We start from the raw sequence: 54,962 nt of genomic DNA, 5'->3' as shown, positions 1-54,962 counted from the left end.
AGAGCGCGGCCCAGCAGAACCGGGATGAGCTGGTCCTGCTTCCATTCGCCGGCGCCCACCTCTTCCTCTGGAATTTCGCCGGGCTCGCCCACGCGGCCGGATGCGCCGGGGACCACGAGCAGGTCCGCCCGCTCCAGGTCGAGGGCGCCGGTGGCGCGCAGTGCCAATCCCCCGGTGCCGCTGATCACCTCACGAGGGCCCTCCGCGGAGACCAGCTCGACGGTCACCGCGCCGCCCGACGCCGAGCCGCCGGCGTGCAGCACCTCGTAGGGGGCGACGACGTCGAGCGGGTCGAAGCCATCGAACAGGACCACCTGAACGTGCACGGATGTTCCTTCGGGGTCGGTCTCCATCGGACGTTCCGAAGTCAACCGGCTGTCACTGAGCTCGCCCAGTGGCACTAGTGACAGCTTTCAACGGGATAACGCCAACCACTCCCCGAAGGCTCAGAACCGCGCTGACATGGAGCTGCCCGGATGTCGGCCCGGAGCCGTCGAGTCGGTGGGGAGATACGTTCTGGCCATGCACACCGTTGCCGTTCTCGCGCTCGACCAGGTGATCGCGTTCGACCTGTCCACCCCCATGGAGGTCTTCTCCCGGACGCGCCTGCCCGATGGGCGGCCCGGTTACCAGGTCCGGGTGTGCGCCGAGCGCGACGAGGTCGACGCCGGCGCCTTCGCCCTGCGTGCACCCTGGGGCCTGGACGGCCTCCGGGACGCCGACACGATCATCGTGCCGGGCGTCACCGATCCGATGGCCCCGCTCCCCACCACCGTGGGCGAAGCGCTGCGGTCGGCCGCCGCCGAGGGCACCCGGATCGCCTCCATCTGCGTGGGCGCCTTCCCCCTGGCCGCCACCGGGCTCCTCGACGGGCTGCGCGTCACGACCCACTGGCGGGCGGCCGGGCTCCTGGCCGCCCTTCACCCGGACCTCGACGTCGACCCGGACGTCCTCTACGTCGACAACGGCCAGTTCCTCACCTCGGCCGGCGCGGCCGCGGGCCTGGACCTCTGCCTGAACATGATCCGCCGGGACTACGGATCGGCGGTCGCCGCCGACGCCGCCCGCCTGTCGGTGATGCCCCTCGAACGCGAGGGCGGCCAGGCGCAGTTCATCGTCCATGACCACATCCCGGTGCCGCAGGGGTCCGAACTGGAGGCGTTGCTCGCCTGGCTGCGGGAGAACCTGGCCCGGGACCTCACCCTGGCCGACATCGCCGCGCAGTCCGGGACCAGCGTCCGGACCCTGATCCGGCGCTTCCGCGACCAGACCGGCACCACCCCGCTCCAGTGGCTCCACCGAGCCCGCATCCGCCAGGCACAACACCTCCTCGAAACCACGGAGCACTCCGTCGAACGCATCGGCAGCCAGGTCGGCTTCGGCTCGCCCACCGCGTTCCGCGACCGCTTCAAACGCACCACCGGCGTCAGCCCGCAGACCTACCGACGCACCTTCAGCTGAACCATGCCTGAGCGGCGCCTTCGTCCACACCGACAAGGGCCCTCGGTCCAGGTGCCGGGCAACTCGGTGAGCTCGTCGTGGCGCTGGGCCGGCGATCCGATGAGCGCGTCCACCTGATCGGCGTCGAGGTTGGTGAACCGCTTGCCTGTGGCGCTCATCCGGCAGCGGTTCGGGCCCGGTTGATCGCGGGGAAACAGTGCCCGGTGTGCGGGGTGCTGGTATGAACGTAGCTGTTCTTTTGGCGTCTCGTGGGTGGGGTTGTGATGCGGGAGATCGCCGGACGCTACCGGCTCGTCGAGAAGCTCGGCCAGGGCGGCATGGGCGTGGTCTGGAAGGCCCGGGACGAGCGCCTGCACCGGCACGTCGCGGTCAAGCGGCTGATCATTCCGGCGGGGGCCCCGGCCCTCGACGTGGCGGCCATGCGGAGCCGGTTCCTGCGGGAGGCCCGCGCGACGGCCGGCCTGGAGCATCCGGCGATCATCGGTGTCCACGACGTCGTGGAGGAGCCCGGCGGCGACATCTGGATGATCATGGAATTCATCCGGGGACGGTCGCTGCAGGACGCGGCGGCAGGTCAGGGGCTGCCGGTCGCGCAGGTCGCCCGGATCGGGGTGGCGCTGCTCGGCGCGCTCGCCACCGCGCACCGGGCGGGCATCATGCACCGGGACGTCAAGCCAGCGAACGTGCTGATCGCAGAGAACGGCCGTACCGTCCTCACCGACTTCGGGATCGCCGCGGTCGCCGACGCCACCAGCACGCTGACGGCCTCGGGGGTGGTCATCGGATCCGCCGGGTACGTCGCGCCGGAACGCTACGACCGGGGCATCAACAGACCCGAGTCCGACCTGTGGTCGCTGGGCGCCACCCTGTACTACGCGGCGGAAGGTAAGCGGGCGTACCCGGCGGACAGCATGCAGCACCTGATCGGCCGGCTGTTCAGCGGGCACATCCCCGAGTTCGAGAGGTCGGGTCCGCTGGCGCCGGTGATCGAGGGGCTCCTCCAGCGCGACATCAGCGACCGCTGCGACGCCGCCACCGCCGAAAAGAACCTCAAAGCGATCGCCGACGGGCACACGACGCTGCCGAAGGTCCCCGCCCGGGACCAGAACCCGACCACGGTCCCCGACACCGGGACCGGCACTGTCCCCAACACCGCAAGCGCCGCCGGAAAGAACGCCGGAGTGATGAAGGTCGCGTCCACACGGGCCGGCAAGGTCGTGGGGCCCGTGGCGGGGATCGGTCTCTGGCTCCTGGTCCTGAACCCCGGCGGCGTCCGCGACCGCGCCTTCGAAATCTTCGACCACTCCGCGTTCGCCACCACCCCGCCCAACGTCTGCGTCGACGTGAACGAGAAGGCCAGAGACCTCGCAGGCACCTCGTCTGCCTTCACCCGCGAGGACCTCAAGCAGAACATGTTCTCCAAGAAGGTCGGCTGGAAGGACGGCTACAGCTGCGTCTGGAGCAACGGCGACAGCGGGCCCTCGTTTCTCTCCCCGGTCGTGATCACCGTCGACCGGTACGACTCGTCTCGCGCGGCGCAGAAGTCGATGGGCGCCCTACCGAAGATTGCAGACGGACAAAAGGACATCAGGGTCGACAACATTCGGGTGACCGTTCGATGCCAGGGCGGCGGCGGACGGATCTCCGACCCACGAGGCTGCGCCGAGGAACTCGCCGCCGCCGCCAAGTCCGGTATCCAGGCCCAGCGGCCCTGAGAAAGGCGTGCCGGTAAGAACCGTGTCAGGAGCCCGCAACAAGCCCGAGGCGGCGGATCAGTGCGGCCAGAGCTGGTGAGCCCGGCGGGGCCGCGTGGCTGGTTGCCGGGCGTCCTCTGCTGTTGAGCAGCCGTGATGCGAGTGGCGTACCCCCGGTACGCCTTGCGTTCGGCCGGCCCGGACGGAGGCGCCGGAGTCGATCAGCGGCCGGTCGCGCCGCAGGCCGGGGACGTCGCCGCGGCGAGCATGCCGAGGCCCGGCGCCGCCGCTGCCTGGCGAGGTGAGTCATCGGCGGAGGAGCGGAGCGTCCGGTACCCGCGTGCCACGGTCGACGTCCTCGAACAGCGCGGCAGCGCGTTCGGCGGTGGCGAGGGCCCAGCGGCCGGTGCTGAGCAGTCCCAGGCCCACCACGCCCGCGCCCAGCCCGGCCACCATCCACCACACGCCGTGCGCCGCGTCGGTGAACTCGCGGCCGGTCGTCGAGCCCACGATCGTTCCGGAGATCGCGACGCCCAGGGTGGTACCGGCCTGCCGTCCGGAGGAGGCCAGCGAGGCGGCAACCCCGGCCATCGAGGCGGGCATTCCGGAGACCGCGGTGTTGGTGATGGGCGGGTTGACGGTGCCCAGGAAGACACCGAACAGCAGGTAGGCCCCGAGCACGACCGGGATCGGGCTGGACGGTACGAGCAGGAGCGACGCGCCGCCGCCCAGCGCCAGCGCGGTCCCGGCGACCACCAGCGGCAGGCGAGGTCCGCGGGTGGCGATCAGCCGCCCGACGCGCGGGGACAGGACCACGACCAGAAGCCCGACCGGGAGCATGCACAGGCCCGCCGCCAGTGCCGGCATGCCCCGGACGTCCTGGAGGTACTGGGTGGTCACGAACAGGAACGCGCCGAACCCGCACAGGGCCCACAGCGCCATCAGGATCGCCGCGCTGAACGGCACACTGCGGAACAGTCGCAGCTCCAGCAGCGGGTCTTCGCGCCGCGACTCGTACCCGATGATGGCGGCCAGGCCGGCCGCGGCCACGGCGAGCAGGCCGAGGATGAGCGGCGACGTCCAGCCCGCCTCACGTGCCTCGATGATCGCGTACACCACGCTGCCCAGCGTCGCGACGACCAGGACCTGCCCGATCGGGTCGAAGCGGCGTGCCCTGGCGGCTCGCGACTCGGGCACGTACAGCGCCACCCCGACCACCGCGGCGGCCACGACCGGAACGTTCACCCAGAAGACCGAGCGCCAGCCGAAGCCGTCCACCAGGGCGCCCCCCAGGATCGGTCCCAGCGCCAGCGCCAGTCCCGACATCGAGCCGAAGACGCCGATGGCCCTGGCCCGCTCGGCTCTGTCGGGGAACGCCGCGACGACGATCGCCATCGCCACCGGATTGAGCATGGTGCCGCCCACGGCCTGCAGCACACGCGCCGCGATCAACCACTCGATGCCGGGCGCCAGGCCGCACAGCAGCGACCCGATCCCGAACGTGGCCAGCCCGGCCTGGAAGACGCGCCGGCGCCCGATCCGGTCGGCCGTCGACCCGGCCATCACCAGGAAGCCCGACAGCACCAGGGTGTAGGCGTCGACCGTCCACTGCAGGCGCGACACCGAGGCGTGCAGGTCGTGACGTATCGCCGGCAGCGCCACGTTGACGATGGAGATGTCCATCACCACCACGACGACGCTGGCGCAGCAGATCGCGAGCACCAGAAGCCGGCCACGCCGGCTGAGCTCTGAAGAGATCATGTCCGTGACGTTAGAATTTAGAGCGTGCTCGAAGTCAACACCGCCATCCCCGCCGCGGGCCTGAGCATCGCCGAGGCCGCCGCGCGCACCGGGGTCAGCGTCCACACCCTCCGCTACTACGAGCGCGCCGGCCTGGTCGTCACCGCCATCGACCGCACCGCCACCGGCCGCCGCCGCTACCATCGGCTCGACCTTGAGTGGATCACGGTGTGCACCCGGCTGCGCGCCACCGGCATGCCCATCAGCGGCATCCGCCGCTACGCCGAGCTCGTCGCCGCGGGTCCGGGCAACGAGAAGGAACGGCTGGCCCTCCTGGAGGCCCACCGGGCCGACGTCCGCGCCAGGCTCGCCGAGATCCAGACCAGCCTCGAACTCATCGACCACAAGATCGGCGTCTACCGAGGCCGCCTGGAGGCCGGCGACGCCGACCGCCTCTGGGCCCCCGTGCCCGAGCGGACCTGGCAAGCCGAGTAGTTCCCCCTTCCCCGGCACCCTTGCTGCACCGAACGGGTGCGTGCGGCGTCGCCCCTGCTCAGACGAGTCGTTGACGATGGCACCATCTCCCAAGTAGGCCGGTGTGTCGTTGTACCGGCCGTCGAGCTCGGGGAGGTCGCCCTCGATATAACTCGCAGGCACACCGGAGATGGTCTTGGCCTGAGCCGCGAGCGCCCGACGGCCTTGTTCACGGCGGCGGGGAGCTTGCCCTTCCAGCACACCTCGACCGACTTGGGCTGCAGGACGATATCCGCGAATCCGCCCTGTCCCGATTTCTCCGTGGCCCAGGAAATTTGGGAGGCGGCCTTCGGAACGGCCGCCGGACGGCCTCAGCCGCCTCCGCCTCCACCCCCACCGCCTGGCGCGGCCCCGGTGATGGCCTGCGTCTCCCGGTCGAGCATCTCCTGGAGTGGGACGTCGTCGCAGTTGCCGAGGACGACACCGACCCAGCCGGTGTTCGGGTAGATGGTCCAGTTGGCGGCGACACCGGGATTGGCTCCGGCGCGCTGGTACCTCCACTGGCCCTTGGTGATGGTGGCCGTGATCCCGTACGCGCCGAACGACACGGGGCCGTGCGGGATCTTGGCTCCGGTGAGCACGTCGGCCCACGGACGGTCCAAGAGCGTGCCGTCCTGCAGCGCGCGTGCGAACCGGACCAGATCCGGCGCCGTCGCGAAGCCGCCGTCCCCCGGGGCGTCGATGAAGGCGCGCCCGGGGTTCTTGCCGAGGACGTTCGCGCCCGGACTGCTCTTGTCGAGGTTGCGGAGGGCGTCGAGCCGGGTGCCGTCCTGCATCGTCATGTACGGGTGCGCGAGGTGCTTGTCGGTGAGCCACTGCGGCCGGGTGTAGAAGGCCGAGCCGGTCATGCGGGCGGGCTTGAAGATGTTCTCCTGGACGTAGTCCCAGTACGTCGTGCCGGACACGGCCTCCACGATCAGCGCCGCGATGGTGACCTCCGCCTGCGCGTGGGCGGTGTCGGGAACGCCCGGGACGCCCACCGGTCGCGCCTGCCGAGCGCGTCGGGTGTAGTCGGCGTGCACCTCCTTCCGGCTCTGGAAGACGTGTCGCACGTTCTCTCCCGGGCTGTCCAGGCCGGAAGTGCCGGAGAGCAGGTGATGGACGGTCACGCGGTCGGCGACGTTCGCGGCGAAGCCCTTCAGGTGGGTGCCCAGCGTGTCCGCCAGCTTCACCCTGCCCTGCTGCGCCAGTTGCAGGAGGGCCACCGCGTGGAACGGCTTGCCCGCCGAGCTGAGGCTGAACGCGATGCCCTCGTGATTGCGGATCCCCTTCTCTTTGTCGGCCATGCCGTAGCTGCGGGACAGCACCGTCCGGCCGTGGTGCGACAACAGCACCACGCCGGAGAACCTGCCTTCGGCGGCGAGCTTCGCCACGTACCGGTCGTAGGCTCCGCCGGGACGGGCGTCCGGCGGGATCTCGGGGCCGGTGGGAGCCGGACGGGCCTGCCCCGCGGCCACGGCGTCTTCGGATCGAAAGCCCATGAGCGGGACGGCGCCGGCGGCCACCACGCCGCCCGCCGCCAAGCCGCCCCACCCGAGCAGCCGCCGCCGATTGACGCGGCGGACGGAATCCGAGTCCATGATCACGGTCCTCTCCTGGTCAACGAACCGACCGTTGCGAAACTGCTGCGGTCCATGGCCCAGTGAAGACGGAACGCTGTTGCCGTGGCGTACGCGACTTCTGATATGCCCGCGATACATCGAAGCCCCGGAGCCCAAGCCGGAGGCCAGTGAGCGGGAAAGAACTGGCGGGCCGTCCGGACTGGCGCCGGGAAACCGGATCGCTTCGCCGCGACCCATGTGCGACGGTTGCTGCGTGCCCCAACCGACCTTGCGCACCGACCGCCTGCTGCTGGTCCCGCTCGCCGACCGGCACCTCGATCTGGAGGTTCGGCTCGACTCGGACCCGGAGGTGCTGCGCTATCTCGATGCGCGCCTGCCGACCAGGGACGAGGTGGTCGCCTCCCATCATCGGCGGATGGCCATGGCGGACAAGGTGGACGGCCTGGGCTTCTGGATGGCCTTCGCCTCCTCCGACGCCGACACCGATGCCGACGTCGATGCCGCCGTGACGGGCGAACGAGGCGCCGCGCCGCCGGACCGGGAGGAGGACGGCGAGTTCGTCGGACTCATGATGCTGCCGCCCGCGCACGGACCCGATCAGCCCGACGACCCGTCCGTCTCGGATCTGGGGTATCGCCTCGTCCGAAGGCACTGGCGGCGAGGGTTCGCCAGCGAGGCGTCCCGCGCTCTTCTGCGGCATGCCTTCGACACGGTCGGGCAGAGCCGCGTGATCGCGCAGACCATGGCCGTCAACGCCGGATCCAGAGGGGTGATGCGGGCCATCGGCATGAGGTACGTCCGCACGTACCACCCGCAGTTCGACGATCCGCTGCCGGGCACGCATCTGGGCGAGGTCGAGTACGAGATGACTCGCGCCATGTGGGAGGGAATCCGCGAATGAACGCCGCCGGCCTGTCGTTCGTCGGCGCGTTCCCGCGACGAGGGCAGACCGGCGGCGTCTGGACGGGGCTACCGCTCGGAGGAGGCCAGGACCGGGCTGTTGTGGTAGGCGGCGATCAGCCATCGGGCGTCGCGCTTCTCGAAGACCCAGGTGGCGTTCACCTTGCGGCGGTCATCGGTGATCTCGGATTCGCCGGGGAAGAGGATGGCGGATTCGCTGACGACGATCGCGGCGTCCTGGCCGAGGAAGCGGATGCTGAGCTGCTTGTTCTGGGTGGAGCTGCCCTTGAGGGAGCCAGCGAAGCCCTGGGCCATGCTCTGGCGGATCGCCTCCCGGCCGTCGCGGAGCGAGCCGGGCAGGATGGCGGTCGCGTCGGTGGTGTAGTCGGCGACCATGCCGTCGGCGTCGCCGGCCGCCCACGCCCTGTAGGAGTCGGCGAGCACGGCCTGGATCGCGGCCTCGTCCTCGACACGGGTGTTCGACATCGGGTTCTCCCTCGTGATCGGCTCGGCCGGGGTGTTCCGGTGAGCTCGCCGATACATACCGAGGGACCGGGCCGAACTCATCGCGCCGTCGTCAGGGAATTTCGGCGGGCAGGCCGAAGGCCGCGAAGATCTCGGCCCCTTGGAACACCGAGTTGCGGTCGATGCCCTCGGCCGTGACGGTGAAGACCTGGAGTGTGTGCGCCTGGTGCACGTCGCCGACGCGCCGGTAGGCGGCGAACCCGGGCTGGCCGCCGTTGGCGGTGACCTCCCTGAGAAGCCATTCCGTCCCGGCGGCGTCGAACACCCAGTTCATGAACAGGCCGTAGTTCGCGCGTCCGGTGAACCAGTTGAGCATCGGCGGCATCTCCATGAGGACGTCCTCGGTGACCAGCCGCTTGATGGCCTCGACGTCGGCGGCCTCGAACGCCTTCATGTAGCGCTCGACCCAGGTGCGCTGCTCGGCCGCGGACGGCTCGCCGACCAGTTCCTGCCGGATGCCGGTTTCGCGCAGGCGGGCACGCGCCCGCTGCAGGGAGCTGTTCACCGACGCGACGGTGGTGTCCAGGATCTCCGCCGTCTCGGACGCCGAGAAGCTGAGCACGTCGCGCAGGATCAGCGTGCCGCGCTGCCGCGCCGACAGGTGCTGCAGCGCGGACGCGAAGGCCAGTCGCAGGCTGCTGCGGTCGATCACGGTCACGGCCGGGTCGTCCGCCCCGAGCAGCGAGTCCGGCAGGGGCTGGAGCCAGGCGTGCTCCCCTGGGACGAGCGGAGCGAGCGGATCCGACTCGGCCACCAGTCCGGACGGCAGCGGCCTGCCGCCGCGAGACTTCAGCGCGGTCAGGCAGGCGTTCGTCGCGATCCGGTACAGCCAGGTCCGGAGCGAGCCGCGCGTCTCGTCGTACTGTTCCCGGGCCCGCCACGCCCGCAGCCACGTCTCCTGAACGAGGTCCTCGGCGTCGTGGACCGACCCGAGCATCCGGTAGCAGTACGCGAACAGCTCCGTCCGGAACGGCTCGATCCGGCGATCGAAGCCTTCCTCCCCTGACATTCCCGCCACGCCCCTTCCGCACCGCCGCCGCGACCGTTGGGCGGGCAGATCACCTTACGGTTTGCGGGGCGCTCGTGAACGCGGACCGCTCAGGCTGTCGCGGTGGCGGAGGCAGTGGCGGAGGCGAGGATGGTGTCCAGGACGCCGGGGAAGCGCGCTTCGAGCTCATCGCGTCGGAGCGTCATGTAGCGGGCTTTTCCTTCCGCGCGGGTCACGGTGAGGCCCGCCTCCCGCAGGACGCGCCAGTGGTTGGAGAGCGTGGAACGGGGGACGTCCAGGTCGTCCGGGCTGCAGGCGACCTCGCCGCCGGCCGCCAGCCGCCGCACGAGTTCCAGCCGGACGGGGTCGGCGAGCGCGTGCAGCACGGCGACCAGTTCCAGGTTCGTCGTCGTGGGCCGGGCCGGCGTCCGCATCCCGCTCTCCTCGCTTCTCACCGGGTTGACAGGGTCCGCTCGGCACAGCATACGATCATTTTCTCGTTTCGGAAATAACGAAATGATCATGGAGGCACCATGGCGGTCCGCACCACCTACGCACGCGTCTACGTCGACAGCCTGGACACCGCGCTGCCCACCTTCGAGGCGCTCACGTCCACCAGGCCGAACCTCCGCTTCCCCTACCGGGACGTGGAGCTGGCGAGCATCGGCGGCTACCTGCTGGTCGCGGGGCCCCCGGAGGCGTTGGCCCCGTACCGCAACGTCCAGGCCACCACGATCGTGGACGACCTGGACGACGTCCTCGCGCTTGTCGAGCGCGTGGGAGGCGACATCCTCGACGGCCCCAACGACGTCCCCACCGGACGCAACCTCACGGTCAGCCACCCAGGCGGCGCCGTCATCGAGTACGTCGAGTTCGAGACCACCAAGGTCGAGGCCCAAGCGGCCCGATAGCGCCGCCCGACACCGGCAAGCCGACCCCGGCCGACATTCCGCCTCGCGCTACAGCGTCCCTCCGGACAGCGCATCGGAGGCGCCACCCGGCTGGTCCGTCAGCAGGTGCAAGTCCTGGACGGGTACCTCCACGCGCTGGTCGTGTTTGTCGACGAGCCAGCGGTCGATGTCCAGAAGCCACCAGTTGCGGACCTGCACCATGTAGAACCTTCGTGGCCCCGTGCCGTGGAATTCGGACTGCGGCAGGAGCCATTCACGCCGAGTGTTCTCGTCGGGGAAGTTGAGTTCGTAGTAGGTGCGGTGGACCTGCGCCAATTGGTCGGGCCCCACGGCGAGGCAGTGTCCGGTGAACTGGGCCCCGTCCAGGCCGAATCCGGGAAGTCCGGTCATGTAGATCGAGCCGGACACGAGGGGGTTGTTCGCCACATTGCGGGAGTGGCGGGCGGTGTGCAGGGAGTAGTAGAGGAGCCTGAGGGGCCGGTAGAGGGCGACGAAGTTGACGGTCGAGGCCCATGGTTCGTCGCCGTCGGTGGTGGCCAGGGTCATGAAGCGGGCGTTGGCCAGCAGGTGGTGGCTGCGCTGGACGAGTTCGTCGCTGTCGGCCATGCTCACTCCCCGCGGGGACGGTCGAAGCCGAGGGCGACCGGCGGGTCGCTGTGCAGGGCGGCATCGAGGATCTGCCACCAGGTTCCCTGTTCCGTGCGGCGTTCCTCCCAGGCGGGGTCGTGGCTTCGCTCCGCCAGCCGGCGGCGGTAGCGGCCCCAGGCCGCTTCGTCGGCGAAGGTGACGGTGTGCTCGAGCGTGTGGACGTCCGATCCGACGGTGCGCACCGTCCACCTCGTGGCAAGGACGGTGTCGAGGCCCTCGTAGAACCACTTCTCGCGTTCCTGTGCCCAGTTCCAGAACGCGCGCGGGTCGGCCTCGGCGGCAGGAGTGAGCTTGAGGCGGTAGACGAGGTAAAGCACAGGGATCCTCCTGTTCAGGATGCGGAAGGAGGTTGAGCGACCCAGTCGTCCCAGCCGCGGCTGAGGACGTGGGGTCGGCCGGCGAGCCGGTCCCGCCACTGCCGGGCCGTTTCGTGGTTGAAGGCGGCGGCGCGCTGGGGGCTGCACACCTCGCGGCCCAGGGCGATGACGACGGCGGCGAGCGGGGAAAGTACCGCGCCCCGACGGGCCTTGACGTCCCAGGCCGACACCGCCAGCCGGTAGCGGCGCAGGTCGTGGACGGCGGCGTAGTCCAGGGGGACGCAGTAGGTCAGGACGAAGTACTCGCAGGCCGGCTTGGCATTGCGGTAGTCGAAGCCGTAGTAGCGCGCGTAGAGGCGGTCATGGTGGGTGTAGCAGACGGTCACGGCCACCGGCCGCCCGTCGCGGATCCCGAAGAAGCCGACGGCCTGGCCGAGGACACCGCTGCGACGCTGGGCCGCGAAGGAGCGGCGCATCCAGCCGGGGTCCGCGGTACCGCCGTGGCGGGCCCGGTTCTGGGTGATCAGGTCCGCCGCCCACCGGGAGGTTTCTCCGGTCAGCGCCAGCCACTCGACACTCGTCCCGGCCCGCTCGCAAGCGCGCAGTTCCGCGCGGCGCCGGGTGCGGTCGGCCTGCGGCATGCCCGCGAGGTGTTCCGCGAACCCGCCCGCGGGCAGGTCCATGGCGGCGTCCGCGTCGTGCAGCAGGACGGTGGCGCGGGGATGGGCCCGGGCCAGATCTCTCGCGTCCGCTGCGGCCAGGTAGGGCATGATCAGCCCGGCCGCGCCTTTGGACGTGGCCACCGTCTGCGCGCCGTGAAGGAGCGCGGCGAGCGCGCGGTCGCGCCACGGACCGCGAGGGCACAGGAGTTCGTTGTACACCGAGCGCCTTGCGCCCAGCCACAGCCAGTCGTCGGGCCAGGCGGCGGCCAGGCCTGGGAACAGGTCCGGCGGGCAGAACAGGCCTGGTGCGCCGGTGTCGCCGGGCCATGTGGGCATGGCTCCCAGCAGAATGCCGTCGCCGGTCGTCGCGGACACGACGGCCTCGCTGCCGTGGGCGAGTTCGAGGGCGTGCAGCCAGCGGTGGCTGTTGTAGAAGTTGTCGGGCCCCACCAGCGCGTCCCAGTCCTCACGCGGGATGGCGCCGACACCGGCGCTGGTCTGCACGCGGACACGCCCGGGCGGTGAGCACCGCCTACGCGGAACGTCGGCCGAGGCGGATGCCGAGTCGCGTCGGTAGCGGTCCGCGGCACTGCTGATGGTGTCGCGGGGCTCAGCGTTCATCTGCGCGCACCGATCGCTTTCGGCAGTCGATGATCACGGTGTGCGGATGGGCGAGGTAGTCGTTCCAGAACGCGGCGCCGTGTTCGGCGATGCCCTCCTCGCTCACCACGGGATCACTGAACCGCGGGGAGGTGAAGCCGGCTTCTCGCAGGGCGTCCTCCAGGGCGGCCCTGCTCCAGTAGCGGGCGGTGATGTCGTGGTCGCGGCCGTTGAACCGCAGGTTCAGGGAGACCGGCGAGCCGTCCGCGAGCGGCTCCACGGCGGTCATCCGGAAGCCGTAGGGCGCGTAGGAGACGGCACCGGACCGGAAACAGGGATGGATCGGCAGCGTCACGAAGCGTCCGCCCGGACGCAGCGCCCGCGCGGCGGTCGCGCACAGGCCACCGAGTTCGGCACGGGTCGCCGCGTACGGCAGCACGTACACCCCCAGCACCAGGTCGAAGGCACCCGCGAGGCGGTCGGGGAGGTCGCCGAGGAAGTACTCGACACCCAGTGGGTGAGCGGCCTCCCGGGCACGGGCGTGGGCGATCATGCCCTCGGAGACGTCCAGGCCGCTCACGCGGGCGGCTCCGCGCTGTCGGACCAGCCGGGTGTAGGCGCCCGATCCGCAGCCCAGGTCGAGCACCGCCGCGCCGCGGACGTCGCCGAGGACGCCGAGGACGCTGGGTGTCTCCAGGAAGACGCGGAAAGGGGTGGTGGTGAAGTCGTCGTAGGTGTCGGGGAGCGTGTCGAACTGATTGGCCATCCGGCGGACCGCCGCTCCACGCCGCCGGAGTCAGGGGGAATTCACGGACTCCGGCGGCGCTTCTACTCGTGGTTCTGTTCGGGTGCTCAGGAGCCCACGTTGATCGGGCCGATGAGCCAGTTACCCGGAGCGTCCATATCGTCGCTCAGGTAGAATTCGGTGATCGCCGTCCGGAATTCCTCGTGGCTGATCGCCCCGCTGCCGTCCCGGTCGAGTCGCCGGAAGGCGTCCTTGGAGTGCTTCGGCGGAACGCCGAGCTCGTTGTACATGCGGACGTACTCGTCGCGGCTCAGCATGCCGTCGGCGTTGGTGTCGAGCGCCCGCATCAGGGCGTCGGCGATGGCCAGCACCGCGTCCCCGAAGTGCTCCCGACTGGTGACGTTGGCCTGCATGACGGTCAGGAACTCGGGGCGGGTGACCCGGCCGTCGCCGTCGGTGTCGCCGTGCGCCAGCAGCACCCGCCACCACTTCTCGAACGCGCCGCGCATCGCGGCGGCGTTCGCCTGGTCGTCGCTCGTGTCCAGGGCGGCGAAAAGATCGCCCATCGCCTGGAAGTCGTCGTGTGTGAGGAGGCCGTCACCTCCCTGGTCGAACCAGTCGAACAGCATATCGAACTTCTGGTGCTTCACGGGGGTCGACACCATTTCTTCCTTTCCGCACTCGACTGGAGTCTGACGACTCCCTTCGGATCGTCAAAACGTTAACATCGAACCCAATGCCGAGTGGGGCGGATCATTCATCGCCATTTCGGACGAATATTCACGATATGGGCGCGCCGGTAGTTCCCTTTTCTGTGGTTACCGGGTCCAGTGGCTCATGGAAAAGGTGACCGATCCGGCACCGGTCGGCAACCCACATCGAAATGATCGGCCACCGGACACCTGGGACGACTCCGCCGAATGAGGACAGATCCCTTCAGAAAGCGGGTTGGTGGTCCCGGCTCATCGAGAGCGTGACGCAGAGGAGGGGGCGCGGTCGCGTGGGCCGAGCATCTTGAGGACGGTGCCGGGCGGTCCCCATCCGGCTTCGTTCGGCTCGGAGCCCACGACGACGCCCATTCGCGTGGTGGGCTCCCAGTACTCGGCACAGTCCGCGTTGGCGGACGGGCATGCCTCCAGCGCGAAGCCGCGAACCTGCACGGCGGCGCGCAGGTCATCGAAGTCCCGTCGGGGACGGAACGGCCCGTACCGCTCCACGAGTGCGGACTCGAGCCGCTTGCCGCCGGTCAGCCACGGCAGCCGATGGGTCTGAGCACCGAAGTAGGCGACCCGCCAAACGTCCCCCGGCCCGGAAGGCGCGGGCGAGGACGGGCAGCCACGCGGGGGCGTCGTGAGGGTGAGGTCAGAGTGGCTTCTGGGGTTGGGGAGGTTCGAGGTGCCGGTGGGGTGGGATGACACTCAGCGGCAGTCGGCTACGGAGAGTCAGGGGCCGGTCGGGTTCCGTCTTCACCGATGCGTTGGACACACCCTCGATGCCCGATGGAGGTCTTATGAACAGGTCCTCGACCGTGACGACCATGGTCGCCGGTGCCGTCGCGTGCGCGGCGCTGGCCGCGTCCGCCCCCTCGGCGTACTCGTTCGGGACGCTCACCGACAAGTTCGGGCAGCGCGCCGAGCACGAGCGCATCACCCGCGCCGCCCTGGCCTGTCCGCACGGGAAGGCGAGCGACAACTACTGCTTCGAGCCCGACTCGCTGAGCGAGCTGGCCGGGGCGCGCGGCAAGGGCGGCGCCATCGGCGCGCCCGACCTCGGCAGGGAGGTGTTCAGGCAGGAGGCGCACTGCGACAACGCGGACTACCTCGCGCAGAGCGGGTATCCGCAGAGCCGCGCGGACGCCAGCAAACACCTGCTGGGCTGCGTCGATCATGCGCGCGAGCGCATGGAGAACGCGGCGACCGAGGCCGCCCGCCTGCTGAACGGCAAGGGCGCGGTCGACTCCAAGCAGGTCGGCCTTTCCGTCCGCTGCGTGTTCAACCAGAGCCGGGGACGCGCCAAGTGCGACGCGATCGAGCAGTTCGGCCGGGGCCTGCACGCCGTCCAGGACTTCTACTCGCACAGCAACTGGGCCGACCAGGCGGGGTCCGGTCCGATCAGCGTGACCAACCCGCCCGGCCGCCGGCGCACCGACCTCTTCCCCTTGTTCCGCCTCTTCTCCGGCTCCCGGCCGACGCCCGGCGACGTCCCTCAGGATCTCACCACCGGCTGCTTCGACGAGGAGGCCGCCGGGTCGGGTGAGAAGCGCGGCTGCTCGCACGGAAAGCGCATCAGGCACCACGCGCTCAACAAGGACCTGGGGCTGATCGACCCGGCGACCGGGCACACGTCCGACCCGCGCACCGATCGGGGCCGGATCGGCACCAACTTCTCCGCCGCCGTCACCCTCGCCATCGCCGACACGCGCCGCCAGTGGCGGGACCTGGTGCACGCGCTGGAGCAGCGCTACCCCGGCGGCAAGGGCGCCCGGATGGCCTGCGCCATCACCCACGACCACCCGACCAAAGACTGCCGGTGACAGCGCACGCCGTCGACCCAGCGCACGAGCGTTCGCGCTGACGGCCAAGGCGTCGCGGAATCCCCCTAGTGTGCGGACGTCTTCCGTCAGGTCGGCGCAATAGCCTCGTGGCCCGCAGCCGCAGCGCCGCGGCTGCGGGTGTCAGGCGGACTCGTCGCGGACGCGTCGGTACCGCTCGTAGACCACCCGCGAGGCGAACGTCCTGGTTTCGAGCAGGTCCAGCTGGACGTTCTCGGTGACCGGCGGCAGGTAGGGCGTGCCCCCGCCGACGAGGACCGGATAGCGGAACATGTGCAGTTCGTCGACGAGGCCGAGTTCGATCGCCTCCGCCGCCAGGGTCGCGCCTCCGATCGAGACGTTCCTGTCCGTCGCGTCGAGCGCCCCGGCGGCCTCGTCCGCCAGCGACGCCTTGGCGAGACGGGCGTTGCCCTGGACGCTGTCGAGGCTGCGGCTGAAGACGATCTTCGGGAGCGCGGACCAGGCGTCGGCGAAGGCCGACCTGAGGTCGTCCACGCGCATCGACGGGTCGGTCTCCCAGGGAAGCATGGTCTCGTAGAGCCTCCGGCCGCACAGGTAGAGGCCGAGCCCCTCCACCTGAGCGAGGTGGACACGGAACACCTCGTCGATCGGGGACGTCCAGTCCAACCCGCCCTGTCGGTCGGTGACGTAGCCGTCCACGGAGATGTTCATCGAATAGATCAGCACTGCTTCACGTCCTTCGGCAGGGGACTCCTCATGGCGGTGCCGCGCCTCCCGAGCGATCGTAGGGGCCGTGCCCCCGGCCGTGAGGGATCTCGAGGGAGCGGAGAAGAGTAGATGCACTTGCATCGAGTCTCCGCATGCGCAATAGTTGGTTTTGTTCAACCAACTATCCGGGGAGGGTGCGCGGATGGAACACGACGCGGTCGGTGACGACGGCCGGTCCCGTCCGAAGGGCGAGGCCGTGGACGGGGTGGCGGCGGCGCTGGCCACGGTCGGCAACTGGATGTTCTCCCCGACCACGCGGCGCCGGATCCTCGCGTCCTCCGGGCTGGAACTGTCCCTCGGTGACTACACCGTGCTCGCCCAGGTGTCGCTGCACGCGCCGGTGCGGCTGTCGGTCCTGGCGGAGCTGATGGAGGTGGACAAGTCCACGCTGTCACCGCCGGCCAAACGCCTGGAGGCGCGCGGCTACATCGAGCGGCGGCCCGACCCGGCCGACGCCCGCGCCCAGCTCGTGAGCGTCACCCGGGAGGGCAGGCTCGCGATCCGCCGGCTGTGGAAGGCGCGTGCGGACGCAGTCGCCGCCCTGCTGGCGGACTGGGAGGCGGCCGATGTCGAGCGACTGGCCTCGAGCCTCGGCGCGCTCAGCGAAGCGATCAAGAAGGGACGATGAACCCCGGCGAACCTGTGACGCCGTTTCCCTCATAGGGCCTGGTAGGTCTCTCACGTAGAAGTCCGGGCCAGCACTGGCCCGGTGAGCGGCAGCCTTCCTGTGCTGCTCGTTCTTTCCCGATTTCTCGCCGCGCCGTCTCGGGCGCGGGTGCCCGGACGCCTGATCCGCCTCCCCGGCCTGCGCGTCGCCGCAGTCCTCGCACGCCCTGTTCGGGGTGCGTCCACGGACGGCCTCAACGCCGTTTCCCACTTTTCCGACCAAGGAAGTGATCGCCATGCGTGCTGTCCTGCTGCACGAGTTCGGGCCGCCCGACCGGCTCCGCGTCGCCGACGTGCCGACGCCGGCGCCCGCGGCCGGCGAGGTCGCGGTTCAGGTGGCCGCGGCCGGTGTCCAGTTCCTGGAGACGCAGGTCCGCGCCGGGACGATGCGGGGCGTGCTCGGCGGCGCGCCTCTGCCGGTCGTCCTCGGCAAGGAGGTCGCCGGAGTGGTCTCCGAGGTCGGCCCGGGCGGTGACAGCGCCCTGCTCGGCGCGCGGGTTCTGGGCAGCACCGACGGCTTGGGCGGATATGCCGAGACCGCCGTCGTGCCCGTCGATGCGCTCGTCCCGGTCGGCGACGGCATCGAACTGCCCGAGGCCGTCGCGCTCTACCGGTACGGCGTCACGGCCCAGGGCCTGATCAGGGCGGCCCGCGTGACGGCGGGCGACCGCGTCCTGGTGCTCGCGGCGGCGGGTGCCGTCGGCACGCTTCTGGTGCAGCTCCTCGAGCGGTCCGGCGCGGTGGTCGTCGCGGCGGCGCGCGGCGAACGCAAGCTCGACCTCGTCGGCGGGCTGGGGGCCGACCACGTGGTCGACTACGCGCACCGCGACTGGACGGGCCGGGTCCGCCAAGCGGCGGGCGGATCGGTGGACGTGGTGTTCGACCATGTCGGCGGCGTGCTCGGACGCGAGGCGTTCGCGCTGCTCACGCCCGGCACCGGACGCCAGATCGTGTACGGCTTCTCCAGCGGCGCGCCCCTGGAGGCGCGACCCGAGGAACTGGTCGGGCGAGGCCTGACCCTGACCGGATTCAGCGCGGGACACATCTGGAGCAGGCCCGTCCTCGCCCGCGAACTGGTGGACGAGGTGCTGGCCCTGGGCTCGTCCGGGCGCCTCACGCCGGTCATCGGACAGCGCTTCCCCCTGGAGCGGGCGGCCGACGCCCACGCCGCCATCGAGGCGCGCGACACCGTCGGCAAGACCCTGCTCATCCCCTGATGGCATCCCCCGGTCCCGGCACACACCGGGGTCCGGCGGGTGGACGTTCACATCGGTCACTATCAAGGAGCACACCATGTCTTCTGTCCCCAAGGTCTTCGTCGCCGGTGCCACCGGGCTGCTCGGCGGCCGGATCGTCCGGGCGCTTCTCGACCGGGGAGCCCCCGTCCGGGCCCTCGTGCGGCCAGGAACCGACGAGGAGAAGAGGAACGCCCTGACCGCTCTGCGGGCCGACGGCCTGGAGGTGGTCGAGGGCGACATCAGCGACCCGGCCGAGCGGCTGGCCGAGGCCGTCGGCGATGCCGCGGCCGTGGTCTCGGCCGTCCAGGGCGGTCCCGAGGTGATCGTGGACGGCCAGGTCAACCTGGTGCGCGCCGCGGAGAAGGCGGGGGCGCGGCGGTTCGTCCCGTCCGACTTCGCGGTGGACGTGACCAAGATCGATGACGGCGACAACTTCATGATGGACTGGCGCCGCCGGGCCGCCGCCGCGTACGCGGACTCCCCGCTCGAAGTGGTCTCGGTGCTCAACGGCGCCTTCTACGAGGTGATGACCGGGTTCATGGGGCTCGTCGACTGGGAGCAGGGCACCCTGTCCCACTGGGGGGACCCCGACCAGCCGATCGACATCACCTCGGTGGCCGACACCGCCGCCTACACCGCCGCCGCCGTCCTCGACCCGGACGCCACCGGGACGCTGCGGTTCGCCGGTGAGGTCACCTCGATGCGCCGGTTCCACGAGGACGTGCAGCGCGGTTCCGGCCGCACCCTGCGCCTGCGCCACCTGGGCAGCGCCGACGACCTGCGCGCGGAGATCGCCCGCCAGGCGTCGCTCACGTCCAACCCGTTCGACTACGTGGCGCTGCAGTACCAGTGGTGCATGGTGAGCGGGAAGGCCAAGTTCGACACCCTGGACAACGCGCGGTACCCGGAGGTCACGCCCCAGTCGCTGGCCGACTTCGTCCGCGCGACCACGTCCGCGAGCTGACCGGAGGTGACAGGGCCGGGCGGACGCGTACTCCCGCGTCCGCCCGGCTCCTCCGCGTGGCGACGGGCCGTTTACCTCGTCCCGCCGTACGCGGACTGCCCGCCATCGGCCTGCGGGCGTGCCGGCGCTGTGGACCTCAGCCGGATCGCTTGGCTGCCGCTTCGGCCTGGAGGGCCTGGATGAGCGTGGCGACGTGCGGGTGGTCGCGGCGGCGGTCGATCGTGGCCACGCCGATGTGGCGCGTGGGAGCCGGCGGCCTGATCGGGACGGTGCGCAGGCCCGGCACCCGCGGCGCCAGCGCGATGGCGGGGATCAGGGATATGCCCATCCCCGCCCCGACCAGGGAGCGGGCGAAGAAGTAGTCGGTGGTGGTGCCGCGCACCTGCGGGTCGAAGCCGGCGCCCTCGGCGTAGCGGCGGAGGAACGCCTCGGTCTTGAGGCAGCCCAGCACCCAGGGCTCGTCCGCGAGCTCGGCGAGGTCGAGGTCGTCGCGGTCGGCGAGGAGGTGGTCCTCGCGCAGGACGACGTGGAGGGGGTCGTCCAGGAGCGGCGTCCACCGGAGGGTCCGGCCGTGCCGGCCGGGCACGGGGCCGTCGAAGGAGTAGGCGAGGGCGAGGTCCACGGCGCCCTGGCGGACCAGGGGCAGCCCGGTCTCGGGCTCGTGCTCCTTGACGTGCAGGACGGTGTCGGGATGGGCCGCCGTGAGCCGCTGCAGCGCGCCCGGGAGGAGCAGCCTGCCGCCGCTGGTGAAGGTGGCGATGGTGAGCTGGGTCCGTCCGGTGCCGAGGCGGTCGACCCGCCGCCTCGCGTGTTCCAGCTCGGCGGTGACCGACTCGGCCGCGTTGAACATGATCTGCCCGGCCGGGGTGAGGACGACCCCGCGCGTGCTGCGGGTGACGACCTGGGTGCCGAGGCTGCGTTCGAGGGCCGCCACGTGCTGGGACACGGCCGAGGGCGTGAGGCGAAGGGCGGTGGCCGCCCGGTTGAAGCTCCCGTGTTCCGCCACCGCCCGCAGGACGCGGAGCCGCTGCACATCGATCAACGGTTTTCCTTAACACCCGTCCAGCAGATCATCACTTCTGCTGGCGACTCTAGGCCTCCAGGATAGGGGCATGCAACGAACGATCTGCGTCATCGGCGGAAGCCGCTACTTCGGCAAGCTGCTGGTCACGCGCCTGCGCGACGCCGGCCACCGGGTCACCGTGGTCAACCGGGGCTCCGTCCGGCCGCCCGCCGGGGTCGAGCACCTCGTCGCCGACCGCGACGACGAGGCGGCTCTGACCGCCGCGCTCGGCACCCGCACGTTCGACGTGGTCGTGGACCAGGTCTGCTACACGCCGGTGCAGGCGGCCATCGCCGTCCGCGCGTTCACGGGCCGCACCCGCCGCTACGTCATGACCTCCACGATCGAGGTCTACAACCCGGCGACCGCCGCTCTCGCGGACGTCCCGGTGGGCACCCCGGTGCCCGAGGACGCGGTGGACCTCGCCGCCTGGCCGGTCTCGACGGACCTGCCGTGGCACGACGCCGCGTACCGGGAGGCGCAGTACGCCGAGGGCAAGCGCCAGGCCGAGGCCGTCTTCACCCGGACCGCCCCGTTCGCGTTCGCCTCCGTGCGCACCGCCCACGTGCTCGGTGGCGGCGCGCAGGAGTTCACCGGACGACTCGCGCACTATGTCCGGCGCATCATCCTGGGCGAGGAGATCGCCGTGCACGCCGGGGCCCTGCCCTCGGTCTTCGTCCACCACGAGGAAATGGCGGACCTGCTGCTGTGGGCGGCGACGGCGACCGACTTCACCGGCCCGCTCAACGCCTGCTCCGACGGCGCGCTCGACGTGCGCGAGCTGAGCGCGATCGTCGCCGCCCAGGTCGGACGGCAGCCCGTGTTCCGGACCGTCGCGCCGGGAGAGGCCGCTTCGCCGTTCTCCTTCGACCGCCACTACGCCATGGGCAACGCGCGTGCCAAGGCCCTCGGCTTCTCCTTCTCCCGGACAACCGACTGGTTGCCTGCCGCCGTCGCCGAAACCGCTGCCGCCGTCACCACCGTCTGAGAACAGGGCCACCATGCAGTACCGCCGCATCGGAAACGTCACCGTCAGCGCCATCGGCCTGGGCGCCATGCCGCTCTCCATCGAGAACCGTCCGGACGAGCGGCGCGCCATCGCCACCCTCCACGCCGCTCTGGACGCCGGCGTCACGCTGATCGACACCGCCGACAGCTACCACTGGCACGCCGGTGAGACGGGGCACAACGAACTCCTCATCGCCCGTGCGCTGGCGAGCCACGGCGGCGACACCTCGGACGTCCTGGTGGCGACCAAGGGCGGTCGCGGCCGTCCCGGCGACGGCGGCTGGACCGTCAACGGCGCCCCGGACCACCTGAAGCGCGCCGCCGAGGCGTCCGCCGAGCGGCTGGGCGTCGAGGCGATCGGCCTGTACCAGCTGCACAAGCCGGACCCCGACGTCCCGTGGGCGGAGTCGGTCGGGGCGCTGCGCGAGCTGCTCGACGCCGGGACGATCCGCGCCGCGGGGATCTCGAACGTGTCGGTCGACCAGATCCGCGAAGCCCAGGCGATCCTCGGGCACGGGCTCGTCTCGGTGCAGAACCGCTACTCCCCCGCCGTCCGCGACAGCGAGCCCGAGCTGCGGCTGAGCGCCGAGCTGGGGCTGGCGTTCCTGCCGTGGAGCCCGCTCGGCGGCATCTCCCGCAGTTCCCTCGACTCCCGCAGTTCCCTCGACGGCCCGTCCGGCGCGACCTCCGCGAACACCGCCTTCCACCAGGTGGCCGCCGAGCACGGTGTCAGCCCGCAGCAGGTCGTCCTGGCGTGGCTGCTGGCCCGCTCCCCGGTGGTGGTGCCGGTGCCGGGAGCCAGCCGTCCGGCCTCGATCCAGGACTCGGCGCGGGCCGTCCGGGTCAGGCTGAGCGCGGACGAGCTGGCCCGGCTCGACTCGGCCCTGCCGGGCTGACATGGGAAGGTCGCCCGGCGGTGGTGGAGGGGCGACCGCGTGGGGAGCGCGTTCCCGCCCCGGCGGCCGGGCCGCCGATTATTCTTCGCGGATGGCGATCACCACAGAGGTAGCAGACGCGGAACTGGCCGTCGCGGCGGCGCTCGCGGGGGCCACGGTCGTCCGCGAGATGTACGGGAAGCCCCTGGAGCGGATCGACAAGGGCGCCGGGGACTTCGCGACGGCCGCCGACGTGGCCGCGGAGAAGGCCATCCTGGACATGATCCGCGCGGCCAGGCCCGGTGACGCGCTGCTGGGCGAGGAGAGCGGACGCGAGGGCGCCGCCGACGCCGAGCGCACATGGCTGACCGACCCCTTGTGCGGGACGCTGAACTACGCGGCCCGCAGCATGCTGGTCGCGGTCAACGTCGCCCTGCGCACGCGCGACGGTCTCACGGCGGCGGCCTCCGCCGACCCGTTCAACGACGAGGTGTTCTGGACGGACGGGGAGCACGCCCACGTCCGCCACGACGGCGTCGACTCCAAGCTCGTGCCGTCGTCCGCGTCGGGGCTGGTGGACGTCAACCTCGATCCACCGTTCCCGAACGCGCCGCGGTTCCTCGCGGCGCGGCTGCTCGCCGACCCGGCGTTCATGGAGGCGTTCCGTCCGCGCGTCCTGTCCACCACGCTCGCCGTGGCCTGGGTCGCCGCCGGACGGCGGGCGGCCTACGTCACCGACGGCCATCTGCGGGACAGCGTGCACTTCGCCGCCGGGATCGCGGTGTGCCGCGCCGCCGGCTGCGTGGTCACCGACCTTGGGGGCGGGCCGCTGCACGACGGCGCGGGAGGGCTGATCGTCGCGGCCGACCACGAGACCCACGGCACGCTGCTGGGCATGGTCGGCCGCCAGGCAACGGCCGGTCGGTCCGCTCCGTAAGCCGCTCAGAGGCCGTCCTCAATCCCGCCGCTGATCGTTTTCAGGGTCGAGGACGACCACGACCGTCGCCGACATCCTGGGCCGTCCACCGCGTTCACTGCGGAAGTTCCTTGACGCGGACGAGCGGCGAACCGCCTGAGTCGGCGCGGGTCACTCCGTGCAACCGCCTGAGTCGGCGCGGGTCACTCCGTGCCGTCGGCGTCGGGTCCGGCGGTGTGGTCGGGCAGGTGCCGGGCCGTGGGAGGCGGGGCTTCGTCCGGCGTCCGTGCCTGCTGGTCGCGGGCGGGGTTGCCGCGTTCGAGCAGGTGGCCGCTGAGCTGCAGCGCCAGGTCGGTGACGACGCCCACCGCGGTGAGCGCCGCGCCCAGGGCGTAGCCGCCGACCAGGACCAGCACGGCGACGAAGGCCAGCATGGAGCCCAGCAGGACGACCGTGGTGATGATCGCGAAACGGGTCGATGGCGGTGGGGCGTCTCCTCGCGCACTCATTGGGATTCACCTCTCAGCGGTGTGTCGGTGGTGGACGGGTGCGGGGTCGGCTCGGGTGAGGAGCCCGGGGCCTCGCCGGTGAACCCGAGTTCGTCGGCGAGGATGAGGAACATCGCGTGCGACCACAGCAAGGGGGACGCGACCGGTCCCCACTTCTGGATCCACTGCAGGCGGTATTCGGGGTGCAGAAGGTGGTCCGGGACCTGCTCCGGCAGGTCGCCTCGGGCGTCGGCCTGGTCGGCGACCCAGTGGAGTTGCCGCCACGCCTTCTCGCGGGATCCGATGCGGGCGTAGTGCCAGCCGAGCAGGGCCGCCAGCAGGGGCCATTCGCCTCCGCCGTAGAAGGTGTCGGCGGCGTAGCGGTGCACTCCCCCGTGGGCGATGGTCTCCTCGACGGCTCGCAGCGTGCTCTCCGCGATGTCCCCCTCGGCGGGGACGAGCGCGAACGGGGTGAGGCAGGCGATGAGGCTGGCGTCCACGGCGCGACCGCCCAGCCATTTCGTCAGGTGCCCCTCGGCGATTCCCTCGCGCTGGACGACCTGCTGGATCTGGTCGCACACCGTCGAGCAGGTGCGGGCGAGTTCGGTGTCGAGCAGGCCGAGACGCAAGGCGCTTCGGAGACCGGCGTGAATGGCCGCCAGCGTGGAGGTATGGCGCTCTTCCGGATGCTCTTCCCACCAGTCGTAGCAGGGACGGTCCCAGAACCGGGCGAGATACCGAACGGTGAGAACGACGGCCTTCTGCCAGCGGCGGGGATCGCTCTGGTGACGGCGGGCGTGCTCACCGACCGTCCACAGCCACATGCCGTAGCCATCGAGTTGGAAGTCCCACCACTGCTCGTCGGATGTGTCGGCGTCGGTTCCGTCCAGGCGGTAGCGCGTCGGAAGGAACGCGCTCCTGGGGATCGTTTCTCCGGCGTCCGCCGCTCGGAGAAGGCTTCCGATCCGGTCCTCGCGGGCGGTGATGACCGCCGCGCACCAGTCGTGGAAGGCGGCGGCGCTGTCGGCCTGTCCCACTCTGCTCATGGATTCGGCGATGAAGGATCCGTCGCGGAGCCAGGAGTAGCGGTACACCGGATAGGCGGGGCAGGCGGGATAGGCCCCGCTCGCCGCCTGCCCCGCGAGGATCACCTCCAGGCTGCGCGCGTAGACCTTGGCCAGGACGCCGGTGTCGGAGGGACGGTCGCGCATCGCGGTCCTTTCGTCGAGGTCACGGGCGGCGGATTCCGGTCCGCCTTAGTCGTCGGCGTTGACAGCCCCGGCCAGCCGGGCGCGGATATGGGCGGAGGCTCTGCCGTAGTCGTGCACCGCCGCCAGGGGGACGGCGAGCACCAGCGCCGCCGCGCCCCGCGCCCATCCGAAGTCGTCCAGGGATTCGGCGATGATGTGCGTGCGGCGCATCATTCCGAACAGGTGGGCGCGCATGGCCCGCTGGAACTCCGCCTGCCAGTGCCGCCAGCACGCGACGCCCTCGCCCGTGATCAGCAGAACTCCGGGGTTGAGGACGTTGACGAGGCCGGCGACATTCCTGCCCAGCAGTTCTCCCGCTTCCGCGAAGATCTCGCGGGCGCCGGTTCCGCCTTGGTCGGCCTGGGCCGCGAGTTCGTCATATCCCGCGTTACGGGAAAGCACTTTGCGGGCGCGTGCGGTCGCGACCAGACCGGCTTCTCCGATCAGCGTTTCGAGGCAGCCGGTATTGCCGCATTCGCAGAGGCGGTCGCCGTTCGGGACCGGCCAGTGGCCGAATTCGCCCGCGCCGCCCCGCGCCCCCCGGTAGAGCCGTCCGTCGAGCAGCATCGCCAGGCCTATTCCGCGCCCGATGGTCACCACCAGGAACGTGGAGAACTCCTGGCCGCGTCCGTAGAGGCGTTCGGCGACCGCGACCGTGTTCACGTCGTTGTCGACCAGGGCGGGCAGGCCGAAGGCCCGTTCCAGGGCCGTCCCCAGGCGGACGCCGAACCAGCCGAGCATCGGGGAGTCGACCGCGCCCCCGTCCGCCAGGTCGACGCCGCCGGGCAGGCCGACGCCGATTCCGAGCAGCCGCCGCCGAGCGCCCTGCGCGTGCGGGGCGAGGCCCTCGACCAGGCGCTGGACGGCGTCCGGCTCGCGGCCCTCGTAGGGGAAGGCGAACGAGTCGGCGATCTCCCCGTCCAGTCCGACGAGCACTCCGGTGACGCGGTCGGCGGTCACCTTGATCCCGAGGGCCTGGCCGCCGTCGGACGCCAGGCCGAGCAGGCGGGCGGGACGGCCGCCCTCGGACGGCACCGACTGCATCTCGCGGACGAGCCCTCGGGCGATCAGCTCCCGGGTCGCCTTGGTCACGGTCGCCGCGCTCACGCCGAGCCGTCGCGCCAGTTCGGCGCGCCCGAGCGGCCCCGACTTCCCCAGCAGGGCCAGGACGGCGCTCTGGCTCAGATCTCCCGGCGGAACAGTGGAACGCATCGCACAAGCCTTACGTTCAGGCTTCCTTTATCTGGAAAGTAAGTCCGTCTCAGCCCGGCGTCAAGAGGGCGTCGCGAGATCATTAGCTCTCATAAGATTCCACGTGTCTGAGAGAGGCAGCCCGCTCACTGGCAGGGTTTTGCGTCCATAGCCGAATGCGAGGCGGCGCGGGAGGACGGAAGTTGCCAAAGTTCGGCCGGCCCGTTCCAAGAAGCGAATCAAACAGGGCGGCCGGTCTTCGCAGCGGGTTCGGAACCGGGATATAACCACCGCAGCGTCCCGTTCGTCCCCCGCCTCCCAGGAGCCCCGCCATGCGCTCTTTCCGCACGCTCACCTCGGCCGTCGTCTCCGCCGCCCTCGCGGCGGCGGCGCTGACCGCCGTCGCCCCGGCCGCCTCCGCCGCGCCCGCCGACGGCCCCGAACGCCACTGGCTCGGTTCGCAGATCGCCAAGCACGAGCACGTCCGGCGTGCGCCCGTCCAGCCTGCGCTCACCGTCACCCAGACGCCCGGCCTCGACGTGAGCGGCTGGCAGGGCAACGTGAACTGGTCGTCGGTGGCCGCCAACGGCGCGAAGTTCGCCTACGTCAAGGCCACCGAGTCCACCAGCTACACCAACCCGTACTTCGCCCAGCAGTACAACGGGTCCTACAACGTCGGCCTCATCCGGGGCGCGTACCACTTCGCGGTGCCCAACAACTCGTCCGGCGCCACGCAGGCGGACTACTTCGTCAACCACGGAGGCGGCTGGTCGGCCGACGGCCGCACCCTGCCGGGCCTGCTCGACATGGAGTGGAACCCGTACGGCGCGGCGTGCTACGGCCTCTCGCAGACCGCGATGGTGAGCTGGATCCTGTCGTTCAGCGACCGCTACCACGCGCGCACCGGCCGCTACCCGGCCATCTACACCTCGACGAGCTGGTGGTCGCAGTGCACCGGCAACCGCGGGGCGTTCGCCTCCACCAACCCGCTGATGATCGCCAACTACAGCGGCACGCCGGGGACGATGCCCTACAACTGGACGTACCAGACCATCTGGCAGTGGTCCGACAGCGGCGTCTTCCCCGGCGACCAGGACTACTTCAACGGCGACCTGAGCCGCCTGCAGGTCTTCGCCCGAAGCTGACCGTCCGAAGCCGACCGTCCGAAGCCGACCGCTCGGCCGGGCACCGGACGTGCGGTGCGTTCCCTCGGCACGCCGAAGCAGACGCACCGCACGCCCGACGGCCGCACCGCACGCCGGAGCAGGCGCGCCGCGCCTCCCGTCTCAGGGCTGGATGCGGCCGTTCACATAGACCCAGGCGTCGTCATGGCGGACGAAGCGGCTCACCTCGTGGAGCCGGCCGCGCCGCCCGTCCTGGACGTAGTGTGCCCGGAACTCCACGACGCCCCGGGTGTCGCCGGCCGTGCCGTCCGCCGTCCGGACGATCTCCAGCCGCTCCCACCGCAGCCCCGGCTCGAAGTCCAGGCTCTCGGGACGCGTCGCCGGGTGCCAGGTGCGCAGGAGGTAGTCCGCATCCAGCACCGCGAAGGCGCTGAACCGCGACCGCATCAACCGCTCGGCCGTCTCGGCCCGCTCCTCCCCACGGTGCAGCCGACCGCAGCAGTCGCGGTACGGAAGGGGCAGCCCGCAGGGGCACGGCTCGGATCGGCGTTTGGGCATGTCCCTATTCTCGCCGTTGCGGTCGGGCCCTCCGCACGGGCCTCAGTCTCTCCCCTGCCAGCGGGCCACGAGATGGCCGTGTTTTATGCGGCCCACCACGCGAACGCGCAGAGTCTCCGGCACGTTGTCCCCCGGGGCCCGGTCGATCGACACGGCGCTGTGCCGGGCCGAGAGCTCGTTGGCGTCCACCTCCATGCCCGGCGCCAGCAGCAGCTCGATCGCGCCGCCGCTCACCTTCAGCTCGATGACCAGCTCGGACGCGCCGCGCACCGCGCTGGTGAGGTCCAGCAGGACACCCGACCAGGCCGTGCGCACCTCCAAACGGCGCGGCAGCGTCCACGGGCCCTCGCGGCGCACCGAGCCGTGCCGCTCACGGATGGTGAGCCGGTCGGGGACCGGGACGGCCGGCGGCGACACCGCCGGAGATGCGCCCAGGTCGGCGGTGAGCGCGGACAGCGCCTCCATCGTGCGGGCCGTCAGCGCGGCGGTCAGCCGCTCGTCGAACTCCGCCGGGTCGAGACGGCCGTCGGACACCGCGCCGCGCAGCACATCGATGGTCCGGTCGCGGTCCGCGTCGGACGCGCGCAGGGAGGGCGGGTTCTCCGGCGCGCTCATTCGCAGAACACCTGGACCGTGGCGTCGGGGTCGTCGATGTCCACCTCGACCTCGCCCAGCTGCTCGATGAGGTCTTCGAGATGCTGCGGCTTGAGCTCGGTGAGGTCGATCGGCACGCCCGACCTGTCCAGGGCCGCGTTGGCCTTGACGAGCGCCGGCGTGGGGATGAGGCTCGCGAGCCGGACGCCGGCGCGCAGCAACTGCAGCGGGATCCGGATGTTGATCCGGACCGGTTCGTCGCCGCCCATGCCGTCCGTCGCGTTCACCAGCACCCGCAGGTACTTCGGCCGGGGGGCCGGCTGCGGCCCGTCCGCCGGCGGGGACGCGGGCCGCTCCCGCTCCAGGGCCGCGATCAGCCGCTCCGCCTCGTCCGGAGTGATCGTGCCCTCGGCCAGCATCCGCAGGATCTGGCGACGCTGCTCGTTCATCGCTGCCCTTCTCTCCGACTCGTCCGACGCCGACTCGCCCGACGCCGCCCGTCCGTGCGACGCCGCCCGTCCGCCGCCGGCCGCGGGGCCATCAGCGCTTCTCCAGCTCGGCCAGCGCCTGCTCGACGTCGATCTCGCCGCGCCGCAGGCGCTCGATGACGTCGGCGCCGGTGGGCGCGGGGTCGCTGTCGACGAAGTCGAGCTGCTCGGCGATCCGGTTCAGCCGGGACTTGACCGTCGGGTAGCTGATCCCGAAGATGCGCTCCATCTCCTTGATCGAGCCGTGCGCCCGGACGAACGCGGCGACGAACACCTGGTCGTTGACGCTGAGCTGGGCCAGCTGCGGCGGCTCGAACCGCCCCTCGACCACCACCCCGCTGTCGGCCAGCCGGACCCGTTCCACCACGAACGGCCGTCCGTGCGTCAGGTCCGTCAGCTCCTGCCACTCCACCCCTCGGCCCCCCTCGCTCGGCGCGCGCCACCGACCGTCCAGATCTAGCTTAGGTTTCTTAACCCGTCAATGTGTGCAGCTTGATTCTTCTGATTTCGGCCTTAACATCCGCAGCGGGACGGGAGGAGACGTTCGTAGTCCGGCTGCCGGGTCAGCGGCCGGTCGTCCCGCGGGCCCGATGCGGGGCCGACCAGGCCGGATCTGCGGGGACGCGGCGGCGGGCGGTCGTGGGCCGCGTCCTACACTCACTGGAATGGATCTTGATGAAGCGGTGCGGCTGTGGGAGCCGGAACCGGGGTGGCTGAACAGCGCGAGCCACGGCATCCCGCCGAAGCCCGCGTTCGACGCGTTGCAGGACGCGCTGGCCGAGTGGCGGCACGGCGTCACCGGCTGGGCCAAGTGGGACCGTTCCACCGATCGCGCCCGCGCCGCGTTCGCGCGCCTGGTCGGCGTCCCGGCCGAGGACGTCGCCGTGGGCGCCTCCGCTTCGCAGCTGCTCGCCCCGGTCGCCGCCTCGCTGCCGCAGGGCTCGCGCGTCGTGGTCCCCGACATCGAGCAGACGTCGAACCTGTTCCCCTGGCTCGTCCAGGACCTCGACGTGCGGACCGTCCCGCCGGCGGACCTGCCCGGCGCGATCGACGCGGACACGGACGCGGTCGCCTTCAGCCTGGTGCAGTCCGCGACGGGCGAGGTCGCCGCCGCGGACGAGGTCGTCGCGGCGGCCAGGGCGCACGGGGCGCTGGTCGTCGCCGACGCCACCCAGGCGGTCGGCTGGCTCCCGGTGGACGCGGCGCCGTTCGACGTCCTCGTCGTGTCGGCGTACAAGTGGCTGATGTGCCCGCGCGGCACCGCCTTCGGCTACTTCAGCCCGGACGTGCGCGACCGCGTCCGGCCGGTGAACGCCAACTGGTACGCCGGTGAGGGCGACGCCTCCTACGGCCCGCCGCTGCGGCTGGCGAAGGACTCCCGGCGCTTCGACATCGCCGTCCCGTGGTTCTCCTACGTCGCGGCGGCGCCCACGCTGGAACTGCTCCTGGACATCGGCATCGGCCAGGTCCACGAGCACGACGTCCGGATGGCCGACCACTTCCGCGCCGGGCTCGGCATGCCGCCGGGCGACAGCGCGATCGTGACCGTCGCGCGTCCGGGCGCGGCGGAACGCTTGGAGGCCGCCGGCATCCGCGCGTCCGTCCGCAAGGGCGCCGTCCGGCTCGCCTTCCACCTCTACACGACCGAATCCGACGTGGACACCGCCATCGCGGCGCTGCTCTAGGCGTCCTGCCGGAGGGGACGCCGTGTCGCGGCGTCCTGAAACCGGACGGGCCGCGCCGGGGAGGCGCGGCCCGGTCGGAATGGACTTGGTCAGATCTTGCGGTTGCCCCCGGCGTCCTTGATGCCCGCGGGGCGGCAGTTGCCGAACTTCGGCGGGCTGCCCTTGCCGCCGGACAGGACCTTCACCTGCTTGGACACGTTGAAGCGGTACTTGTTGCCCTTGAAGACGTTGCCCCTGCCGCACCTCTCCTGTCCGTAGGGCGGGAGAGCTGCCCACTCGCTGAGCAGTGCGTACCTGCCCGAGTGGGTCATGGTGTTGCCGTCCACCGTGTTGTAGTTGCTGGCGTCGCGGAGGCGGACGGGGTCGCCGGTGACGTAGGAGAACGTGTTCTTGGTGATGCGGACGTGGGACGTCCGGACCAGGTAGACGCCGTGCATGTTCCCCGCGTTGCTGAGCCTGGTGAACACGTTGCGGCTGATGCTGATGCCGGTGGAGTCCTGGATGTGGACGCCCGCGTACCCCTTGGGGCCCCGCAGGTTCTTGAAGGTGTTCCCCGTGATGGTGATGTTCCGGGAGCCCTTGATGAAGATGCCGTTCTGGGCGTTCGAGAACGTCCGTCCGCTGATCTGCTTGCCGCTCTGGTTGTAGAGGCAGATCTTGTAGACGCCCCTCTGGGCGCCCTTGCACTGGTAGGCGGCGGCGTCCGCGACACCGGGAACGGCCAGGAGCGCGCCCCCGGTGAGGGCGGCGGTCACGGGCAGGAGGAGTCGACGCATCAGGTCCGTCCTGTGGAGGGGTGTGAGTCGCGGATGATCTTACGGAGATCAACTTCACCGGACCTGTCCGGAACCGGCCGCCCCACCGCGGCCGGGCCGGGCCGGCCGAGGGAGAGACGGGGGTCGGGCATCACGGTGAAGGTGAAGTCCGTGCTCGTCGGACGGCTGAGCGTGGTCTCGCTCTTGGTCCGGCGCAGCACCTCGTTCCGGCTGAGGCCGAGCCCGTCCGCGATGAGGCGGTCCGGGCGCACCGGTACCGGGTCCTCGAAGCGGACGTCCACCTGGACCGGCCACGGCTCGTCCGTCCAGGCCGACCGGACGTCCAGCCGCCAGGCGCCCGTCCAGTCGAGGGTGAAGCGGTTGCGGTGGGCGAGGCGCGGATCCAGCAGTCTGGCCGCGACCAGCTCCGGATCGTTGACGCGGTAGCCGTGGAGGTCGTCCGGATCGATGGACCTGACCGGCATGCGTTCGTGGACGGTGAGCTTGGCGGTCCGGTCGCAGGCGACACAGCGGACCAGCAGCCACACGTCCAGCAGCTTGCCATTGGCGTTGACGCGGAACCTGCCGTCGCCGGTGGTGGCCGACCCGGTCCGGCAGTGCGCACACCGCAGCGACAGCAGGGGCAGTCTGGTCCGGCGGACGATCCAGGGCAGCACGATATGAGGTTGTGAGGACATGAGCTCTCTAGACCTGACACGAGGCCGATTACGCGCGGCCTCGAACGCTGAACGACCGGGCGCGCGTGAAGAAGGCAGCCCGGCAGGACCGGCGGTGACGCCGGTTACAGGTGAGCGGAGAAGGTGTCAGGTCTAAAGAGCAGGCGGGGTCACGCGGGTCTGTCCTCTGTTCTGACTGCGATGGCCGCGGGCAATCTACGGCAACCCGCTCGGAGAACCCAACGGGTTTTCCGAGCGGCGTTTCGTCGGCGCTGCTCGCGGCCCCTCGGCGCGTTTCCGTAAGGCTGCGAGCAGCGCGACGCGGACGGTCAACCGCGTCCGAGGACGCAGAACTCGTTGCCCTCCAGGTCGGAGAGGACCGTCCACGGGACCTCGCCCTGGCCGATGTCGGCGCCGGTGGCCCCGAGCGCCGTCAGCCTGGCGACCTCGGCGGGCTTGTCGTCCACGGGGTCGGGCAGCAGGTCGAGGTGGACGCGGTGCTTCACCGCCTCCACGGCGGGCGTGCGGACGAACTCCAGATAGGGCCCGACTCCCTTGGACGAACGCATCACCGCGCGGTCGTCGGTCACCTCGTGCAGCGTCCAGTCGATCGCCTGGTCCCAGAACGCGGCCATGGCGCGGGGATCGGCGCACTCGACCACCACCGCGGCGATCGGGCCGGTGTCCCCGTAGATGTCCCGGGGCTCCAGGACGCAGAAGACGTTGCCTTCGGGATCGGCGAGGACCGTCCACGGGACGTCACCCTGGCCGATGTCCGCGGGCGTCGCGCCGAGTTCCTGCAAACGGGCCACGAACTCCGCGTGATGGGCCGCGGAGGTGGTCGCGAGATGAAGGTGGACGCGGTACTTCACCGTCTCGGGGTCGGGAACGGAGACGACGTCGATGCAGACGGCACTAGGGTCCGGCCAGTCGAAGCCGATGGGTTCGATGTTCGTCACGCCAGGGCCTTCGCTGGAAACGCCCCAACCGAGCGCGTCCGCCCAGAACCGGCCCACAGCCGCGTCATCACGAGCTTTGATATTCACCTGAACAGGTCGCAACGCCATGCCGCCAAACCCTACAAGCCCAGGCTCCGCCGCCGCCTTCCTGTGCGTGGCGGACGGCGACCAGGGCGGCGCTCGCGGCGGGCGTCAGGTATGCGACAGGCCAGGTCAGGGGGCCGTGCTCTCGGCGAAGTCGGAGATGAGCCGCCAGACCGTGGCGGGTTGTTCCTCCTGGGAGAAGTGTCCGGCATCGCGCACCGTCGCGGTGGCCAGGTTCCGCACTCCGGCGTCGCGGAAGCCGCGGGCGTAGGCGTCGATGTCGCCGCCTTCGTGGTCGCCGCGAAGGTAGAGGAGCGGGGTGCCGGTGTCGCCCGCCTTGGCGGACGCGGCGTTGTCCCGGGCGTCCTGGGGGAAGGCCCGGTACAGGTCGAAGCCTGCCGTGAGCGCTTCGCGGCTGCCGTAGGCCGCCGCGTGGGCCGCACGGTTCTCGGCGGAGACGCGGGACGGGTCCGCGGACAGCACGTTGTAGAAGTAGTCGAAGTACTCGGCCTGGCGTCCGTGGACCAGGGTCTCGGGAAGGTCCGGGACGCCGTGCAGGCCGAAGTGCCAGATGTAGGGGTTGCGCAGTACCTCGTCCCACGGATCGACGCCGGGGATGACCGTGTTCATGACGACGACGCGGTCGACGTCCTCGAAGCGGCGCAGATAGGCGTAGGCGGCCATGCCTCCGGCGTCGTGGCCGACCAGCGTGGTGCCGGTGAGGCCCAGCCGCTCCACCAGGGCGTGGACGGTCTCGGCCAGGCGCAGCTTCGACCCGGCCTCGACCGCTCCCCCGGACGCGCCGATACCGGGCAGGTCGATCGCGATGACGCGGGCGTCGGGACGGTCGGCGTCCGCGGCGGTCATCACGCCCAGCCAGGTCCGCCACGACTCGGGCCAGCCGTGCAGGAACAGGAACGGCGGCCCGTCGGACGCGCCGGACTCCGCGACGTGCAGAACGAGATCGCCGATCGGGACGTTGGAGTGCCGCACCTCAATGGCCATAAGGCATGTCTACCGCCGCGACGGCCGCGCGCAACATCCCGCTAGACGCTGAGCGGCGTCCGTGGGGCGGGCGTGCCCGGGTAGACCCAGATGACGCAGTCGTGCCAGGTGTCGCGTGCGGGGTCCTCGTGCGCCCAGTCGCGGCAGTGCCGGGGGACGTGCGCCTCGAACCGGTAGCCGATGCGTTCGGCGAGCCGGAGCGAGGGCTCGTTGTCGGGGTAGATCTCCAGCCAGACCCGGGGGACGCCGAGTTCTTCGTACGTCCACGCGCTCGCGGCGAGGACGGCCTGCGAGGCGATGCCCTTGCCGCGCTCCCCGGGGCGGAGCCAGTACGCGAGCTCCATGCTCCCTGGGTTCTCCGGGATCAGCCCGACCGCGCCGAGCAGCCGTCCGCCGTGGACGATGCCGAGGCTGAACTGGCCTCCGGCTGCGGGATCCCAGTCGGCCATGGCCGCGCGCGCGTCGTCGGCGGAGTAGGGCCCCAGGTGAGGGCCCCACAACGACCGTCCCGGCTCGCCGCTCGTGGCTTCGACCACCAGGGCGGCGTCGGCCGCGTCCAGCGTGCGGAGCCGCAGGTCCCCGTCTCCCAGCCTCTGGTCCAGGGACCGCATCGAGGGCTCCTTCGTCCGGTCGCCGAGCCCGGCGCGTCCCGGAGACGGCGCGGACCTGGCACTGTAGTTGGCGTTCACACTCACGCGGCCTACTATGCGGGCAGAGAGGTAGGTGGTCAAGTGCGTTATGTCGCCTACATTGGCAACATGGCCAGGCTGGCCGTCGAACTGGTCAACGGCGACGACCCCAGTGACCTGCGACGGGAGTTCTTCGAGCAGCACCGCGTGGCGGAACCCGGCGACGACGCGCTCGCGGAACTCGTCCCGCTGCTGCGTGACGCGGTCGCGGCCGTGGCGGACGCGGGGTCCATCGATCCCGTCAACCTGCTTCTGGAGAGGTTCCCGCCGGTGATGACGGTCAGCACGCACGACGACGCCGGGGGGCCGCACCTGCACTTCGCCCGCGACGGGGAGGAGCCCACGGCCTGGCTCGGCCGCAGCTGCGCCGCCGCGCTCGCGCACGTGATCTGCGGCGATCCCGACGTCGCGGTGGGCCGCTGCCAGGCGGACGGCTGCGAGCGCTTCTACGTGGACGACTCGCGCAACCGCAGCCGACGGTTCTGCTCCAACACGTGCGCCAGCCGGACGACCGTCGCCGCCTACCGCGCCCGCCGCAGGTCCGCGGCGCGATGACCGTGCCGTGCCGCCGACCTCGCGCGCCCGGCGGTGGCGGCGCGCCGCCGGGTCCGTCCGGCGGCGCTAGTCCTCGTCCGAGGTCTCCTCGGTCCGGGTGTACAGGACCTCGCGTCCCTGGTCGGCGGCGCGGAGGAGCGCCTCGCTGACGAAGTCGAGGAAGCGGGCGGCGTTCTCCAGGCGGTTGGCCGCCGGGGTGCCCGGGCCGAGGATCTGGACGCCCTGCTTCGCGGTCTCGATGAACTGGTCGTTGGTGCGGGCGCTGCGGACCATGGACTGGTACCAGAGGTCGTCGTCCACGACGTACCGTTCGCGGCGGCGGTCGTCGCGCTCCCGCCGGACCAGGTCCAGGCCCTCCAGGAAGGTGATGGCCTTGGAGATGGACGCCGGGCTGACCTGCAGCCGCTGGGCGAGGTCGGCGGCGGTGAGGCTGCCGGAGTCGGTGGTGTAGAGGCAGCCCAGCACCCGGGCCATCATCTTGGGCAGGCCCGAGACCATGAAGGTGGTGGTCAGGGCCTCCTGGTAGTCGCGCACGGCCTCGGCGTCGCGTCCGTACGGCTGCTGGGTGACCTGGGCTCCGCGGGGCGCGCTCTGCCCGCGCCGGTGCGTGCGCTGCTGGGTGGCGCGGTGGGCCAGGTCGGCGCGGTAGCCGGTGGGGCCGCCGTTCCGGGAGACCTCGCGCGTGATCGTGGAGGTCGGCCGGTCGAGGCGGCGGGCGATCTCGGCGTAGGCCAGACCGTCGGCCAGACCGATCGCGATCTGCTGCCGCTCCTGCTGGGTGAGCCTGCCTCCCGGCATCGCGACCCCTCTCCTGCCCGCGCGGACCCGACGGCCCGCCCGCTGTCGCCCGAACCGCGCAGAGCATAGCGTCCACGCTCCCTTGATTGCAACGAGAGGGAGGGGCGGCGTTGCGTTAAACCTCGGGCCGTTGCAATGATTATTCGGCCTTCACCTGCAAAAATGCTGCTCACACGGAGAGCATTGCTTGCTGAAATATTGAAAGCAACGTAGCCTTTCCGGTGCCAGAAACAGCCGGCCGCGCCGCGGCAAGGGAGGGCACGATGCACACGTTCGACACTCCGGCCCCGATCTCCGCCGTCCTCGACCTCCCGGCGGGACGCGTGCAGCTCATCGCCGCGGACCGCTCCGACACCGTGGTGGAGGTCCTGCCCGCCAAGGCGTCGAAGGGACGCGACGTGAAGGCCGCCGAGCAGACCACGGTCGAGTACGCCGACGGCGTCCTGCGGATCGGGACGCCGGTGAAGAACCAGTACTTCGGACCGTCCGGTGCCGTCGAGGTCACGGTCAAGCTGCCCGCCGGATCCCGCGTCGAGGCCAGGGCGTCCGCCACCGAGCTGCGAGGCGTGGGACGCCTCGGCGATGTCGCCTTCGAGGGCGCCTATCGCCGGATCAAGCTGGACGAGACGGCCGCCCTCCGGCTCACCGCGGTCGACGGGGACGTCGAGGTCGGACGGCTCGGCGGCGCGGCGGAGATCAGCACGACGCGGGGCGACATCACCGTCGCCGAGGCGAAGGGCGGCAAGGTCGTGCTGAGCACCCAGAGCGGCGACATCACGATCGCCGCCGCCGCGGGCGTCTCCGCCTCCCTGGACGCCGAAACCTCCTACGGCCGCGTCAGCAACGCCCTGAAGAACGACGGCGCCCCCGAGCTGGAGATCCACGCCACCACGTCCAGCGGCGACATCACCGCCCGCAGCCTGTGAAGGGCCCCACCGGCATGGCCGGGCCGGGGCGTGGACCGGCACGGCTCGAGCCGGGCGGACGCCGGGAGGCGGAGCCCGATCCTGGTCTCGCGGTCAGGGCAGGGGGTGCGCGCCGGCCGTCTCGTCGGACTCGACGAGCGGACGCAGCGACGCCTGGATCTGCTCGTCCGTCGGGACGACATCAACGGTGTTCCCGGCGAGATGGCTCTCGTAGGCCGTCAGGTCGAGGAGCCCGTGCCCGCTGAGGCTGAACAGGACCACCCGTTCGGCGCCGTCCTCGCGGGCCTTCACCGCCTCGTCGATCGCCGCGGCCACCGCGTGGGCCGACTCGGGCGCGGGGACGACCCCCTCCGCCCTGGCGAACGCGGCCCCGCACTCGAAGACCCGGCTCTGACTGTAGGACGCCGCCTCCACCAGCCCGTTGTCGTACATCGCGCTGACGATCGGGGCGGCCCCGTGGTACCGCAGCCCGCCGGCATGGATGTGGTAGGCCGTGAACGTGTGCCCCAGCGTGTACATCCTGACCATGGGCGTCACGCCGGAGTAGTCGGTGTGGTCCATGAGGTACCGGCCCCTGGTCATCTTGGGGCAGGCGTCGGGCTCGACGGCCAGGAACCTCGTGGAGGCGCTCCTCTCCCGCGCCGCGCGGTAGAAGGGGAAGGAGATCCCGGCGAAGTTGCTGCCCGCGCCCATCGCGCCGATCACCACGTCGGGGAACTCGCCGGCCGTCTCCATCTGCAGGAGCGCTTCCTCACCGATGACCGTCTGGTGCAGCAGGACGTGGTTCTCGCCGCTGCCGATCGAGAACCGCGCCCGGTCGCGGCGGGCCGCGTACTCGATCGCCTCGGCGTTGGCGATCCCGAGACTGCCCGGCGAGTCGGGGTCGGCGGCCAGGGCGGCGCGCCCCACCTCGGTCTCGGTGCTGGGGCTCTCGATGACCCGGGCGCCGTGCAGGCGCATCAGCGTGCCGCGGTAGGGCTTCTGGCGGTGGCTCGAGCGCACCATGAACACCGTGCACTCCATGCCGTACGGGTGGCACGCCATCGACAGCGCGGTGCCCCACTGGCCGGCGCCGGTCCCCGTCACCATCTCCTTCACGCCGGACCGGGCGTAGTAGTACGCCTGCGCCAGCGCGGTGTTGATCTTGTGGCTGCCGGACGGGCTCGTCCCCTCGTACTTGAAGTACAGGTGCGCGGGGGTGTCGAGCTCCCGCTCCAGCCGGGTCGCGCGGTACAGCGGCGTCGGCCGCCAGCGCCGGTACTCCTCCCGGACGGGCTCGGGGATCTCCACGAACCGGCTCCGGCCGATGCTCGGCCGGTACATCGAGAGGGGCAGCTGGGGGTTCAGCGTCCGGGGGCGCCCCTCCCGCGGCGGCGCCGGGCGGGGCGGCGGGACCTCGAAGGGCAGGTCCGCGAGGACGTTGTACCAGTGCGTGGGCACCCGGTCCGTTTCCAGGTGGAATACCTGGCGCATGTTATTCGTCAACGCCCTTCGCCTCGACGGCCCGCCGGATCATTTCCACGAGGCTGCCGACGTCGCTCAACTCCGCCGACATCACGTCCTCGTCGTCGATCTCGATGTCGAATCTCTTCTCGATCCGCACGAGGATGTGCAGCAGGCTGAGCGAGTCGAGTCCCACGACCGGGGAGTAGAGCGAGACCGAATCGTCGAGCAGCGAACGGTCGACGCCCAATTCGAGCACGCCGATCATAATGTCCTTGATCTCCGCCGCCGGATCCAGGTTCTTGGCACGATCCACAGCATGCACCTCTTCTGCGGGCTTCGTCGCGGGAAATTTCCTTGCGAAGTGGGAGGCTGGACGGAAATCGATATCCGGGACATCGGACGCGTTCGCCGGCGGCCGTGTTCGCCGGGCCGCCGGACGGGACGGCGGGGCTCGCCCGTCCGGGGAGCCCGGATCCGCCGGCGGGCCGGCCGGGACCCGCGCTCGGACTGCGGTGTTCACCACTGCGGTTGGTTGACGGTCGGTACCGTACGACAGCGATCTGCGCCGTGCAAGAGATCGTCCCGGCCCGTCCGCCGCGCGGCCACCGGCCCCAGATCCGCCCTTTCCAAGATCGGATGTCTCATGGACAATGGGCAGCGGCCGGTTCCGCCGGGACAGGGTTTTGCCTGTTTTCCCGTAGCCCGGCCGCCGCGAACCGAGGGGTGGAGCATGACGATTCCACACAGTGATGGAACGGTCACTTCGAGCCGCTTGAGAAGTTCCCGGACTCCGTTCCCCGCCCCCGCTCCCCCACCCTGAGACCGTCCGCCCGAGACAATGTGAAACCGCACCTCACGGGGGATTTCTTTCGACGTATCCGCTGTCTTCGAGCGTGCGGGAACCCGCGCGGTTCCTGATGTCGCATGACATTATGCTCGGCCGAACGGAGAGCCATGCGATTCGAATGGGACGACGACCGGGACGGACTGGGCCGCGATTTCCGCAGGCTCGGCGAGGAGACCCTCGGCAAGGACGTCGCCGAGCGCGACCGGGCCGGGGTGTTCAGCCGCGAGGACTGGCTCGCCTGCGCCGAGCGCGGGCTGTTCGGGCTGATGCTGCCGCCGGAGTACGGCGGGGCCGGGCGCGGCGCCGTCGACCACGTCCGCGCGATGGAGGGCCTCGGCCGCGGCTGCCGGGACAACGGGCTGATGATGGCGATCGGCGCGCACGTCCTCGCCGCCGAGGTCCCGATCTGGAAGTTCGGCGACGAGCGGCAGCGCCGCGCGTACCTGCCGGGGCTCGCCGCCGGCCGGCTGATCGGCGCGAACGCGATGACCGAGCCGGGCAGCGGGTCGGACGCGTCGTCGCTCGCCACCACCGCGGACCGGGACGGCGGCTTCTACCGGCTGACCGGCCGCAAGCTCTACGTCACCAACGCGCCGGTCGCGGACCTGTTCGTCGTGTACGCGACCGTCGGGCGGCATCTGGGCTTCACCGGCGTGACGGCGTTCCTGGTCGAGCGCGCGGACGTCGGGGTCTCGGTGAAGGAGCAGGCCGGGAAGATGGGGCTGCGCACCGCCCGCTGGGGAGAGATCGAGCTGGACGGGTGCCGGATCCCCGCGTCCCGGCGGCTCGGCGCCGAGCGCCAGGGCGGGGCCGTGTTCGCCCAGACGATGGCGTGGGAACGTTCCCTTCTCCTGGCTCCCTGGCTCGGCGTGATGGAGCGCGAGATCGAGGCGTGCGTGCGGCACTGCCGCAGGCGGCGGCAGTTCGGCAGGCATATCGGGCACTTCCAGTCGGTCTCCAACCGGCTGGTGGACATGCGGGTCCGGTGGGAGCTGGCGCGGATGCTCCTCTACCGTGCCGCCGCCGAGCTGGACCGCGACGGGCGGGCGCCCACCGCGACCATCTTCCCCGAGGCCGGGAAGCTGTACGTGAGCGAGACCGCCGTGGAGGTCTTCACCGGCCTGACGCAGCTCTACGGAGCCCTCGGCTACTCCTCCGAGGGCGACACCGAGCGCCATCTGCGGGACGCCGTCGGGATGACCATCTCGTCCGGGACGTCCGACATGCAGCGGGTGGTCATCGCCGGAAAGCTCGGCATCACCTGGCCCGACACCGAGACCACCGACACCGACACCGCCACCGACGCTGACACCGCTTCTGGCGCCCGGTATCCCGGTGATACCCGCACCGAGACGAGTGGGGGCGCGCGGTGAGTGCGCTCAACGACGCCCTGCGGCACTGGGCCGAGAAGCGGCCGGACGCGCCGGCGGTGGAGTTCCAGGGCCGGTCGACGACCTACGCCGAGCTCGACGCGCGCAGTTCGGCCCTCGCCGCGACATTGCTCCGGGGCGGCGTCGCCCCTGGGGACAGGGTGGCGCTCTGGGCGGCCAAGTCGGCGGAGGCGGTCGTGGCGATCCACGGCATCCTCAAGGCGGGCGCGGCCTACGTCCCGATCGATCCGAGCGCGCCGTTCAAACGGGCGGCCCACATCATCGAGCGCTGCGGCGTGTCCTACGTGATCGCCCAGGACGACCGGGTGGGGTGGCTGCGCGACCACTGCTCCTGTCCGATCGTGTCGATCGGCACGAGGGAACCGGAGCCCGACGACGCGCAGGGGCCCACGGCCGAAGAACCGCAGAAGGCGGGTGGGCCGGTCATCGCCTGGCGGGACGCCGTGGCCGCCTCCGTCGGCGACGACGTCCGCCTGCCGGACGTCGATCCGAACAGCCTGGCCTACATCCTGCACACGTCCGGTTCGAAGGGCACCCCGAAGGGGGTGGCGCTCTCGCACCGCAACGCCCTGGCGTTCGTGGACTGGGCGGTCGAGGAGTTCGGGCTGTGCCCCGAGGACCGGGTATCCGGCCACGCGCCACTGCACTTCGACCTTTCCATCCTCGACCTCTTCGCGACCTGTGCCGCAGGCGGCTGCGTGGTACCGGTTCCGGAGAGCCAGGTCGGGCTCGGCGGCGCGCTCAACAGGTTCGTCACCGACCGGCGCATCACCGTGTGGTACTCGGTTCCGGGCGCCCTGACACGGATGGTGGCCGCGAAGAACAGCGGACTGCTGACCGGATCGCCGCTGCGCGCCGTCCTGTTCGCGGGCGAGCCGTTCCCGATCGCCCACCTGCGGCAGCTCCACGCGCTGGTTCCCGGAGCGGCGCTCTACAACCTGTACGGGCCGACCGAGACGAACGTCTGCCTGTTCCATCCCGTCCGCCCGCAGGACGTCGCGCCCGAGGCGAGGCGGCCCGTACCGATCGGCCGTCCCTGCCCGTACGCCGCGACGTTCCTGCTCGGATCGGACGGCCGCGTGCTCGACCCCGAGCCGGGGCGGACCGGGGAGCTGTGCGTCGCGGGGGACTCGGTGATGCTCGGCTACTGGCGGGACGACGGGCTCACCGCGTCCCGGACGGTGCCGATCCCCCGGGACGGCGCGGGGCCGCTGCTCGCGTACCGGACGGGTGACCTGGTCATGCTGGACGACGACCTGAACCACGTCTTCCTCGGCCGCGAGGACGACATGGTGAAGATCCGCGGGCACCGGGTCGAGATCGGCGAGATCGAGTCGGTCCTGTCGGCCGCGGACAACGTCCGGGAGGTCGCCTGCGTCGCGGTCGGCGACGGCCCGGACGAGCGGCACGTCGAGGCGTTCGTCGTCCCGGCGGAGCAGCCGCTCGACCTCGCCCCGGTACGCAGGCACTGCCTGGCCGAACTTCCCCGCTACATGGTCCCGGAGCGCTTCCACGTGGTCGCCGCGCTCCCCCGCACCGGGACCGGGAAGATCGACCGGCGCGCGCTGGCCGGGTCGTAGGCGGCCCGGCGATGGAGGTTCTGACGGAGCGCTGGTGGAGTCCGTCCATCGGCAGGGAGAAGTCGGTGACCGTCGTCCTGCCGCCGGGCTACTCGCCGTCCGGCAGGCCGTTCCCGGTGCTGTACCTGCTGCACGGCTTCGGCGGGAACCGCACCACCTGGCTGCGGTGCGGGAACCTGCCGGCCCTGGTCGACTCCGGTCGGCTGGTCCTGGTGCTCCCCGAGTCGGGGCGCTCCTGGTTCATCAACGACGCGCGCGGGCGGCGCTACGAGGACTACCTGGTCGGCGAGGTCGTCGGACACGTCGACGCCCGGTTCAACACCGTGGCGGAGCGTGGCGGACGGGGTATCGGCGGGTTCTCCATGGGCGGGGCCGCCGCCCTCTTCCAGGCGTTGCGGCACGGCGGCCTGTTCTCGGTCGTGTGCAGCAGCAGCGGCGCCTTCGAGGCGCCGTTCAGGGAGGGCGACCCGTACGCGGCGCACCGCGGCGACCCGAACCTGGCGATGCCGACCGTCCGGGACCACGAGCGGGTGTGGGGCCCGGTCGGCGGCGAGGTCCGGCGCGCGTACGACCCCTACCGCCTCATCCGCGAACGCGACACGGCGTACCCGCTCCAGGTCCACCTCGACATCGGCCTGGACGACCATCCACGGATGATCTCCATGAACCGCAGGACGAGGGACGCGCTCGCGGCCGGCTCCGTCCCCCACCGGTACCTGGAACGGTCCGGCGGCCACGACTGGGAGTTCGTCGACGCGGGCCTCCCCCAGATGTTCGCCTTCGCCCGAAGCCACCTGCGCAACGGGTGACGACCACCTTCCGGAGGGGGTGCGGCCCCCGACACGACGACAGACGACAGACGACGAACCACGGGACGACGACCAGAGGACTGCTCATGTGCGGCATCACCGGATGGGTCGACTGGACGCGGGACCTGCGGCGGCAGCGTCCCGTCATCACCGACATGACGCGGACGCAGAGCCCGCGCGGCCCGGACGCCGAGGGCGTCCTGCTCTTCGAGCACGCCGCGCTCGGGCACCGGCGGCTCGCCGTGATCGACATCGAGGGCGGCGCGCAGCCCATGACCCGGACGGGACGGCACGGCGCGCCCGTCGCCGTCACCTTCAGCGGGGAGATCTACAACTTCCGGGAGCTGCGGGCGGAGCTGGGGGCGGCGGGCTGGTCGTTCACCACCCGCTCCGACACCGAGGTGCTGCTGGTCGCCTACCTGCAGTGGGGGCGGGATTTCGTCCACCGGCTCAACGGGATGTTCGCCTTCGCCCTCTGGGACGAGCACGAGCAGCGGCTCCTGCTCGTCCGGGACCGGCTGGGCATCAAGCCCCTCTACTACGCGGAACCGGGCGGCGGCGTCGTCTTCGGGTCGGAGCCCAAGGCGCTCCTGGCGCATCCGGAGATGGCGGCCGAGGTGGACGTCGAGGGGATCGCCGAGCTGATGGCCGTCCCCCGCGCCCGGACGCCCGGGCACGCGGTCTACCGCGGGATGCGGGAGGTGAGGCCGGGCTGCCTGGTGGTCGCCGACGCCGCGGGCCTCCGGGAGACGCGGTACTGGCAGGTGGAGGCCCGCCCCCACACCGAGGACTTCGGCGCGACGACGGACCGGGTCCGCTCCCTGCTCACCGACATCGTCCGCCGCCAGCTCGTCGCGGACGTGCCGGTCGGGACGCTGCTGTCGGGCGGGATCGACTCCAGCGCCATCACGGCGATGGCCGCGCGGGAGTTCGCGGGCGAGCTGACCAGCCACTCGGTGAGCGTCCCCGCGCCCGCCGGTCCGGGGAGCGACGCCTGGCGGCCCAGCCCGGACGAGCCGTACGCGAAGCTCGTCGCCGAACGGCTCGGCCTCAAGCACTTCGTGACGCAGGTCGACACCGGCAGCCTCGTCGAGGGGATCGACCGCGGACTGCGGGCGCGCGACCTGCCCGGCTGGGGGGACCTGGACACCTCGATGTACCACCTGTTCCGCGGGGTGCGGGAGCGGTGCACGGTCGCCCTGTCGGGCGAGTCCGCCGACGAGATGTTCGGCGGCTACGCGTGGCAGACCGACGAGCGGTTCGTCCGGCATCCGTCGTTCCCGTGGATGTACGGCAGGCACCAGCCCGAACGCCTGCTCCGAGAGGAGGTCAGGCGGGAGGTCCGGCCGCGGGAGTACGAGGCCGAGCGGTACCGGCAGGCGCTGGCCGAGGTCCCGCACCTGGACGGCGAGGACGCCGCCCGGCGCAGGGAGCGGGAGGTCTTCCACCTCGGCCTCACCCGGTGGCTGGGCGCGCTGCTCGACCGCAAGGACCGGATGAGCATGGCGGTCGGCCTGGAGGTGCGGGTGCCGTTCGCCGACCACCGCCTCGCCGAGTACCTGTACAACGTCCCGGCGGCGCTGAAGGCCGAGGGCGGGATGGAGAAGGCGCTGCTGCGGCGGGCGTGCGCCGACCTCCTGCCGGAGGAGGTCGTCAACCGGCCCAAGAGCGCCTACCCGGCCAGCCGGGACCCGGGGTACGTCGCGTCCCTGCAGCGGCTCGTCCTCGACCTGGTCGGGGAGCCGGGCGCGCCGCTGTTCGACCTCATGGACCGGGAGAAGGTGCGGACCGCGGTCACGTCCGGCCTCGACACCCTGCCGGGGCCGATCACCGCGCGGACGTCGGCGATCGGCCTGTCCTACCTCCTCGAACTGAACCAGTGGCTCACGGGGGTCCGTGTGGTGACGTGACCGCCGGGCGCGTGACCGTCGGGTGCCTGGCCGCCGGGGTGCGTGGTCACCGGCGGCGGGGCACCGGCGGCGGGGCACCGGCGGCGGGGCACCGGCGGTGGCCGCCTCCGGGTCAGGCGGAGTGGGGGCGCGGCGGGCCGGACGGCGCGTAGCGCTCCCGCAGCTCGGCCTTGCGGATCTTGCCGGTGGCGGTCCGCGGGAAGTCGTCGACCAGTTCCAGGCGGCGCGGCCAGTACGCCTTGGTCATCCCGGCCGCGTCCAGTGACCGGTGCAGCTCCTCCAGGACGACGGGCGGCCCGGGCACGGCCGGGCGCACGACGGCGCAGATCGTCTCGTCCTCGTGCTCGTCGCGCAGGCCGACGACGGCGACCTCGGCGACCCCGGGGTGCCTGCCGACGATCGCCTCCAGGTCGGTGACGGGCACGATGTTGGCGTTGCGCAGGATCATGTCCTTGGCGCGTCCGGTGATGCGGATGCCGCCGCGACCGTCGGGACGGGCCAGGTCGCCGGTGTTGAACCAGCCGTCCGCGTCGAGCTCCGCCTCGTACAGGTCGTCCCGCCGGTAGTAGCCCAGGCACTGGGTCGGGCCGCTGATCCACAGCACGCCCTCGCCGTCGGCGCCGTCGGCGTCGTCCGAGACCGGGTCGATGCGCAGCCGGGTGTCCGCGATGGGGCTGCCGTCGCTGTGCGCCGCCCAGTCCTCCGGATCGTCGCGGCGGGTGATCGTGGCCGGGCCGTTCTCGGTCATCCCCCACAGCGAGAACAGGCGCAGGCCGAAGACGTCCCGGGTCTCGCTGATGAAGTACGGCGGGATCGGCGCCGACCCGCTGACCAGCCAGGTGAGCGCGGGCAGCTCGCGCGGTCGCTTCCGCTGCGCCTGGATGAGGCTCAGCAGGTAGAACGGCGCGCAGTAGAAGAAGGTGACGCCGTGGGCCGCCATGAGGTCCAGGGCGTCGTCGGGGTCCTTGGCGTCCTGGAACGCCATGGTGCCGCCCAGCATCAGCGGCATCAGCATCCCCTGGACCACGCCGGTGTAGTGGGTGTAGAGCGCGGTGGTGTACATGACGAGCGAGTCGTCCAGCCCGAAGGCGTCGGCCTCGCCGCGGACGGCCGCGTACAGCGTGTTCTGGCTGTGCAGGACGCCCTTGGGCTCGCTGGTGGTGCCCGAGGTGAACAGCACGAGGTAGGGGTCGTCGGGCCCGAGCTCGCGGTCGTCGAGCAGGTGGCCGTGCCGGTCCTCCCAGGCCGTCCCGAAGAAGAACGACTCGAACTCGCCGGTGCCGTCCGGGCCGGGGCCGTCGGCGACGAAGACGCGCTCCAGGGACTCCAGCTCGCGGGCGAACTCGGCGCCCAGCTCCCCCAGCCGGTCGCCGTTGTCCTCCGCCATGGTGATGAGCACCCGGGCCTCGGTGACGCGCAGCATGATGTCGAGTTCGCGGCGCCGGTAGGTCTTCATGAGCGGGCAGTACACGACCCCGGCGCGGACACAGGCGAGGGTGAGCGCGGCGAGCTCCCACCGGTCGGTGAGCTGCGCGGCCAGCACGTCCCCGGGCCGCAGTCCGAGCTCCACCAGGGCGGCGGCGCAGCGGTCGGTGGCGGCGGCCAGCTGCTCGTAGTCGAGGCGGTGGGTGGTGCCGTCCGCCTGGCGGCGGGTGACGACGGCCGTCTTGCGCGGCGTGGCGCGGGCGTGGCGGCGCAGGTCGTCGAGGAAGGTCTCGTCCCGCCACCATCCGGCGGCGCGGTAGCCCGCGGCGGGATGGCCCGCGGACGGGGCGCCCACGTTGGGGTCGCTCACGTTGGGGTCGCTCACGTTGGGGTCGCTCACGTTGGGGTCGCTCACGGTGGGGTCGCTCACGGTGGGGTCGCTCACGGTGGGGTGGCTCGCGGAGGTCTCGGCCATGTCTGCTCTCCCGTTCTGTGCTCGTGAGAACTCGGTGGGGTCGAGCCGTGCGGGGACGGGGGTCAGGTCGCTTGCCGGGGACGGCGCGGGTCGCGGATCTGCATGCGCAGCTCGGAGAAGTAGCGCCGTCCGCGGCCGTCCTCCAGCCACGCGTCCTCGGGCCCCGGCAGCAACTCGGTGAAGGTGACCAGGACGTCGCCGCCGGAGGAGTCGCGGGCGGCGCGGACCATCGCCGCGAACGACGACACGTACCGGGGGCCGGTGAAGTCCACGTAGACGGGCTTGACCTCGGTGCCGACCTTGGCGAAGACGCGTTCCGGGAGCCCGAGGGAAGCGCGCAGGCGGCGGGCGGCAATGTACTCGGGGACGGCGCCGGTCTTCGGCGCGATCCCGGTCCCTTCGACGGTCGTGCGCCAGGTCTCCCGGACGACGACCAGGCGGTCCAGGGTGACGCGGGGATGGTGCGCGCCCGCGCCGAGGCGCTTGAACGCCTCGGCCCCCAGCCAGCCGAACAGCAGCGCGAACACCTCGCGCAGCGGGCGGCGGAGCCCGCCGGGGCCGGTGGCCTCCAGGGTTCCGCCGCGGTCGGTCACGGTGAGCGTGACGGTCGGCAGGACGCGCTCGGGGTCGGCTCCGGGCGCGGCGGTGAACGCCAGCTGGTGGTCGGTGTCGCCGAGCACGGGCGCGATGCGGGCGGTGTACTGCGGCCACCAGGTCGGGTAGAGGGGGCGGAACTGGCGGCCGATGTCGTCGGCGGCGGCCTCGCGCAGGCTGTCGGGGTCGGGGTGCCGGTCGGTGAAGACGGCGCTGTCGAGGGTGGGCCAGGCGTTGTGCATCTCGCCGAGCACCAGCGTGAACTCCCCCGCCTCCAGCGCGGCGACGCTGGAGGCGCAGATGTGCAGGTCGGGGCTGTGGATGCGGGCGGCGGCCCAGCCCGGACGGTCGGTGTGGAACAACTGGGCGGCCCGCTCCCGCAGGTCCTCACTGCGCAGGTGCAGGCGGCGCCCGCCGGTGTCACCGGTGGTGTCACCGGAAGTGGGGGCGAGGCCGATGAGATCGTTCCAACGGCGGGCGAACTCGGCGGCCACCGCGTCCGCCGGACGGTCCGGGCCGGTCAGCAGCGGCTGGACGGCGTCCCAGAACCGCGGCATCGGCACGCCGTCCGCGCCCGGCTCCCGCAGCCGCGCGTACAGGTCCCGGAAGGCGGCGTCGTAGGCGTCGGCGAGGGCGGCCGAGACCCAGCGCGCGGCGGGCAGCAGGACGTGCCCGAAGGGGCCCGCCAGGGCGTCCAGGACCGGGCGGCCGAACTCGATGTCCAGGTCGCGGACGGTGTCCTCGAAGCAGACGCGGCGGCCCGCGTACATCTGCCCGTCCCGCCGCCGGGGCTCGACGCCCGTCACGGCCGTGAACTCGGCGTCCAGTCCGTCCAGGGCCTCGGCCAGGGCGTCGGGGTCGCCGGCGGCGGCCCCGACGGTGTCACGCGCCCGGTCGAGCCGGTCGAGTCCGGCCCGCGCCCGGTCCCGGGCGTCCGGATCGGGGATCGCGGCCAGGTGCTCGCGCAGGACGCTCTCGGCCCGCGCGTTGTAGGGCATGTTCACGCCGCGCCAGACGATCCCGTCGTCCACCAGCCGGTCCAGCGCGGCGAGGCTCCGCGGGTCGGGGGCGATCTCGGCCACCGGCCGGACGCCGTCGCACCGTGCCAGCACCTCCGCCTCCGCCTCGTCCAGGGGTGCGGGCTCCTTGCCGGGCTGCAGGACGTGCCCGTCCCGGACGGCCAGGTGCGGGTGGATTCCCGCGGGCAGCCACGGCGCGACGACCGGGTCGGCGAGCAGCGCCTCGACGTACGCCTCCAGCGCCCAGAACTCGTAGGCGATCCGGCGGGACCGCACGAGTCCGGCGCCGGGCCGGGCGACGACCGCCGGGGCCGTCTCGGGGACGATCCTGGTCCAGGTCACGGGCCCGAAGAAGCCGATGGTGTCGTTCTTGCCGCAGTACCGCTGCCAGTAGCGGACGACCGCGCTCTCCCGGGCGCGGCGCTTGTGGCGCGCCCGGCGCAGTTCCTTTCCGGTCATCCCGCCGCCCGGTTCCGGCTCGGCGAGCCGCGCCAGCAGGCGGGCCGCGGCCGGGTTCTGCCAGGTCAGGGCCTCGCGGAACAGGGGGTCGGCGGCGATCTCCCGGGCGGCGCGCGAAGCGTCGGCGAGGGCCCTGTCGAGGGCCCGTGCGAACTCGTCCTCGCTCCCGCGGCCGGCCAGGAACGCGTCGGCGGCGGACGCGCATTCCGGGGCGGCGAACAGGCCGAGCCCGTCCGCGGGGAACCCCGTGCTCCGGAGGACCGCGTCCTCCCAGACCGCCCAGTCGGTGCCGGGAAGCCGTACCGTACGTGCCCTGTCGCCCACCGCGGCCTCCCGCCGACGCCGGAAAAACGGTCACTCGTCCCCCGACGGAGATCACCATAATCTGATCAACGTCCGCCGTCACCGTCTCCGGAGGTGCTCATGCGCTGCGACGGTCTGTTCCTCGCCGGTCTGGCCCACCGCCTCCCGCCCGCCGTGGACGTGGCGGAGGCGGTCGCGGACGGCCGCTACGACCCGTCCGACCTGGCCTCCGACGAGTACGCCGCCATCACCGCCGTCCCCGCCGGCACCGGCGAGGCACCACCCGAGATGGCCGTCGCCGCGGGCCGCGCGGCTCTGCGCCGAGCGGGGCGGTCCCCGTCCGAGGTCGCGTTGCTGCTGCACGCGTCGGCGTGGTTCCAGGGCATCGACTACTGGCCCGCGGCCTCGTACGTCCACCGCGAGGTGCTCGGCGAGGACGGACGGCACGCGCCCGCGCTCGACGTCCAGCAGATGTGCGCGGGGGCGCTCGGCGCGCTGGAGCTGGCCGCCTCGTACCTGACCGCCGACCCGTCCCGCCGCTGCGCGCTGGTCACCACCGCCGACCGGTTCGGCGGGCCCGGCTTCGACCGGTGGCGCGCCGACCTGCCCGGCCTGGTCTACGGGGACGGCGCGGCGGCGGCGGTGCTCGGCCAGGAGGGGTTCGCCCGCCTGCTGTCGGTCTCGACGGTCGTGGACACCGCGCTGGAGGGCCTCTACCGGGGCGACGAGCCGTTCGCGGTCCACCCCGGACGGCCGGTGGACGTCCGGGCACGCCGCGCCGCGTTCGCCGCCCGCGCCCGCGCGCTGGTGGGGAGCGTCGCCGACCGGACCACCTCGGGCCTCACCGAGGCCGTCGCGCGGACGCTGGACGAGGCCGGACTGAAGCTGGACGACATCGCCCGGTTCGTCTTTCCGAACGTGGGCCTGCGCGTGCTGCGGACGCGCTACGCCGAGCCGTTCGGCCTGGACCTGTCGCGGACCACCTGGGAGTGGGGCCGCCGCACCGGTCACGTCGGGGCGGCCGACCAGCTCACCGGGCTGACGCACCTGGTCGAGAGCGGCCTGGTCGGGCCGGGCGACCGGGTGCTGCTGGTCGGGATCGGCGCCGGGTTCGCCTGGGTGTGCGCCGCCGTCGAGATCACCGAGAACCCGGGCTGGGACGCCTGACCGACGGCGCTGACCGCCGGGGAGCCGCCTGCCCCGGCGTCCGCGCACGGCCTCGCGACGCCCGCGGCCGGAGGGCTTCCCGTCGCGCCGGACGGTGATCAACCGGTCGCCCCGCGTTCTCCCGGTGGCGTCGCCGGACGCCGTCCCCGGGACGCGAGACCGCGCCCGCGCGGCCCGGGGGGCTCCGTCTGCCGCGAGTTCGGCGTCCCCTACCAGCGGATCGGCAACCGGTCGAGCCGGACGGTTCCTTTCTCCAGAAGATCATGTTTTCATGCTGACTGACCAACTCGCGCCGGTCCTCCAAAGAGGGGTCGTGGTTGCCGATGAAGGTTCTCTACATCACCGGGTGGTGCCGTAGCGGAAGCACGGTGCTGGGCAACGTCCTCGCCGAGGCGCCCGGCGTGGTCCATGTCGGCGAGCTGCGTTTCCTGTGGCGCAACGGGGTGCTCGGCACCGGCAGCAACGCCCGCTGCGGATGCGGCCTGAACCATCGCGAGTGCCCGGTCTGGTCCCGGGTCCTGGAGGCCGTCCGGCCGGACGGGGTGTCGCTCGAACGGCACGCCGCCCAGGTCGTCGCCTGGCAGGACACCAACCGCACCCGGCACACCTGGCGGACGCTGCGCACCTCGGCCCGCGACGCCGCGCGAGACGGGCAGCGCGGTGGGCAGCGCGACGGCTGGCCGGCCACGCTCGCCGCGACCTACCGCGCGATCGCCGAGGTCTGCGATGCGCACACCGTCGTGGACAGCTCCAAGTACGCCTCCGACGCGGCGCTGCTGTCGGCGATGCCCGGGATCGACGCGTCCTACGTCCACCTGATCCGCGACCCGCGCGCGGTGGCGTGGTCGTGGCTGCAACCCAAGGACTACACCGGACGCCGCTCCGCGCTCGACAGCACGCTGAACTGGGCCGGGTTCAACCTGGCGGCCGAGGCCGTCGGACGCGCCCACCGGGCGGACGCGCTGCACCTGCGCTACGAGGACCTGGTGCGCAGCCCGCGCGCCGCGGTCGGCGACATCCTCCGGCTGATCGGGCACCCCGGCCCCAACCCCGTCGCCGCCGACGGGACGGTCGAGCTCGGCGGCAACCACACGGTCACCGGCAACCCCAACCGGTTCGGCCGGGGCCGCACCGTGATCCGGGAGGACCGCCGCTGGCACACCGGCCTGCCGCGTCCGCAGCGGGCCGCGACCACCCTCCTGGCGCTCCCGCTCCTGCGCCGGTACGGCTACGAGACGAGGGTCTGACATGGATCTGGGACTGGACGGGAAGGTGGCCCTGGTCGCGGGCGGCTCGGCGGGCATCGGGCTCGCGATCGCCCGGGACCTGGTCCGCGAGGGCGCCACGGTGTCGATCGCGGGCCGCGACGCCGGACGGCTGGCCAAGGCCCGCGACGAGATCGCCGCCGACCTCGGCGCGGTGGTCGGCACCCGCGTCCTGGACCTGCGCGACACCGACGGCGCCCGAGCCTGGGTGGAGGACACCGCCGCCGAGCACGGCGCGGCGCACATCGTGGTCAGCAACGCGGGCGGACCGCCCGCCGGCCCGACCGGCGCGTTCGGCCCGGACGGGTTCCGCGACGCGGTCGAGCTGGGGATGATCGCCCACATCGGGCTGGTCCAGGCGGCGCTGCCGCACCTGCGGCGGGCCGGGTGGGGACGGGTCCTGATGGTGGCCAGCGAGACGATCCGCGACATCATCCCGCAGTTCGCGCTGTCGGCGATCGCCCGGTCGGGCCTGGCCGCGTACGCCAAGACGCTCGTCCACGAACTCGGGCCCGGGGACGTCACCGTCAACGTCCTGGCGCCCGGCTACACCGCCACGGACGCGCTGCTGGGCGGCCTCACCGGCGACCTCGGGGCGGAGACCGCCCGGGTCGCCGCGGAGGCGGGCATCCCGCTCGGCCGCGTGGCCCGTCCCGAGGAGGTCGCCGCGGTCGGAACGTTCCTGCTGAGCGCCCGCGCGAGCTTCGTCACCGGAACCGTCCAGGTCGTCGACGGCGGCCGCTCCCTGGGGATGTGAACCTTGTCCGAAGTGCGCATGATGCTGGACGATCCCGAACTGACCCACCGCAGCCCCGGCGAGGAGTTCGCGCTCGCCCACGCCCGGTACGGGCCGAAGGCGGCGGTCAGGCTGCGGGCGTCCATCAGCGACCTGTTCCCGCCGGCCAAGCGGCGGCCCCGGCTGACCGTCCGGCACCTGCTGCGCAAGGCGGTCGTGGACGCCGACGAGGTCACCGTCTTCACCGAGCGCGCCGAGAACGTCGCCCCCGACGACGCCGCGCCCGAGTGGGAGTTCGAGGTCGGCGCGCGGACCGTCCGGACGCAGACCGTCCAGGCGGCGGTGCCCGTCCCGGCGGAGGTCCTCGCCGACCCGGCCGCGCTCGCCGCGTTCGTCGACTACCGGCTGCTCGTGCGGCTCGGCACCGCCGAGAACGACGCGCTGCTCAACGGCTCCGGGGACATCCGCGGGCTGCTGCGGACGCCGGGCGTGCGGCGGCGCGAGCCGGACGGCGCGGACCGGTCGGCCGCCTCGGCGCTGCTGGCGACGGCCGCGCTGTGCGAGTGGTACGGCGGGTCGGCCGACGGGATCGTCATGCACCCCGACGACTGGTGGCCGCTGGTGGAGGACGGCGCGTTCCTGGAGCGGCTGGCCGCGCAGGGCGTCAAGGTGAGCCGCACCCGCATGGTGCCGCCGGGCACCGCGCTGGTCGGCGACTTCACCGCCGCCGCGACGCTGCTGGACCGCCGCTCGTCCACGATCCGGCTGGCCGGGGACGAGCTGGTCGCCGAGATCCACGAGGGGCTCGCCGTCCACCTGCCGGGCCACTTCGTCCTCACCACCCTGCCGGGCCGGCGATGACGGACCCCGCGGCGACGGCGCACCGGGTGCGCGAGCACATCGTCGGCATGTGCGCCGGGCCGGAGGGCGGCCACCTGGGCGGGTCGATGTCGCTGGTGGAGATCCTCACCGTCCTGTACTTCGAGGTGCTGCGGGTCGATCCGGAGCGTCCCGGCGCGCCGGACCGCGACGTGCTCGTCCTCAGCAAGGGGCACGGCGCGATCTGCCTGTACGCGGTCCTCGCCGAGCGCGGCTTCTTCCCGGTCGCCGAACTCGCCGAGTACGCCCGGCCGGGCAGCCGCCTGATGGGGCACCCGGTGCGCGCGGTGCCGGGAGTGGAGATGCCGACGGGCTCGCTCGGCCACGGGCTCGCGCTCGCCAACGGCTTCGCGCTCGCGGACCCGGACCGGCGGTGCTTCGCGGTCATGGGCGACGGCGAGTTGCAGGAGGGCTCGGTGTGGGAGGCGGCCATGACGTCGGCGTCCCTCGGGCTGGGCAACCTGACGGCCGTCATCGACCGCAACCGGCTGCAGCTCACCGGCCCCACCGAGGACACCGTCGCCCTCGAACCGCTCGCGGACCGGTGGCGCAGCTTCGGCTGGACGGTTCGCGAGGCCGACGGCCACGACGCCGACGCGCTCCGGACGGCGTTCGCGCCCGGCGAGCCGGGCCGTCCGACGGTCGTGATCGCGCACACGGTCAAGGGGCGCGGGCTGCCGGCGATCGAGGGCCGTCCGAACTCCCACTACGCGACGTTGAAGGAACGCCAGGCGGAGCGCGCCCTGGCGGTCCTGCGCGCCCGGCGCAGGAGGGCGACCGCATGACCGCGCAGGAGAGCCGTCCCGCCACCCCGGTCCAAGAGGAGGGCGGGAAAGAACGTGCGGACGCGCCGCGACCCGGCACCGGAACGGGCGCACCGGTCGCCTCGCGCCAGGGCGCTTCTCCACGCGCCGAGCCGAGGCCGCGATCGGCGCGCGAGGCGTACAGCGCCGTGCTCCCGGAGCTGATGCTCGCCGACGAGCGGCTGTACTGCCTGGACAGCGACACCGGGCTGTTCGACCCGGACGCCTTCGCCGCCGTCCCCGGCCGCTACCTCAACCTCGGCATCGCCGAGCAGAGCCTGATGGGCACGGCGGCGGGGCTCGCGGCGAGCGGCAAGGTCCCGTTCGTCACGACCATGGCCACCTTCGCCGCGACGCGCGCCCTGGAGGCCATCAAGATCGACATCGTCTACAACGCGCTGCCCGTCCGGATCGTCGCGACGCACGGCGGGCTGGCCGCCGGGCACCTCGGGCCGACCCACCACGCGCTGGAGGACCTCGCCGTCATGCGGGCCCTGCCCGGTCTCACCGTGGTCGTCCCGGCCGACGCCGACCAGGCCGAGGCGGCCGTCCGGCAGAGCGCGGCGCTGCCCGGGCCCGTGTACGTCCGGCTCGGCCGCAAGGCCACCCCGGACGTCGGCGGCGGCGCGTTCGAGATCGGCCGGGCCCAGTGGCTGCGGCGGGGCCGGGACGTGGCGGTCATCGCGTGCGGGCCGCGCCCGGTGCTCGCCGCGCTCGCCGCCGCCGACCGG

At 72.0% G+C, this 54,962-nt stretch carries 55 protein-coding genes and 1 pseudogene (1 of these 56 running past the window's edge); 26 read left to right on the top strand and 30 right to left on the bottom strand.

Features of this window, described 5'->3' with window-relative positions; translation table 11 throughout:
- Positions 1-353, bottom strand: the 5' end (the start) of a protein-coding gene (locus tag DZF91_RS19885; RefSeq protein ID WP_235834425.1) for a DJ-1/PfpI family protein. The gene continues 364 nt to the left of window position 1, outside the view; the window shows 353 of its 717 coding nt (coding positions 1-353); it begins with the start codon at positions 351-353; its stop codon lies off the left edge, out of view.
- 169 nt (positions 354-522) lie between these two features.
- Here DZF91_RS19885 and DZF91_RS19880 point away from each other — a divergent pair, with 169 nt between their 5' ends.
- Together DZF91_RS19880 and DZF91_RS19875 are read left to right on the top strand one after the other, a co-directional pair.
- Positions 523-1,461, top strand: a complete 939-nt coding sequence (locus tag DZF91_RS19880; protein ID WP_117358959.1) for a GlxA family transcriptional regulator — start codon at positions 523-525, stop codon at positions 1,459-1,461.
- A 263-nt stretch (positions 1,462-1,724) separates the two neighbouring features.
- Positions 1,725-3,176: a serine/threonine-protein kinase gene (locus DZF91_RS19875; protein WP_117358958.1), complete on the top strand. Its 1,452-nt coding sequence runs from the start codon at positions 1,725-1,727 to the stop codon at positions 3,174-3,176.
- A 285-nt stretch (positions 3,177-3,461) separates the two neighbouring features.
- Here the strand turns inward: DZF91_RS19875 and DZF91_RS19870 are convergent, their stop codons facing one another.
- Positions 3,462-4,916, bottom strand: a complete 1,455-nt coding sequence (locus DZF91_RS19870; RefSeq protein ID WP_117358957.1) for an MFS transporter — start codon at positions 4,914-4,916, stop codon at positions 3,462-3,464.
- A gap of 24 nt (positions 4,917-4,940) precedes the next feature.
- On the opposite strand from DZF91_RS19870, the gene DZF91_RS19865 reads away from it, so the two are divergent.
- The gene (locus DZF91_RS19865) at positions 4,941-5,390 is read left to right on the top strand and encodes a MerR family transcriptional regulator (RefSeq protein WP_117358956.1); all 450 of its coding nucleotides are present in this window, start codon (positions 4,941-4,943) and stop codon (positions 5,388-5,390) included.
- Positions 5,391-5,740: 350 nt separating this feature from the next.
- Here the strand turns inward: DZF91_RS19865 and DZF91_RS19860 are convergent, their stop codons facing one another.
- Positions 5,741-7,009: a serine hydrolase domain-containing protein gene (locus tag DZF91_RS19860; protein ID WP_117358973.1), complete on the bottom strand. Its 1,269-nt coding sequence runs from the start codon at positions 7,007-7,009 to the stop codon at positions 5,741-5,743.
- Between the two features lie 250 nt (positions 7,010-7,259).
- Here DZF91_RS19860 and DZF91_RS19855 point away from each other — a divergent pair, with 250 nt between their 5' ends.
- Positions 7,260-7,892 carry a GNAT family N-acetyltransferase gene (locus DZF91_RS19855; RefSeq protein WP_199486742.1) on the top strand — a complete coding sequence of 211 codons (633 nt, stop codon included), beginning with the start codon at positions 7,260-7,262 and terminating at the stop codon, positions 7,890-7,892.
- Positions 7,893-7,960: 68 nt separating this feature from the next.
- Here DZF91_RS19855 and DZF91_RS19850 read toward each other — a convergent pair whose 3' ends face one another.
- The 3 genes from DZF91_RS19850 to DZF91_RS19840 form a co-directional block, all read right to left on the bottom strand.
- Positions 7,961-8,377 (bottom strand): SgcJ/EcaC family oxidoreductase, encoded by a 417-nt coding sequence (locus tag DZF91_RS19850; protein ID WP_117358955.1) that lies wholly within the window; start codon positions 8,375-8,377, stop codon positions 7,961-7,963.
- A 91-nt stretch (positions 8,378-8,468) separates the two neighbouring features.
- Positions 8,469-9,425, bottom strand: a complete 957-nt coding sequence (locus DZF91_RS19845; RefSeq protein ID WP_117358954.1) for a sigma-70 family RNA polymerase sigma factor — start codon at positions 9,423-9,425, stop codon at positions 8,469-8,471.
- An 89-nt stretch (positions 9,426-9,514) separates the two neighbouring features.
- Positions 9,515-9,838, bottom strand: a complete 324-nt coding sequence (locus tag DZF91_RS19840; RefSeq protein WP_117358953.1) for an ArsR/SmtB family transcription factor — start codon at positions 9,836-9,838, stop codon at positions 9,515-9,517.
- Positions 9,839-9,937: 99 nt separating this feature from the next.
- Here DZF91_RS19840 and DZF91_RS19835 point away from each other — a divergent pair, with 99 nt between their 5' ends.
- Positions 9,938-10,315 carry a VOC family protein gene (locus DZF91_RS19835; protein WP_117358952.1) on the top strand — a complete coding sequence of 126 codons (378 nt, stop codon included), beginning with the start codon at positions 9,938-9,940 and terminating at the stop codon, positions 10,313-10,315.
- A 48-nt stretch (positions 10,316-10,363) separates the two neighbouring features.
- On the opposite strand, the gene DZF91_RS19830 is transcribed toward DZF91_RS19835, so the two are convergent.
- The 5 genes from DZF91_RS19830 to DZF91_RS19810 all read right to left on the bottom strand — a co-directional run bounded on the left by DZF91_RS19830 (position 10,364) and on the right by DZF91_RS19810 (position 13,952).
- Complete coding sequence (locus DZF91_RS19830) at positions 10,364-10,921, bottom strand: pyridoxamine 5'-phosphate oxidase family protein (protein WP_117358951.1); 558 nt, start codon at positions 10,919-10,921, stop codon at positions 10,364-10,366.
- Between the two features lie 2 nt (positions 10,922-10,923).
- Complete coding sequence (locus DZF91_RS19825) at positions 10,924-11,280, bottom strand: hypothetical protein (RefSeq protein WP_117358950.1); 357 nt, start codon at positions 11,278-11,280, stop codon at positions 10,924-10,926.
- Positions 11,281-11,294: 14 nt separating this feature from the next.
- Entirely contained in the window at positions 11,295-12,446 is a 1,152-nt protein-coding gene (locus tag DZF91_RS19820; RefSeq protein ID WP_158587985.1) for a GNAT family N-acetyltransferase, read from the bottom strand.
- 106 nt (positions 12,447-12,552) lie between these two features.
- The gene (locus DZF91_RS19815; protein WP_117358948.1) at positions 12,553-13,308 is read right to left on the bottom strand and encodes a class I SAM-dependent methyltransferase; all 756 of its coding nucleotides are present in this window, start codon (positions 13,306-13,308) and stop codon (positions 12,553-12,555) included.
- An 86-nt stretch (positions 13,309-13,394) separates the two neighbouring features.
- The gene (locus tag DZF91_RS19810; protein ID WP_117358947.1) at positions 13,395-13,952 is read right to left on the bottom strand and encodes an EF-hand domain-containing protein; all 558 of its coding nucleotides are present in this window, start codon (positions 13,950-13,952) and stop codon (positions 13,395-13,397) included.
- An 845-nt stretch (positions 13,953-14,797) separates the two neighbouring features.
- Between DZF91_RS19810 and DZF91_RS19805 the strand changes: the two genes are divergently transcribed.
- Entirely contained in the window at positions 14,798-15,820 is a 1,023-nt protein-coding gene (locus tag DZF91_RS19805) for a CinY protein (RefSeq protein ID WP_117358946.1), read from the top strand.
- A gap of 141 nt (positions 15,821-15,961) precedes the next feature.
- Here DZF91_RS19805 and DZF91_RS19800 read toward each other — a convergent pair whose 3' ends face one another.
- Positions 15,962-16,525: a dihydrofolate reductase family protein gene (locus tag DZF91_RS19800; RefSeq protein ID WP_117358945.1), complete on the bottom strand. Its 564-nt coding sequence runs from the start codon at positions 16,523-16,525 to the stop codon at positions 15,962-15,964.
- 184 nt (positions 16,526-16,709) lie between these two features.
- Here DZF91_RS19800 and DZF91_RS19795 point away from each other — a divergent pair, with 184 nt between their 5' ends.
- From DZF91_RS19795 to DZF91_RS19785, 3 genes are all read left to right on the top strand, one after another.
- Positions 16,710-17,195 carry a MarR family winged helix-turn-helix transcriptional regulator gene (locus tag DZF91_RS19795; RefSeq protein ID WP_117358944.1) on the top strand — a complete coding sequence of 162 codons (486 nt, stop codon included), beginning with the start codon at positions 16,710-16,712 and terminating at the stop codon, positions 17,193-17,195.
- A gap of 274 nt (positions 17,196-17,469) precedes the next feature.
- Positions 17,470-18,450, top strand: a complete 981-nt coding sequence (locus tag DZF91_RS19790; protein ID WP_117358971.1) for a zinc-binding dehydrogenase — start codon at positions 17,470-17,472, stop codon at positions 18,448-18,450.
- Positions 18,451-18,526: 76 nt separating this feature from the next.
- Positions 18,527-19,435, top strand: coding sequence for an NmrA family NAD(P)-binding protein (locus DZF91_RS19785; RefSeq protein WP_117358943.1), 909 nt, complete (start codon positions 18,527-18,529; stop codon positions 19,433-19,435).
- A 136-nt stretch (positions 19,436-19,571) separates the two neighbouring features.
- Here DZF91_RS19785 and DZF91_RS19780 read toward each other — a convergent pair whose 3' ends face one another.
- The gene (locus DZF91_RS19780) at positions 19,572-20,468 is read right to left on the bottom strand and encodes a LysR family transcriptional regulator (RefSeq protein ID WP_235834428.1); all 897 of its coding nucleotides are present in this window, start codon (positions 20,466-20,468) and stop codon (positions 19,572-19,574) included.
- A gap of 79 nt (positions 20,469-20,547) precedes the next feature.
- Between DZF91_RS19780 and DZF91_RS19775 the strand changes: the two genes are divergently transcribed.
- The 3 genes from DZF91_RS19775 (at position 20,548) to DZF91_RS19765 (ending at position 23,318) form a co-directional block, all read left to right on the top strand.
- A complete protein-coding gene (locus DZF91_RS19775) occupies positions 20,548-21,486 on the top strand; it encodes an NAD-dependent epimerase/dehydratase family protein (RefSeq protein ID WP_117358941.1) in 939 nt (312 codons plus the stop codon).
- Positions 21,487-21,499: 13 nt separating this feature from the next.
- Complete coding sequence (locus DZF91_RS19770) at positions 21,500-22,402, top strand: aldo/keto reductase (protein ID WP_117358940.1); 903 nt, start codon at positions 21,500-21,502, stop codon at positions 22,400-22,402.
- 91 nt (positions 22,403-22,493) lie between these two features.
- Positions 22,494-23,318, top strand: a complete 825-nt coding sequence (locus tag DZF91_RS19765) for an inositol monophosphatase family protein (protein WP_117358939.1) — start codon at positions 22,494-22,496, stop codon at positions 23,316-23,318.
- 182 nt (positions 23,319-23,500) lie between these two features.
- On the opposite strand, the gene DZF91_RS19760 is transcribed toward DZF91_RS19765, so the two are convergent.
- Genes DZF91_RS19760 through DZF91_RS19750 form a run of 3 tightly spaced genes read right to left on the bottom strand, consistent with a single transcriptional unit; the run spans position 23,501 to position 26,247 of the window.
- The gene (locus DZF91_RS19760) at positions 23,501-23,806 is read right to left on the bottom strand and encodes a hypothetical protein (RefSeq protein WP_117358938.1); all 306 of its coding nucleotides are present in this window, start codon (positions 23,804-23,806) and stop codon (positions 23,501-23,503) included.
- Positions 23,803-24,996, bottom strand: coding sequence for a glycoside hydrolase family 15 protein (locus tag DZF91_RS19755; RefSeq protein ID WP_117358937.1), 1,194 nt, complete (start codon positions 24,994-24,996; stop codon positions 23,803-23,805). The genes DZF91_RS19760 and DZF91_RS19755 overlap by 4 nt, the downstream gene beginning before the upstream one ends.
- 45 nt (positions 24,997-25,041) lie before the next feature.
- The gene (locus DZF91_RS19750; protein ID WP_117358936.1) at positions 25,042-26,247 is read right to left on the bottom strand and encodes an ROK family transcriptional regulator; all 1,206 of its coding nucleotides are present in this window, start codon (positions 26,245-26,247) and stop codon (positions 25,042-25,044) included.
- Between the two features lie 311 nt (positions 26,248-26,558).
- On the opposite strand from DZF91_RS19750, the gene DZF91_RS19745 reads away from it, so the two are divergent.
- Positions 26,559-27,371: a lysozyme gene (locus tag DZF91_RS19745; protein ID WP_117358935.1), complete on the top strand. Its 813-nt coding sequence runs from the start codon at positions 26,559-26,561 to the stop codon at positions 27,369-27,371.
- 141 nt (positions 27,372-27,512) lie between these two features.
- Here DZF91_RS19745 and DZF91_RS19740 read toward each other — a convergent pair whose 3' ends face one another.
- From DZF91_RS19740 to DZF91_RS19725, 4 genes are all read right to left on the bottom strand, one after another.
- Complete coding sequence (locus DZF91_RS19740; protein WP_117358934.1) at positions 27,513-27,908, bottom strand: YchJ family protein; 396 nt, start codon at positions 27,906-27,908, stop codon at positions 27,513-27,515.
- A gap of 42 nt (positions 27,909-27,950) precedes the next feature.
- Positions 27,951-28,523, bottom strand: a complete 573-nt coding sequence (locus DZF91_RS19735; RefSeq protein ID WP_117358933.1) for a DUF1707 SHOCT-like domain-containing protein — start codon at positions 28,521-28,523, stop codon at positions 27,951-27,953.
- Positions 28,520-28,951, bottom strand: a complete 432-nt coding sequence (locus DZF91_RS19730) for an SHOCT-like domain-containing protein (RefSeq protein WP_117358932.1) — start codon at positions 28,949-28,951, stop codon at positions 28,520-28,522. The genes DZF91_RS19735 and DZF91_RS19730 overlap by 4 nt, the downstream gene beginning before the upstream one ends.
- Before the next feature lie 91 nt (positions 28,952-29,042).
- The gene (locus DZF91_RS19725; protein ID WP_117358931.1) at positions 29,043-29,402 is read right to left on the bottom strand and encodes a DUF2089 domain-containing protein; all 360 of its coding nucleotides are present in this window, start codon (positions 29,400-29,402) and stop codon (positions 29,043-29,045) included.
- A 253-nt stretch (positions 29,403-29,655) separates the two neighbouring features.
- Here DZF91_RS19725 and DZF91_RS19720 point away from each other — a divergent pair, with 253 nt between their 5' ends.
- Positions 29,656-30,675, top strand: a complete 1,020-nt coding sequence (locus DZF91_RS19720; protein WP_117358930.1) for an aminotransferase class V-fold PLP-dependent enzyme — start codon at positions 29,656-29,658, stop codon at positions 30,673-30,675.
- Between the two features lie 89 nt (positions 30,676-30,764).
- Here the strand turns inward: DZF91_RS19720 and DZF91_RS19715 are convergent, their stop codons facing one another.
- The 5 genes and pseudogenes from DZF91_RS19715 to DZF91_RS19695 all read right to left on the bottom strand — a co-directional run bounded on the left by DZF91_RS19715 (position 30,765) and on the right by DZF91_RS19695 (position 34,766).
- On the bottom strand, positions 30,765-31,451 hold the full coding sequence (locus tag DZF91_RS19715; RefSeq protein ID WP_117358929.1) for a right-handed parallel beta-helix repeat-containing protein: 687 nt from the start codon (positions 31,449-31,451) through the stop codon (positions 30,765-30,767).
- A gap of 125 nt (positions 31,452-31,576) precedes the next feature.
- Positions 31,577-32,128 (bottom strand): annotated as a pseudogene (locus DZF91_RS19710) (DUF1062 domain-containing protein); the annotation flags it as partial.
- Between the two features lie 308 nt (positions 32,129-32,436).
- Positions 32,437-33,174, bottom strand: a complete 738-nt coding sequence (locus tag DZF91_RS19705; RefSeq protein ID WP_117358927.1) for a VOC family protein — start codon at positions 33,172-33,174, stop codon at positions 32,437-32,439.
- Positions 33,175-33,279: 105 nt separating this feature from the next.
- Positions 33,280-34,155 (bottom strand): alpha/beta fold hydrolase, encoded by an 876-nt coding sequence (locus DZF91_RS19700; protein WP_117358926.1) that lies wholly within the window; start codon positions 34,153-34,155, stop codon positions 33,280-33,282.
- Positions 34,156-34,196: 41 nt separating this feature from the next.
- Entirely contained in the window at positions 34,197-34,766 is a 570-nt protein-coding gene (locus DZF91_RS19695) for a GNAT family N-acetyltransferase (protein WP_117358925.1), read from the bottom strand.
- A 147-nt stretch (positions 34,767-34,913) separates the two neighbouring features.
- Here DZF91_RS19695 and DZF91_RS19690 point away from each other — a divergent pair, with 147 nt between their 5' ends.
- On the top strand, positions 34,914-35,399 hold the full coding sequence (locus DZF91_RS19690) for a CGNR zinc finger domain-containing protein (RefSeq protein WP_117358924.1): 486 nt from the start codon (positions 34,914-34,916) through the stop codon (positions 35,397-35,399).
- 66 nt (positions 35,400-35,465) lie between these two features.
- Here the strand turns inward: DZF91_RS19690 and DZF91_RS19685 are convergent, their stop codons facing one another.
- Positions 35,466-36,197 carry a GbsR/MarR family transcriptional regulator gene (locus DZF91_RS19685; protein WP_117358923.1) on the bottom strand — a complete coding sequence of 244 codons (732 nt, stop codon included), beginning with the start codon at positions 36,195-36,197 and terminating at the stop codon, positions 35,466-35,468.
- Between the two features lie 263 nt (positions 36,198-36,460).
- On the opposite strand from DZF91_RS19685, the gene DZF91_RS19680 reads away from it, so the two are divergent.
- Complete coding sequence (locus tag DZF91_RS19680) at positions 36,461-37,123, top strand: DUF4097 family beta strand repeat-containing protein (protein ID WP_117358922.1); 663 nt, start codon at positions 36,461-36,463, stop codon at positions 37,121-37,123.
- A 93-nt stretch (positions 37,124-37,216) separates the two neighbouring features.
- Here the strand turns inward: DZF91_RS19680 and DZF91_RS19675 are convergent, their stop codons facing one another.
- Both DZF91_RS19675 and DZF91_RS19670 read right to left on the bottom strand, forming a co-directional pair.
- The gene (locus tag DZF91_RS19675; protein ID WP_117358921.1) at positions 37,217-38,596 is read right to left on the bottom strand and encodes a TrpB-like pyridoxal phosphate-dependent enzyme; all 1,380 of its coding nucleotides are present in this window, start codon (positions 38,594-38,596) and stop codon (positions 37,217-37,219) included.
- Position 38,597: 1 nt separating this feature from the next.
- Positions 38,598-38,882 (bottom strand): acyl carrier protein, encoded by a 285-nt coding sequence (locus DZF91_RS19670; RefSeq protein ID WP_199486741.1) that lies wholly within the window; start codon positions 38,880-38,882, stop codon positions 38,598-38,600.
- Between the two features lie 641 nt (positions 38,883-39,523).
- Here DZF91_RS19670 and DZF91_RS19665 point away from each other — a divergent pair.
- From DZF91_RS19665 to asnB, 4 genes are all read left to right on the top strand, one after another.
- Positions 39,524-40,789, top strand: a complete 1,266-nt coding sequence (locus DZF91_RS19665) for an acyl-CoA dehydrogenase family protein (protein WP_117358920.1) — start codon at positions 39,524-39,526, stop codon at positions 40,787-40,789.
- Positions 40,786-42,387: an amino acid adenylation domain-containing protein gene (locus DZF91_RS19660; protein ID WP_199486740.1), complete on the top strand. Its 1,602-nt coding sequence runs from the start codon at positions 40,786-40,788 to the stop codon at positions 42,385-42,387. Before DZF91_RS19665 ends, DZF91_RS19660 begins: the two co-directional genes overlap by 4 nt.
- An 11-nt stretch (positions 42,388-42,398) precedes the next feature.
- The gene (locus DZF91_RS19655) at positions 42,399-43,196 is read left to right on the top strand and encodes an alpha/beta hydrolase (RefSeq protein ID WP_117358919.1); all 798 of its coding nucleotides are present in this window, start codon (positions 42,399-42,401) and stop codon (positions 43,194-43,196) included.
- A gap of 86 nt (positions 43,197-43,282) precedes the next feature.
- Positions 43,283-45,106: an asparagine synthase (glutamine-hydrolyzing) gene (gene asnB, locus DZF91_RS19650; RefSeq protein WP_117358918.1), complete on the top strand. Its 1,824-nt coding sequence runs from the start codon at positions 43,283-43,285 to the stop codon at positions 45,104-45,106.
- A gap of 112 nt (positions 45,107-45,218) precedes the next feature.
- Here asnB and DZF91_RS19645 read toward each other — a convergent pair whose 3' ends face one another.
- Positions 45,219-47,006: an AMP-binding protein gene (locus DZF91_RS19645; RefSeq protein ID WP_117358917.1), complete on the bottom strand. Its 1,788-nt coding sequence runs from the start codon at positions 47,004-47,006 to the stop codon at positions 45,219-45,221.
- Between the two features lie 62 nt (positions 47,007-47,068).
- Complete coding sequence (locus DZF91_RS19640) at positions 47,069-49,402, bottom strand: lantibiotic dehydratase (RefSeq protein ID WP_117358916.1); 2,334 nt, start codon at positions 49,400-49,402, stop codon at positions 47,069-47,071.
- Between the two features lie 99 nt (positions 49,403-49,501).
- Between DZF91_RS19640 and DZF91_RS19635 the strand changes: the two genes are divergently transcribed.
- From DZF91_RS19635 to DZF91_RS19610, 6 genes are all read left to right on the top strand, one after another.
- The gene (locus DZF91_RS19635) at positions 49,502-50,548 is read left to right on the top strand and encodes a ketoacyl-ACP synthase III family protein (RefSeq protein ID WP_117358915.1); all 1,047 of its coding nucleotides are present in this window, start codon (positions 49,502-49,504) and stop codon (positions 50,546-50,548) included.
- A gap of 323 nt (positions 50,549-50,871) precedes the next feature.
- A complete protein-coding gene (locus DZF91_RS19630; RefSeq protein WP_117358914.1) occupies positions 50,872-51,795 on the top strand; it encodes a sulfotransferase in 924 nt (307 codons plus the stop codon).
- 1 nt (position 51,796) lies between these two features.
- Positions 51,797-52,570 (top strand): SDR family NAD(P)-dependent oxidoreductase, encoded by a 774-nt coding sequence (locus DZF91_RS19625; RefSeq protein ID WP_117358913.1) that lies wholly within the window; start codon positions 51,797-51,799, stop codon positions 52,568-52,570.
- A gap of 12 nt (positions 52,571-52,582) precedes the next feature.
- Positions 52,583-53,410 (top strand): family 3 encapsulin nanocompartment shell protein, encoded by an 828-nt coding sequence (locus tag DZF91_RS19620; protein ID WP_235834427.1) that lies wholly within the window; start codon positions 52,583-52,585, stop codon positions 53,408-53,410.
- Positions 53,407-54,213: a transketolase gene (locus DZF91_RS19615; RefSeq protein ID WP_117358911.1), complete on the top strand. Its 807-nt coding sequence runs from the start codon at positions 53,407-53,409 to the stop codon at positions 54,211-54,213. The genes DZF91_RS19620 and DZF91_RS19615 overlap by 4 nt, the downstream gene beginning before the upstream one ends.
- A partial coding sequence (locus DZF91_RS19610; RefSeq protein WP_407920921.1) for a transketolase family protein occupies positions 54,210-54,962 on the top strand: 753 nt, incomplete at its 3' end. The genes DZF91_RS19615 and DZF91_RS19610, both read left to right, overlap by 4 nt.

Origin of the sequence: Actinomadura logoneensis, from assembly GCF_003428695.1 — a bacterium.
GTDB classification, from domain to species: domain Bacteria; phylum Actinomycetota; class Actinomycetes; order Streptosporangiales; family Streptosporangiaceae; genus Spirillospora; species Spirillospora logoneensis.
The sequence above is the reverse complement of the archived record's forward strand: the minus strand, read 5'-3'. Positions and strand labels throughout refer to the sequence as shown.

Coding starts and splice junctions, on each gene's coding strand:
- DZF91_RS19630 (WP_117358914.1), top strand. CDS start 50,872: ATGAAGGTTCTCTACATCACCGGGTGGTGCCGTAGCGGAAGCACGGTG.
- DZF91_RS19860 (WP_117358973.1), bottom strand. CDS start 7,009: ATGGACTCGGATTCCGTCCGCCGCGTCAATCGGCGGCGGCTGCTCGGG.
- DZF91_RS19770 (WP_117358940.1), top strand. CDS start 21,500: ATGCAGTACCGCCGCATCGGAAACGTCACCGTCAGCGCCATCGGCCTG.
- DZF91_RS19760 (WP_117358938.1), bottom strand. CDS start 23,806: ATGAGTGCGCGAGGAGACGCCCCACCGCCATCGACCCGTTTCGCGATC.
- DZF91_RS19775 (WP_117358941.1), top strand. CDS start 20,548: ATGCAACGAACGATCTGCGTCATCGGCGGAAGCCGCTACTTCGGCAAG.
- DZF91_RS19870 (WP_117358957.1), bottom strand. CDS start 4,916: ATGATCTCTTCAGAGCTCAGCCGGCGTGGCCGGCTTCTGGTGCTCGCG.
- DZF91_RS19845 (WP_117358954.1), bottom strand. CDS start 9,425: ATGTCAGGGGAGGAAGGCTTCGATCGCCGGATCGAGCCGTTCCGGACG.
- DZF91_RS19655 (WP_117358919.1), top strand. CDS start 42,399: ATGGAGGTTCTGACGGAGCGCTGGTGGAGTCCGTCCATCGGCAGGGAG.
- DZF91_RS19645 (WP_117358917.1), bottom strand. CDS start 47,006: ATGGCCGAGACCTCCGCGAGCCACCCCACCGTGAGCGACCCCACCGTG.
- DZF91_RS19695 (WP_117358925.1), bottom strand. CDS start 34,766: ATGCGGTCCCTGGACCAGAGGCTGGGAGACGGGGACCTGCGGCTCCGC.
- DZF91_RS19875 (WP_117358958.1), top strand. CDS start 1,725: ATGCGGGAGATCGCCGGACGCTACCGGCTCGTCGAGAAGCTCGGCCAG.
- DZF91_RS19735 (WP_117358933.1), bottom strand. CDS start 28,523: ATGAGCGCGCCGGAGAACCCGCCCTCCCTGCGCGCGTCCGACGCGGAC.
- DZF91_RS19880 (WP_117358959.1), top strand. CDS start 523: ATGCACACCGTTGCCGTTCTCGCGCTCGACCAGGTGATCGCGTTCGAC.
- DZF91_RS19685 (WP_117358923.1), bottom strand. CDS start 36,197: ATGCCGGGAGGCAGGCTCACCCAGCAGGAGCGGCAGCAGATCGCGATC.
- DZF91_RS19750 (WP_117358936.1), bottom strand. CDS start 26,247: ATGCGTTCCACTGTTCCGCCGGGAGATCTGAGCCAGAGCGCCGTCCTG.
- DZF91_RS19830 (WP_117358951.1), bottom strand. CDS start 10,921: ATGGCCGACAGCGACGAACTCGTCCAGCGCAGCCACCACCTGCTGGCC.
- DZF91_RS19805 (WP_117358946.1), top strand. CDS start 14,798: ATGAACAGGTCCTCGACCGTGACGACCATGGTCGCCGGTGCCGTCGCG.
- DZF91_RS19665 (WP_117358920.1), top strand. CDS start 39,524: ATGCGATTCGAATGGGACGACGACCGGGACGGACTGGGCCGCGATTTC.
- DZF91_RS19765 (WP_117358939.1), top strand. CDS start 22,494: ATGGCGATCACCACAGAGGTAGCAGACGCGGAACTGGCCGTCGCGGCG.
- DZF91_RS19720 (WP_117358930.1), top strand. CDS start 29,656: ATGGATCTTGATGAAGCGGTGCGGCTGTGGGAGCCGGAACCGGGGTGG.
- DZF91_RS19700 (WP_117358926.1), bottom strand. CDS start 34,155: ATGGCCATTGAGGTGCGGCACTCCAACGTCCCGATCGGCGATCTCGTT.
- DZF91_RS19625 (WP_117358913.1), top strand. CDS start 51,797: ATGGATCTGGGACTGGACGGGAAGGTGGCCCTGGTCGCGGGCGGCTCG.
- DZF91_RS19730 (WP_117358932.1), bottom strand. CDS start 28,951: ATGAACGAGCAGCGTCGCCAGATCCTGCGGATGCTGGCCGAGGGCACG.
- DZF91_RS19785 (WP_117358943.1), top strand. CDS start 18,527: ATGTCTTCTGTCCCCAAGGTCTTCGTCGCCGGTGCCACCGGGCTGCTC.
- DZF91_RS19690 (WP_117358924.1), top strand. CDS start 34,914: ATGGCCAGGCTGGCCGTCGAACTGGTCAACGGCGACGACCCCAGTGAC.
- DZF91_RS19745 (WP_117358935.1), top strand. CDS start 26,559: ATGCGCTCTTTCCGCACGCTCACCTCGGCCGTCGTCTCCGCCGCCCTC.
- DZF91_RS19840 (WP_117358953.1), bottom strand. CDS start 9,838: ATGCGGACGCCGGCCCGGCCCACGACGACGAACCTGGAACTGGTCGCC.
- DZF91_RS19850 (WP_117358955.1), bottom strand. CDS start 8,377: ATGTCGAACACCCGTGTCGAGGACGAGGCCGCGATCCAGGCCGTGCTC.
- DZF91_RS19635 (WP_117358915.1), top strand. CDS start 49,502: ATGCGCTGCGACGGTCTGTTCCTCGCCGGTCTGGCCCACCGCCTCCCG.
- DZF91_RS19615 (WP_117358911.1), top strand. CDS start 53,407: ATGACGGACCCCGCGGCGACGGCGCACCGGGTGCGCGAGCACATCGTC.
- asnB (WP_117358918.1), top strand. CDS start 43,283: ATGTGCGGCATCACCGGATGGGTCGACTGGACGCGGGACCTGCGGCGG.
- DZF91_RS19715 (WP_117358929.1), bottom strand. CDS start 31,451: ATGCGTCGACTCCTCCTGCCCGTGACCGCCGCCCTCACCGGGGGCGCG.
- DZF91_RS19705 (WP_117358927.1), bottom strand. CDS start 33,174: ATGGCGTTGCGACCTGTTCAGGTGAATATCAAAGCTCGTGATGACGCG.
- DZF91_RS19795 (WP_117358944.1), top strand. CDS start 16,710: ATGGAACACGACGCGGTCGGTGACGACGGCCGGTCCCGTCCGAAGGGC.
- DZF91_RS19815 (WP_117358948.1), bottom strand. CDS start 13,308: ATGGCCAATCAGTTCGACACGCTCCCCGACACCTACGACGACTTCACC.
- DZF91_RS19680 (WP_117358922.1), top strand. CDS start 36,461: ATGCACACGTTCGACACTCCGGCCCCGATCTCCGCCGTCCTCGACCTC.
- DZF91_RS19790 (WP_117358971.1), top strand. CDS start 17,470: ATGCGTGCTGTCCTGCTGCACGAGTTCGGGCCGCCCGACCGGCTCCGC.
- DZF91_RS19835 (WP_117358952.1), top strand. CDS start 9,938: ATGGCGGTCCGCACCACCTACGCACGCGTCTACGTCGACAGCCTGGAC.
- DZF91_RS19755 (WP_117358937.1), bottom strand. CDS start 24,996: ATGCGCGACCGTCCCTCCGACACCGGCGTCCTGGCCAAGGTCTACGCG.
- DZF91_RS19740 (WP_117358934.1), bottom strand. CDS start 27,908: ATGCCCAAACGCCGATCCGAGCCGTGCCCCTGCGGGCTGCCCCTTCCG.
- DZF91_RS19810 (WP_117358947.1), bottom strand. CDS start 13,952: ATGGTGTCGACCCCCGTGAAGCACCAGAAGTTCGATATGCTGTTCGAC.
- DZF91_RS19675 (WP_117358921.1), bottom strand. CDS start 38,596: ATGCGCCAGGTATTCCACCTGGAAACGGACCGGGTGCCCACGCACTGG.